Source organism: Arthrobacter sp. 2MCAF14 (genome assembly GCF_052115645.1).
Lineage (GTDB): Bacteria > Actinomycetota > Actinomycetes > Actinomycetales > Micrococcaceae > Arthrobacter.
This window is the reverse complement of the sequence record NZ_JBFRHB010000003.1, coordinates 1-57,150: the sequence shown is the minus strand read 5'-3', so window position 1 is coordinate 57,150 and position 57,150 is coordinate 1. Positions and strand designations below refer to the sequence as shown.

The 57,150-nt window shown below is 63.3% G+C and carries 55 protein-coding genes, 1 tRNA gene and 1 riboswitch; of the genes, 12 read left to right on the top strand and 44 right to left on the bottom strand.

The window, feature by feature from the left end; all coding sequences use genetic code 11:
• Positions 1-109 precede the first annotated feature (109 nt).
• The 28 genes from AB4074_RS03895 to AB4074_RS03760 form a co-directional block, all read right to left on the bottom strand.
• Positions 110-823, bottom strand: a complete 714-nt coding sequence (locus tag AB4074_RS03895) for an ABC transporter ATP-binding protein (RefSeq protein ID WP_441412189.1) — start codon at positions 821-823, stop codon at positions 110-112.
• Positions 810-1,697: an ABC transporter ATP-binding protein gene (locus AB4074_RS03890; protein WP_441412188.1), complete on the bottom strand. Its 888-nt coding sequence runs from the start codon at positions 1,695-1,697 to the stop codon at positions 810-812. The genes AB4074_RS03895 and AB4074_RS03890 overlap by 14 nt, the downstream gene beginning before the upstream one ends.
• Positions 1,690-2,892 (bottom strand): branched-chain amino acid ABC transporter permease, encoded by a 1,203-nt coding sequence (locus AB4074_RS03885; RefSeq protein WP_441412187.1) that lies wholly within the window; start codon positions 2,890-2,892, stop codon positions 1,690-1,692. The genes AB4074_RS03890 and AB4074_RS03885 overlap by 8 nt, the downstream gene beginning before the upstream one ends.
• Positions 2,889-3,908, bottom strand: a complete 1,020-nt coding sequence (locus AB4074_RS03880; protein ID WP_234751305.1) for a branched-chain amino acid ABC transporter permease — start codon at positions 3,906-3,908, stop codon at positions 2,889-2,891. Before AB4074_RS03880 ends, AB4074_RS03885 begins: the two co-directional genes overlap by 4 nt.
• A gap of 78 nt (positions 3,909-3,986) precedes the next feature.
• Positions 3,987-5,216, bottom strand: coding sequence for a branched-chain amino acid ABC transporter substrate-binding protein (locus AB4074_RS03875; protein ID WP_441412186.1), 1,230 nt, complete (start codon positions 5,214-5,216; stop codon positions 3,987-3,989).
• A 241-nt stretch (positions 5,217-5,457) separates the two neighbouring features.
• Positions 5,458-5,531 (bottom strand) — tRNA-Leu (locus AB4074_RS03870).
• A 42-nt stretch (positions 5,532-5,573) separates the two neighbouring features.
• A complete protein-coding gene (locus AB4074_RS03865; RefSeq protein ID WP_441412185.1) occupies positions 5,574-6,494 on the bottom strand; it encodes an N-acetyltransferase in 921 nt (306 codons plus the stop codon).
• A gap of 90 nt (positions 6,495-6,584) precedes the next feature.
• On the bottom strand, positions 6,585-8,030 hold the full coding sequence (locus AB4074_RS03860; RefSeq protein ID WP_437772874.1) for an NAD(P)/FAD-dependent oxidoreductase: 1,446 nt from the start codon (positions 8,028-8,030) through the stop codon (positions 6,585-6,587).
• Between the two features lie 71 nt (positions 8,031-8,101).
• A complete protein-coding gene (locus AB4074_RS03855; protein WP_441412184.1) occupies positions 8,102-9,499 on the bottom strand; it encodes a S8 family serine peptidase in 1,398 nt (465 codons plus the stop codon).
• A gap of 16 nt (positions 9,500-9,515) precedes the next feature.
• A complete protein-coding gene (locus AB4074_RS03850; RefSeq protein ID WP_441412183.1) occupies positions 9,516-10,463 on the bottom strand; it encodes a Ppx/GppA phosphatase family protein in 948 nt (315 codons plus the stop codon).
• Complete coding sequence (locus AB4074_RS03845) at positions 10,460-11,176, bottom strand: DUF501 domain-containing protein (protein ID WP_441412182.1); 717 nt, start codon at positions 11,174-11,176, stop codon at positions 10,460-10,462. Before AB4074_RS03845 ends, AB4074_RS03850 begins: the two co-directional genes overlap by 4 nt.
• Positions 11,177-11,232: 56 nt before the next feature.
• Positions 11,233-11,970: an FtsB family cell division protein gene (locus AB4074_RS03840; protein WP_441412181.1), complete on the bottom strand. Its 738-nt coding sequence runs from the start codon at positions 11,968-11,970 to the stop codon at positions 11,233-11,235.
• Between the two features lie 157 nt (positions 11,971-12,127).
• Positions 12,128-13,408: a phosphopyruvate hydratase gene (gene eno / locus AB4074_RS03835; protein WP_441412180.1), complete on the bottom strand. Its 1,281-nt coding sequence runs from the start codon at positions 13,406-13,408 to the stop codon at positions 12,128-12,130.
• A gap of 93 nt (positions 13,409-13,501) precedes the next feature.
• Complete coding sequence (locus AB4074_RS03830) at positions 13,502-14,140, bottom strand: MazG nucleotide pyrophosphohydrolase domain-containing protein (protein ID WP_441412179.1); 639 nt, start codon at positions 14,138-14,140, stop codon at positions 13,502-13,504.
• A gap of 85 nt (positions 14,141-14,225) precedes the next feature.
• Positions 14,226-15,380, bottom strand: a complete 1,155-nt coding sequence (locus tag AB4074_RS03825; protein ID WP_441412178.1) for an adenosine deaminase — start codon at positions 15,378-15,380, stop codon at positions 14,226-14,228.
• A gap of 28 nt (positions 15,381-15,408) precedes the next feature.
• Positions 15,409-16,128: a DedA family protein gene (locus AB4074_RS03820; RefSeq protein WP_441412284.1), complete on the bottom strand. Its 720-nt coding sequence runs from the start codon at positions 16,126-16,128 to the stop codon at positions 15,409-15,411.
• A gap of 235 nt (positions 16,129-16,363) precedes the next feature.
• The gene (locus AB4074_RS03815) at positions 16,364-17,014 is read right to left on the bottom strand and encodes a DedA family protein (protein WP_441412177.1); all 651 of its coding nucleotides are present in this window, start codon (positions 17,012-17,014) and stop codon (positions 16,364-16,366) included.
• 64 nt (positions 17,015-17,078) lie between these two features.
• Positions 17,079-18,389: a thymidine phosphorylase gene (locus AB4074_RS03810; RefSeq protein WP_441412176.1), complete on the bottom strand. Its 1,311-nt coding sequence runs from the start codon at positions 18,387-18,389 to the stop codon at positions 17,079-17,081.
• Entirely contained in the window at positions 18,386-18,796 is a 411-nt protein-coding gene (locus tag AB4074_RS03805) for a cytidine deaminase (RefSeq protein WP_441412175.1), read from the bottom strand. Before AB4074_RS03805 ends, AB4074_RS03810 begins: the two co-directional genes overlap by 4 nt.
• 2 nt (positions 18,797-18,798) lie before the next feature.
• Complete coding sequence (locus AB4074_RS03800) at positions 18,799-20,328, bottom strand: ABC transporter permease (RefSeq protein ID WP_441412174.1); 1,530 nt, start codon at positions 20,326-20,328, stop codon at positions 18,799-18,801.
• On the bottom strand, positions 20,325-21,698 hold the full coding sequence (locus AB4074_RS03795) for an ABC transporter permease (RefSeq protein ID WP_441412173.1): 1,374 nt from the start codon (positions 21,696-21,698) through the stop codon (positions 20,325-20,327). The genes AB4074_RS03800 and AB4074_RS03795 overlap by 4 nt, the downstream gene beginning before the upstream one ends.
• Complete coding sequence (locus AB4074_RS03790) at positions 21,691-23,241, bottom strand: ABC transporter ATP-binding protein (RefSeq protein WP_441412172.1); 1,551 nt, start codon at positions 23,239-23,241, stop codon at positions 21,691-21,693. Before AB4074_RS03790 ends, AB4074_RS03795 begins: the two co-directional genes overlap by 8 nt.
• A 163-nt stretch (positions 23,242-23,404) precedes the next feature.
• Positions 23,405-24,511, bottom strand: coding sequence for a BMP family lipoprotein (locus AB4074_RS03785; RefSeq protein WP_236816176.1), 1,107 nt, complete (start codon positions 24,509-24,511; stop codon positions 23,405-23,407).
• A 334-nt stretch (positions 24,512-24,845) separates the two neighbouring features.
• A complete protein-coding gene (locus tag AB4074_RS03780; RefSeq protein WP_441412171.1) occupies positions 24,846-25,865 on the bottom strand; it encodes an NADP-dependent oxidoreductase in 1,020 nt (339 codons plus the stop codon).
• Positions 25,862-26,293, bottom strand: coding sequence for an organic hydroperoxide resistance protein (locus AB4074_RS03775; RefSeq protein WP_441412170.1), 432 nt, complete (start codon positions 26,291-26,293; stop codon positions 25,862-25,864). Before AB4074_RS03775 ends, AB4074_RS03780 begins: the two co-directional genes overlap by 4 nt.
• 59 nt (positions 26,294-26,352) lie before the next feature.
• Positions 26,353-26,787, bottom strand: coding sequence for a MarR family winged helix-turn-helix transcriptional regulator (locus tag AB4074_RS03770; RefSeq protein ID WP_437772859.1), 435 nt, complete (start codon positions 26,785-26,787; stop codon positions 26,353-26,355).
• Positions 26,788-27,199: 412 nt separating this feature from the next.
• Positions 27,200-28,399, bottom strand: a complete 1,200-nt coding sequence (locus AB4074_RS03765) for an amidohydrolase (protein WP_345450094.1) — start codon at positions 28,397-28,399, stop codon at positions 27,200-27,202.
• A 76-nt stretch (positions 28,400-28,475) separates the two neighbouring features.
• Positions 28,476-29,609, bottom strand: a complete 1,134-nt coding sequence (locus AB4074_RS03760) for a mannose-1-phosphate guanylyltransferase (protein ID WP_441412169.1) — start codon at positions 29,607-29,609, stop codon at positions 28,476-28,478.
• 238 nt (positions 29,610-29,847) lie between these two features.
• Here AB4074_RS03760 and sdhC point away from each other — a divergent pair, with 238 nt between their 5' ends.
• The 5 genes from sdhC to AB4074_RS03735 all read left to right on the top strand — a co-directional run bounded on the left by sdhC (position 29,848) and on the right by AB4074_RS03735 (position 34,247).
• Entirely contained in the window at positions 29,848-30,228 is a 381-nt protein-coding gene (sdhC, locus tag AB4074_RS03755) for a succinate dehydrogenase, cytochrome b556 subunit (protein ID WP_078105987.1), read from the top strand.
• 3 nt (positions 30,229-30,231) lie between these two features.
• The gene (locus tag AB4074_RS03750) at positions 30,232-30,711 is read left to right on the top strand and encodes a succinate dehydrogenase hydrophobic membrane anchor subunit (RefSeq protein ID WP_441412168.1); all 480 of its coding nucleotides are present in this window, start codon (positions 30,232-30,234) and stop codon (positions 30,709-30,711) included.
• Between the two features lie 92 nt (positions 30,712-30,803).
• A complete protein-coding gene (gene sdhA / locus AB4074_RS03745; protein WP_441412167.1) occupies positions 30,804-32,603 on the top strand; it encodes a succinate dehydrogenase flavoprotein subunit in 1,800 nt (599 codons plus the stop codon).
• Position 32,604: 1 nt separating this feature from the next.
• The gene (locus tag AB4074_RS03740; protein ID WP_078105990.1) at positions 32,605-33,387 is read left to right on the top strand and encodes a succinate dehydrogenase iron-sulfur subunit; all 783 of its coding nucleotides are present in this window, start codon (positions 32,605-32,607) and stop codon (positions 33,385-33,387) included.
• 95 nt (positions 33,388-33,482) lie between these two features.
• On the top strand, positions 33,483-34,247 hold the full coding sequence (locus AB4074_RS03735) for an alpha/beta hydrolase family protein (RefSeq protein WP_441412166.1): 765 nt from the start codon (positions 33,483-33,485) through the stop codon (positions 34,245-34,247).
• Positions 34,248-34,338: 91 nt separating this feature from the next.
• Here the strand turns inward: AB4074_RS03735 and AB4074_RS03730 are convergent, their stop codons facing one another.
• From AB4074_RS03730 to glyA, 13 genes are all read right to left on the bottom strand, one after another.
• Positions 34,339-35,292, bottom strand: a complete 954-nt coding sequence (locus AB4074_RS03730; protein WP_441412165.1) for a YihY/virulence factor BrkB family protein — start codon at positions 35,290-35,292, stop codon at positions 34,339-34,341.
• Positions 35,293-35,362: 70 nt separating this feature from the next.
• On the bottom strand, positions 35,363-36,055 hold the full coding sequence (locus tag AB4074_RS03725) for a 2'-5' RNA ligase family protein (RefSeq protein ID WP_441412164.1): 693 nt from the start codon (positions 36,053-36,055) through the stop codon (positions 35,363-35,365).
• A 4-nt stretch (positions 36,056-36,059) separates the two neighbouring features.
• The gene (gene trpS / locus AB4074_RS03720) at positions 36,060-37,151 is read right to left on the bottom strand and encodes a tryptophan--tRNA ligase (protein ID WP_441412163.1); all 1,092 of its coding nucleotides are present in this window, start codon (positions 37,149-37,151) and stop codon (positions 36,060-36,062) included.
• Between the two features lie 18 nt (positions 37,152-37,169).
• Positions 37,170-38,003: an exodeoxyribonuclease III gene (locus tag AB4074_RS03715; protein ID WP_441412162.1), complete on the bottom strand. Its 834-nt coding sequence runs from the start codon at positions 38,001-38,003 to the stop codon at positions 37,170-37,172.
• A gap of 10 nt (positions 38,004-38,013) precedes the next feature.
• A complete protein-coding gene (locus tag AB4074_RS03710) occupies positions 38,014-38,586 on the bottom strand; it encodes a hypothetical protein (RefSeq protein ID WP_441412161.1) in 573 nt (190 codons plus the stop codon).
• Between the two features lie 67 nt (positions 38,587-38,653).
• Positions 38,654-39,487: an ABC transporter permease gene (locus AB4074_RS03705; RefSeq protein WP_234751259.1), complete on the bottom strand. Its 834-nt coding sequence runs from the start codon at positions 39,485-39,487 to the stop codon at positions 38,654-38,656.
• Complete coding sequence (locus AB4074_RS03700) at positions 39,484-40,305, bottom strand: ABC transporter permease (RefSeq protein WP_441412160.1); 822 nt, start codon at positions 40,303-40,305, stop codon at positions 39,484-39,486. The genes AB4074_RS03705 and AB4074_RS03700 overlap by 4 nt, the downstream gene beginning before the upstream one ends.
• Positions 40,298-41,227: an ABC transporter ATP-binding protein gene (locus tag AB4074_RS03695; protein WP_437773973.1), complete on the bottom strand. Its 930-nt coding sequence runs from the start codon at positions 41,225-41,227 to the stop codon at positions 40,298-40,300. Before AB4074_RS03695 ends, AB4074_RS03700 begins: the two co-directional genes overlap by 8 nt.
• Positions 41,228-41,456: 229 nt before the next feature.
• Positions 41,457-41,756 (bottom strand): SHOCT domain-containing protein, encoded by a 300-nt coding sequence (locus AB4074_RS03690; RefSeq protein WP_441412159.1) that lies wholly within the window; start codon positions 41,754-41,756, stop codon positions 41,457-41,459.
• A 133-nt stretch (positions 41,757-41,889) separates the two neighbouring features.
• Entirely contained in the window at positions 41,890-42,555 is a 666-nt protein-coding gene (locus AB4074_RS03685) for a response regulator (RefSeq protein WP_441412158.1), read from the bottom strand.
• Positions 42,552-43,682 carry a sensor histidine kinase gene (locus AB4074_RS03680; protein ID WP_441412157.1) on the bottom strand — a complete coding sequence of 377 codons (1,131 nt, stop codon included), beginning with the start codon at positions 43,680-43,682 and terminating at the stop codon, positions 42,552-42,554. Before AB4074_RS03680 ends, AB4074_RS03685 begins: the two co-directional genes overlap by 4 nt.
• A 102-nt stretch (positions 43,683-43,784) precedes the next feature.
• Entirely contained in the window at positions 43,785-44,696 is a 912-nt protein-coding gene (locus AB4074_RS03675; protein WP_441412156.1) for a bifunctional methylenetetrahydrofolate dehydrogenase/methenyltetrahydrofolate cyclohydrolase, read from the bottom strand.
• A gap of 8 nt (positions 44,697-44,704) precedes the next feature.
• The gene (gene glyA, locus AB4074_RS03670; RefSeq protein ID WP_441412155.1) at positions 44,705-46,003 is read right to left on the bottom strand and encodes a serine hydroxymethyltransferase; all 1,299 of its coding nucleotides are present in this window, start codon (positions 46,001-46,003) and stop codon (positions 44,705-44,707) included.
• Positions 46,004-46,108: 105 nt separating this feature from the next.
• A riboswitch (ZMP/ZTP riboswitch) is annotated at positions 46,109-46,194 on the bottom strand.
• A gap of 35 nt (positions 46,195-46,229) precedes the next feature.
• On the opposite strand from glyA, the gene purU reads away from it, so the two are divergent.
• From purU to AB4074_RS03655, 3 genes are all read left to right on the top strand, one after another.
• Positions 46,230-47,090 (top strand): formyltetrahydrofolate deformylase, encoded by an 861-nt coding sequence (purU, locus tag AB4074_RS03665; protein WP_441412154.1) that lies wholly within the window; start codon positions 46,230-46,232, stop codon positions 47,088-47,090.
• A gap of 150 nt (positions 47,091-47,240) precedes the next feature.
• Positions 47,241-47,930 (top strand): class I SAM-dependent methyltransferase, encoded by a 690-nt coding sequence (locus AB4074_RS03660; protein WP_441412153.1) that lies wholly within the window; start codon positions 47,241-47,243, stop codon positions 47,928-47,930.
• Positions 47,931-48,012: 82 nt separating this feature from the next.
• Entirely contained in the window at positions 48,013-48,537 is a 525-nt protein-coding gene (locus AB4074_RS03655) for a gamma carbonic anhydrase family protein (protein ID WP_441412152.1), read from the top strand.
• Here the strand turns inward: AB4074_RS03655 and AB4074_RS03650 are convergent.
• Both AB4074_RS03650 and AB4074_RS03645 read right to left on the bottom strand, forming a co-directional pair.
• The gene (locus AB4074_RS03650) at positions 48,534-50,270 is read right to left on the bottom strand and encodes a flavin monoamine oxidase family protein (RefSeq protein ID WP_441412151.1); all 1,737 of its coding nucleotides are present in this window, start codon (positions 50,268-50,270) and stop codon (positions 48,534-48,536) included. The genes AB4074_RS03655 and AB4074_RS03650 overlap by 4 nt on opposite strands.
• Positions 50,267-51,697 (bottom strand): amino acid permease, encoded by a 1,431-nt coding sequence (locus AB4074_RS03645; RefSeq protein ID WP_441412283.1) that lies wholly within the window; start codon positions 51,695-51,697, stop codon positions 50,267-50,269. Before AB4074_RS03645 ends, AB4074_RS03650 begins: the two co-directional genes overlap by 4 nt.
• A gap of 219 nt (positions 51,698-51,916) precedes the next feature.
• On the opposite strand from AB4074_RS03645, the gene alr reads away from it, so the two are divergent.
• The 4 genes from alr to AB4074_RS03625 all read left to right on the top strand — a co-directional run bounded on the left by alr (position 51,917) and on the right by AB4074_RS03625 (position 56,793).
• Positions 51,917-53,137: an alanine racemase gene (gene alr / locus AB4074_RS03640; RefSeq protein WP_441412150.1), complete on the top strand. Its 1,221-nt coding sequence runs from the start codon at positions 51,917-51,919 to the stop codon at positions 53,135-53,137.
• Complete coding sequence (locus tag AB4074_RS03635; protein ID WP_441412149.1) at positions 53,127-54,734, top strand: PucR family transcriptional regulator; 1,608 nt, start codon at positions 53,127-53,129, stop codon at positions 54,732-54,734. Before alr ends, AB4074_RS03635 begins: the two co-directional genes overlap by 11 nt.
• A 196-nt stretch (positions 54,735-54,930) precedes the next feature.
• The gene (locus AB4074_RS03630) at positions 54,931-55,647 is read left to right on the top strand and encodes an ATP-binding cassette domain-containing protein (protein WP_441412148.1); all 717 of its coding nucleotides are present in this window, start codon (positions 54,931-54,933) and stop codon (positions 55,645-55,647) included.
• A complete protein-coding gene (locus AB4074_RS03625) occupies positions 55,648-56,793 on the top strand; it encodes a hypothetical protein (protein WP_441412147.1) in 1,146 nt (381 codons plus the stop codon).
• Positions 56,794-57,004: 211 nt separating this feature from the next.
• Here the strand turns inward: AB4074_RS03625 and AB4074_RS03620 are convergent.
• Positions 57,005-57,150: transposase (locus AB4074_RS03620; protein WP_441412282.1), on the bottom strand; the 146-nt coding region annotated here is incomplete at its 5' end.

Sequence of the window (57,150 nt, the reverse complement as noted above, 5' to 3'; positions counted from 1 at the left end):
GTGCGAAGTGATAGTTCACGCTACCAATTCCCACGCTTAGTCCGCACCGAAAGTTCCACCGCCGCTGATGCCGGCACCCTGTTTGTTGTGAGGGTGCCGGCACATGCGGCTATCCGACGCCGAGGTACGCTTCCTTGACCGCCGGGTTGGCGAGCAGTTCCTTGCCGGTTCCCCTGTGCGTAATTGACCCGGTTTCCAGGACAAAAGCACGGTGAGCACGGGCGAGGGCCTGGTTGGCGTTTTGCTCCACCAGAAGCACCGTGGTGCCTTGGTTATTGATCTCGGTGACAATCTTGAAGATCTGGCGGATGAACTGCGGAGCAAGCCCCATGGAAGGTTCATCCAGGAGCAACAGCTTGGGGTTGGACATCAGCGCCCGGCCAATCGCGAGCATCTGTTGTTCGCCACCGCTCATGGTGCCGCCAAACTGCTTGACGCGCTCCTTCAACCGTGGAAACAAGTCGAAGACTCGCTCCAAATCGTCTGCCACCTTGGTCCGGTCCTTGCGGCCGTAGGAACCCATGTCAAGGTTCTCCTCCACCGTCATGCCAGGGAAGATTCCGCGTCCCTCAGGGGCCTGCGAAATACCTTGGACGACGCGGATGTGCGCTTTCATCTTGGTGATGTCCTGGCCCGCGAAAGTGATGGAGCCAGCCGAGGGAGTCAGCAATCCGGAGATGGTCCTCATGGTGGTGGTTTTGCCGGCACCATTGGCGCCGATGAGCGAGACAATTTCGCCCTCATCCACGCTGAATGACATGTCCGAAATGGCTTGGATCCGGCCGTAGTGGACGGAAACGTTCTTCAGCTCAAGCAAGGTCATCTTCAGGCTCCCCGAGATAGGCGGAAATAACTTTCGGGTCGTCGCGGATAATCTTGGGCAACGCATCCGCGATCTTTTTCCCGAACTCCAGGACCACGATCCGGTCGGTCACCCCCATGACCAGCTTCATGTCGTGCTCAATGAGCAGGACCGTGTAGCCGTCGTCACGGATGGTCCGGATCAAGGCCATGAGGTCTTCTTTTTCCGCGGGATTGAACCCGGCCGCAGGCTCATCCAGGCACAGGACCTTGGGGTCTGTGGCGAGTGCCCGCGCGATTTCCAGGCGACGCTGGTACCCATAAGGAAGGTGCCGCGACAAGAAATGGGCATGATCAGCGATGCCGACGAACTCAAGCAATGCCATGCCGCGTTCAATGGCGGTTTTCTCTTCCCGGACATGGGTGGGCAGACGCAGGAGTGCCCCGCCGACACTCGTGCGGTGGCGTGCATCGAGACCAACAACCACGTTTTCCAAAGCTGTCATCTCACCAAAAAGGCGGATGTTCTGGAAGGTCCTGGCCAAGCCTCGCCTGGTGATCCGGTGCTGCGGCAGTCCGTTGAGCAATTGGCCTTCCAGTAAGACCTTTCCGGACGTCGGCTTGTACACGCCTGTCATGGCGTTGAAACACGTGGTTTTACCGGCACCGTTAGGACCGATCAAGCCGAGGATTTCGCCTCGGTTGATATCGAAAGTGACATTGTCCAAGGCCGTCAGGCCACCGAACTTAATCGTCAGGTCTTGGACCTGGACCAAGGCTTCGCCCACCTTGGTGACAATGTCCCTCTCAGGGGCCACCTTCACGGCGACCTCAAGGTCCACACCTTGTTCCTTGAGTGCTTCCACATCAATGTCCGGTTCAATTGCTTCACTCATTGTCAGCCCCCTTTCCCGGTTCCAAAACGACTTTGCCCGAAGCAGGGATGTCGCCTACGGCGCCCTTGAGCTTGTTGTAAGCCAAGCGTCCGTAGGCGAGGAGGCTCTGGCGTGCCGGCAGGAGGCCGCCGGGGCGGAAAATCATGATGACCACCAGCGCTGCACCAAAGATCAAATACTTGAACTCCGCAATCGCAGTAAAGCGGAGCGGAATATATGCCACCAACGCACCGCCAAGAATCGCACCGACCTTGTTCCCCGTGCCCCCCATGACAACAGCAGCGACGAACAGGATTGAGGTGGCGATGTCGAATTTCTGGTTGTTCACAAAACCCACCTGGCCCGCGAACAAAGCGCCCGAGAGTCCGCCCACGGAAGCACCAATCGCGAAGGCCCACACCTTGTACTTGAACGTCGGGACGCCCATGATTTCCGCGGCGTCTTCATCTTCACGGATGGCAATCCACGCGCGTCCCACGCGGCTGCGCTCCAGGTTTCCGGCGGCCAAGAGCACCAGAATGATGATGGTCAGCGTCAACCAATACCACGGAGTTCCGCTCGAGTTCAGGAAGATCGGTTGGCCGCTTGAATCCGTTCCCGGGGGGTGGCCGACATTCTGGAAACCAACCTGGCCCTTCATCGCCGGGATGATAGTGGCCAAAATGCGCACGATCTCGCCGAAGCCGAGCGTGACGATAGCCAGATAGTCGCCGCGGAGGCGAAGAGTAGGCACACCCAGGACCACGCCAAAGAACATGGCGACCGCCATCGCCAGCGGAAGCGTCCACAAGTAGGGAATGTGCACATAGGGAGAATCCGGGCTGGTAAACATTGCTGCCGTGTAGGAACCCAGGGCAAAGAATGCCACGTAGCCCAAGTCAAGGAGGCCCGCATAGCCGACAACTACGTTCAAGCCCACAGCCACCAAGGCATAGACGGACATTTGCGCGAGTGCAATTTGCCAATTGTTGCCCGGTTCCGTCGTGATCAGCGGCGGATTGAGGATGGGAAGCAAGTACGCAATGACCACCACGACGATCAGGATCAGCCATTGGGTTTGGCGCGGGAGAGCGTTCCATTTGTCGCTCAGTCCCGGGAACCAGCCTTTGCGCTGCCGCATCTTGGCTTCGCGGTCGGCAATCTCCTGTGCTGAAGCATCATCGGGAATAAGCGTGGGGCCGTCTGTTGTGCTCATGCCTTACTCTTTCCTAGCGAGCTACCCAAGACACCTTCGGGTCGCACAATCAATACCAACACCAGGACCACGAACGCGACAACGTCCGTCCATTGGGAACTACCCAGGAGCACCTGGCCGTAGTTGCCAATCAAACCGATCAGCAGGCCGCCCAGCAAAGCACCGCGCACATTGCCGATGCCTCCGAGGACAGCGGCCGCGAAGGCTTTGACGCCGAGGATGAATCCGCCGTTGTATTGCACGCCGGACGGGATCTTCATGACGTAGAACAAGGCGGCTGCTCCGGCCAGGATCCCGCCGATGATAAAGGTGGTCACGATGATCTTTTCCTTGTTGACACCCATCAAGGTTGCGGTGTCAGGGTCCTGCGCCACGGCACGGATGCCTCGGCCGGTGCGGGACCGCCTAATGAACTGATCAGTGGCGATCATGAGGATAATCGCAGCGACGACAATAACCACCTGCTGCGAATCGACGATTGTCCCGAAGACGTCGAAAATTGCGAGCGGCCGGAACATCGTCAGCGCAGCCTCCGGGCTCGGTCCGCGCCACCAGTAGATGGTGTACTGAATGGCGAAGGAAACACCGATGGCCGTAATCAAGAATGCCAGGCGGGGCGCCTTGCGCTGTCGCAAGGGTTTATACGCCACGCGTTCCACGATCACTGCCATCAAGGCTGAGGCGATAATGGCGACGACGAGGGCGAGGACAAGGTTTCCCACGATGGCCCAAAAACCCAGCCTCGGAGCAGAGGGGCCGAAATTCAGGGCGCTGAGGGTAAAGAACACTCCGTAACAGCCCGTGATGAACACTTCGGAGTGGGCAAAGTTGATGAGGTTGAGAACGCCGTAGACGAGGGTGTAACCGAGGGCAACCAACGCATAAATTGCCCCGAAGGTCAACCCGTCAAAGGTTGAACTCCAGAAGTTTTGGGTGAACGAGTTTACGTCGAAGGTGATCCACGTGTCGTCCACGGGAACCGAGTGGAGCAGGTTGGGAATTACTTCACTGATCATGGCACTTCCTGATGTAATCAAAAGAAATGCTGGGGGTCGGCATGGATGCTAACCCCCAGCATTCATCTGGGCTCGGTGTTATTTTCCGATGACGCCGATGGGAACGATCTTGCCGTTCTCAACTTTGTAGCCGTAAACATCAGGCGTTGCCAGTTCGCCGGTTGCATCCCACTTGTAGTGCTTCGACAGGCCGTCTGCATCGTAGGACTTGACCCAGGAAAGAAGGTCCGCGCGGGACTGCTTGCCCTTGTCGATACCTGAGAGCAGGACCGTGGCTGCATCGTAACCTTCAATGGAGTAGGTTCCGGGCTCAGCGTTGGCCAGCTTCTTGTACTCGGACTCGAAGCTCGGGATCAGCTCGCCGGGGATGCAAGGGCAGGTGAAGTACGAGTTCGACGACGCATCGCCGGCCTGCTTGATGAACTGGTCATCCTTCACGCCATCCGGACCCACGAAGGAGCCGGTGAATCCCTTTCCAACCAGCTGCTGGTCGAAGGGAGCACCTTCTGCGTAGTAGCCGGCGTAGTAGACGGTGTCTGCCTTGGCGTTCATGATCTTGGAAATCACGGCCGAGAAGTCCTTCTGGCCAGTGACGACCTTGTCGGACCCCACCATCGCGGAGCCAAGGGCCGCGGACGTCGTGGTTCCCAAACCGATGCCATAGTCAGAGTCGTCCTGGACGAGGTAGACCTTCTTTGCCTGCAGCTTGTCCGTGAGGAACTTCGCCGCCGCCGGACCCTGGACGGCGTCATTGCCGAGGGCGCGGAAGAAGGTGGTCCAGCCGTTCTTCGTCAGGCTCGGGTTGGTTGCGGAGGGCGTGATGTGCACCAAGCCCTTCTGCTCGAAGATGTTGCCGGTGGCCTTGGATTCTCCCGAGAAGGGCAAGCCCACCACTCCGATGATGTCCGACTCGGACACGATCTGCGTTACCGGGCCAGTGGCCTTGTTCGGGTCGCCTTCAGTATCGAATTTCTTGAACTGGACCTGGCAGCCGGGGTTCGCGGTGTTGTGCTGGTTGATGGCCAGCTGGATGCCGTTGAAGATGTTGATACCCAGCTGGGCGTTGGGTCCTGTCTCGGCACCGGCATAGGCAAGGGTGGTGGTTGACGGGCATGTCCCCTTGCCATCGCCTGCAGGCAAAACAGCTCCGGCAGGAACGTCGACTTTGGAAATCGCAGGGATATTGATCCTGCCGCCGCCACCTGTGGTTTCAGTGCCGCTAGGAGCGGTCTGGTTCGCACAGCCCGCCACGAGCATGCCAAGAGTGGCCGCTGCTGCAATCGCCGAAATGACTTTCTTCCTGTACATAAATAGCCTCCGCGGTGCGTCTGATTCGTGGTCATTCGCCCGAAGTCACTTTCACTTCGAACATGTTCCATGAGAGTACTACCAAATATGTGTCCTGGAACACATATATGCAGGTCAGGATCTAATAACGGTGGATCACCACCCTGCCCGGACAGCTCTTCGCGTGAACGCGGGGTTAATTTCCTGTCACGGCACAAGCTGGCGCAACACGGGGGGCGGCACGGTTCGCATTTCGCGTGCGTGCCCCAGGTGGGACTCGAACCCACAACACGCGGATTTTAAGTCCGCTGCCTCTGCCAATTGGGCTACTGGGGCGCCCGGATAATGGTAACCCAGCGCACTCCCCTCCTTTGCCTCCTAGAGACCTTGGAATGGCGCGGCATAACGAAAGGTTCCGCTGACGCCGTCGGGCCATGCTTTGAGGGGCAACAGCTGGAAATGGTCGACCCACGCGACGTCGGGGGCCATCACGCCCAGCTTTCGGGCTGGTAGAAATCCGAAGCGCGGATAATACCCGGTGCTGCCCAGCAGGGCGATGCCCGGTTCGCCCGCATCATCGGCCCGTCGAGCGGTTTCCCGCAAGAGCGCAGATCCGATGCCGCGACGCTGCAGGTGTGGCTGGACGCTGATCGGGCCCAGCCCCAAAAGCCGGAGCTCCCCGATCCAGCCGCGGGTACTGATGACGTGGCCTACGATCTCACCGGCAATCTCGGCCACGATGCTGAACTGCGGCAAGTACTCATCGCAGTCGAAGAGTTCACGCAGCAGCGTCACTTCGGCCGGGACTCCTTCGACGGGCAGCCCGGTGACCGGGCTGGTGGAAAAGGCGGCAGCCGTGAGCGCCAACACGGACTCGCGGTCGGCCGGTCTCTCAGTTCGAAGCACGACGCCTTGGCCCAGCAGTCCAAGCACTTCCATGGCGTGCCCGCGTTCGGCGGATGGAACCAACAGGTGGTCGTGATGGAACCCGGCCAGGACGTTGCAGCTGATACCGGCTGCCGTGAGGGCGGAGCTGACTGCCGCGGTGAGCCCCACAGCTTCCAGCGCAGAATGGATTTGAAGGGTGATCCACGCCGCCACGAAATCGTAGGACAGTCCCAGGCGCCCGGCTTCCTCCCGGCGCAGCACCACTGTAAAGCCCTCCGCCTCGCGGACAGCGGCTTCGATATGGCCCTCAAGCGGTTTGCCGTACGGCCACAACGCGTACACGTAGTCACCGTCTCGAAGCACGGGGTGCATGGATCTCAGGAGAGTCGTCAGATCGCTTTCGCCAGCCATGCTGCAAGTCTAGGACCCGCTATTAAACGACGACGGCGGCCGCCTCCCGCGTGGGAGACGGCCGCCGTCGTCGGTACTACTTGGGGTTGGCTACTTTGCGTCAGCCGTGACCGGAGCCTTGGCTTCAGCAGGCTCGGCAGCCGGCGCGGGTGCGGCGGCCGGCTTGGGAGCCGGGGTGGCAGCGGCCACGAAGGCTCCGCGCGGGTTGTCGAGGTCCAGCAGCTGCGTGGTGTCGCGGCCCATGGTCATGCCCAGGAGCCAGTTGAAGATCACGCGGACCTTGCGCTCACCGGTGGGGATGGCCAGGCCGTGGTAGCCGCGGTGGGCCAGCCAGGCGAGTCCACCCTTGAGTCCAATACGGCCCAGGATGTTGATGTTGGCAACGCCCTTCCACTCACCGAAGCCGGCAACCGCGCCAAGGTTCTTGTGCTTGTAGTCGCCCATAGGCTTGTCCCAACGGGAGGCCCACAGGTTCTTGGCAAGGCGCTTGGCCTGGCGCAGGGCGTGCTGGGCGTTCGGAACGCAGGTGCCGTCCGGCAAGCCGCTGCCCGTGAGATCGGGAACGGCAGCGATATCGCCGGCTGCCCAGGCGTTGTCGATGATGCCTTCGTCGCCCGCAATGCGCAGGTCCGGGAGGACACGGACACGCCCGCGCGGCTCGAGCGGGAAGTCGGTGGAACGGATCATCGGGTTGGCCTGCACGCCTGCGGTCCACACGAGGGTGTCGGCTTCGAACTCCTGGGCAGGGGTCTTGTCCGGCAGGTTGATGAGCTTGAGGCTGCCCTCTGCGTTGTCGAGGGACGTGTTGAGCAGGACCTCGATGCCGCGGCTGCGCAGGTGTTCAACAACCCACTCGGCCTGGGCTGCGGTGACCTCGGGCATGATGCGGCCCATGGCTTCGACGAGAACGAAGCGGACCTCTTCCTGGCGGACGCGCGAGTTGTTCTTGACCGCAGCGCGGGCGAGGTCTTCCATCTCGGTGATGCACTCAATACCGGCGAAACCGCCACCGACGACCACGAAGGTCAGGGCCTTGGCGCGCTCGGCAGCGTCCGTCATGGTGGAAGCGAGCTCGATGCGCTCAAGGACCTTGTTTCGCAGGGCGACCGCTTCTTCGATGGTCTTCAGGCCAATGCCTTCGTCAGCAAGGCCCTTGATGGGGAAGGTCCGGGTAATGGCACCGGCGGCAACCACTACGTCGAAGTAAGGGATCTCGAAAGGCTCTCCACCGTCGGCCGGAGCAACAACGGCGGTGCGGTTCTGGTGGTCGATGCTAGTGACGCGGCCCTGGATGAGTTCCGTCTGCTTGAGGTGTTGGCGGTGCGAAATGACGGCGTGGCGTGCCTCGATGTTGCCGCCGGCCACCTCGGGGAGGAAGGGCTGGTAGGTCATGTAGGGAAGCGGATCGACGACGGTGACGATGCCACCGGCGTTCGCGATCTTCTTCTGCAGCTTGAGTGCTACGTACAGGCCGACGTATCCGCCGCCGACAACGAGAACACGGGGACGGTCAATGAGCTCAGGGGTGGTTGCCATAAGAATAGAGTACAGCACCTTGTGAAAATCTTCACTAACTATTTCGCGAAGCTACACGCTACCGCCGGGGGCTATTTCGGGCCGATCGGATCCACGACGTCCACCACGCCGGTCGCGGGCTCGTCGGGCAGTTCCGGTGTGGTCCGGTAGGCGCGCCTCAATTGGACGGAGGCCCCCGCAACGATCGCCACGAAAAGCGAACCGAAGCCGATGACCACAGCGGCCGGAACCGCCGTGTCGGCCTGCGAGGGCGCCTTCGCCGCAGGAACTGTGGGATCCGCCAAGGTGGCCGCAGGTATGCTCGGCTTCGATGTTGACGGAGGTGTGGGGCTGCTGAGGTCCCCGCGCCGATGCACCCGGATCCAGTCCGCAATCGATCCCACCGGATTGCTCGCTACCTCGGGCACATCGGCTTTCAGGGCCGCCTCGGCGTTGAGGATGCCGTACCCGTAGATGGGGTCCTTGCCGGGCGCCCCTGCATCCTCGGCCGTCGACACAATTCTGTTGATGACCTGCTTGGCGCTCATATCCGGCCATTTCGAGCGAATAAGAGCCGCGACCCCGGAGACAATCGGCGCGGAGCCGGACGTGCCGGCCCAGTCTTCATAGCTACCCCCAGGCAGTCCGCCCACCAGCTTTTCCGCGGGCGCCGAGACGCCGATGCTGATTCCCTGCGAAGAAGCGTCGACGCTGGCCGTGCGGTTCCGGTCGAGTCCTGCCACGGTCAGTACACCCGGAATCGTGGCCGGCGCGCCGACCTGGACGTTTCCACCGATCCGGTTGCCCGCCGCGGCCACAATGACCACGTCCTTTTGTTCGGCATAGAGGAACGCCGCGTCCCAGCTCTGGGGCCAATCAGGCGATGTGCTGCCGAGGGAAATATTGATGACCTTGGCGCCGTTGTCCACTGCCCATCGGACAGCTTCGGGAATCTGTTCCTGGTCCGTCTTCCCCGCGGGATTCGGCGAACCGAGCCAAGCGGAAACGGACAGGATCTGGGCCTCGGGCGCGACGCCGACGATTCCGTCCGGGCCGACACTGGAACCGGACGAAGGAGACGACGCCGGCGACGGAGACGAGGGAGCGGTTGATGGACTGGCCGAAGCGTGTCCACGCCCTGCGAGGAGCGTGGCGACGAGGGTCCCGTGCTCGGATTTGGCCCCGATGCTCTTCTGGCCGTTCGGATCTCCCGCACCCGAAGCATCGGTTCCGCCGACCACCGCACCCTTGAGGTCGGGGTGTTGCCCGTCCACCCCGCTGTCGATGATGGCCACCTTCACCCCGGCGCCCTTTGATACCTGCCAGGCTGCGGAGATGCCGTACTCGTTGAGCCAGTATTCCTTGTCCCGCCAAGAGTCGGCGAACGCCGAGGGGGCGGTGAGCAGGGCCCCTGCGAGGCTTCCCCCGGCCAACATGGCAGCCAGCGCGGCCGATGCTGTCCGGCGGCGCCAACCGTGTGGCAACGTCATCAGCGAACACCCATGCTCAACGAATACTCAGTGCGATGCCGTCGAGGATGTCGTGCTCGCTGGAGATGGCAGCAGTGATGGAGCCCTCTCCGAGCTCTGCCAAGCGCTGGAGGATACGGCGCCACACGAGGGCTCCGGCACCGATGACGTCAACGCGTCCGGGGTGCATGTAGGGCAGCCGGGCACGTTCCTCGCGGCTCATTTCCAACAAACTTGTGGCCGCGTCGCTGATGGTCGCCAGGTCCAGGCTGGCACCGTGGATGAGTGCGGGATCGTACTCGCCCAGGCCCAAAGCGTGCGCCGTGATGGTGGTTACGGTACCGGCAACGCCCACGACGGCGGTGGCCCGGCCCAGCGGGACCGTGCGGGCCACGAGGTCCATGGCTGCGTCGACGTCGGCTTCCGCGGCGGAGATCTGCTCCGGCGTCGGAGGGTCGCTGCGGAGGTGCCGCTCGGTCAGCCGCACGCAGCCGATGTCGACGGATTTGGCCGCAATGACGCCGTCGGAGTCTCCGAGGACGAACTCGGTGCTTCCGCCGCCAAGATCCACCACAAGCACCGGGTCCTTGCCGCGCGAAGGCAGCACACTGCTTGCGCCGGCGAAGGACAGCGAGGCTTCTTCGTCACCGGAGATGACCTCGGGTTCGACGCCCAGCAGCTCCCGGATCCCGTCAACAAAGACGTCCCGGTTACGGGCGTCCCGGCTGGCAGAGGTCGCCACGAAACGGACGCCGCCGGCGCCATGACGGCGGATCAGTTCGGCGTAGTCGGCGGTTGCCGCAAAGGTGCGTTCGAGCGCCTCGGGGGCTAGTTCGCCGGTGGCGTCAACCCCTTGGCCGAGGCGCACAACGCGCATCTCGCGGACAACGTCCCGCAGCGGAAAGCCTGCGTCCGCGCCGTTCGCATCCGCGATCAGGAGCCGGATCGAATTGGTACCGCAGTCGATGGCAGCTACCCGGTTCATACGTTGCGCTCCCCTGCGGCTGGTTCCCCTGATGGCTCTGATGCGTGGGAGGACTTGGATTTGCGGACCGGGGCGGGACGGCCCACGATGTCCGGCAGGCCCTGCGGTCCGTGGCGGCTGAGGTCCCGGGACGGGGCCTCCCCCGCACTGTCCCACGCGCCGTCGCAATAGCAGCGGTCCGCGGTCCACCATTCGCTGATCGCCCCGATGGCCTCATCGCCAAGCGGATTGACGCCGGGACCGGCGGCCAGGGAGTGGCCGACCAGCACGTGCAGGCACTTGACGCGGGTGGGCATGCCACCGGCCGAGACGCCGGCGATTTCTGGAACGTCGCCGGTGCCGGCACGTCCGGCAATCTCGTCACGTGCCTGGAGATAGGCTTCGTGGGCGCTCCTATAGGACGCCGCCAAAGGCTCGTCAGCGGTGAGACGTTCGTTCATCTCATTCATGAGCCCGCCGGCTTCCAGCCGCGACACGGCGGCGGTGATGACGGGGTGCGTCAAGTAGAACGTCGTGGGAAACGGGGTGCCGTTGCTCAAGCGCGGAGCGGTCGCGGCGACCAGCGGGTTGCCGCACACGCAGCGCGCCGGGATTTCGACGACGTCGCGCACCGGCCGTCCGAGCTGGCGGCTGAGGATCTCGAGATCGTGTGCTGATGGCTTGCGGGCCTCCTGCGATGCAGGTGCCGAGTTGTCTTCCACTGGCGCTGCCATCCTTCCTGCCCTGTTTGGCCGCGCCCATCAGGGCGCGACGGCGGCGGGCACCGCATCTAGTCTGTTGCCGAGCGCCTGATGGATTCCCACAGGCCATCCACCCATGGCAGATTGGACGGGCTTCCGGAAGCTCCCGAGCTGGTGCTTCCGCCCGGTGTCCCGGCGGGAACGTCTCCACCAAACACCCAGTAGCCTGCTTCACCTGGCATAACCATGTTAATGCGATCCCGGGCTTGTTGTTTCACATAGTTGGGGTCCTGCCACCGCGTGATCTGCTTCTGGAGGCTCGCCTGCTCGGCCTGTTTGCTGGCAATATCGGCTTCCAAGCTGGAGATTTCCGCCTTTTTCTCCAACCAGATCTTGACTGTGGGCGCGAGCATGATGGTGATCGCGATCATCACCACAGCGAGGGCAAGCATCCGGCCGGAGAAAGCCTTCGCGGGCACTGGGCGCGCGCTGTAGTCCTTGTCGGTGTGCGTGGAGCCGCCACCGGACGTTTTGTTGGATGCCTTGCCGACAACCGGGGTGCTTCCCGTTCTGCCCGGAAGCGAACGTCCCGGTTTCACCGCAGAACCAGCCTTGGATCCGGACTGGGCCTTGCTTTGCGTGCCGCCTTCGTCTTTGACATTGGACGACGTCCTGGACCCGGCGTTAACCGGGTTCTCTCGCTGGGCAGCGCTTGCCTTGCGGGATTCGCCGAAGTCGGCACGGATGACATGGCCGCCGTCGGCATTTTTTTGGGGCGAGCGGCCGAGGGCATCTGCCCGGGGGACCTTGGGGCGGCGGGTGGCCATGACACTCCTGTAATGCCTGGTGCTTGCCTGGCGGGTTGCTGCGCGTTGCGTGCCTCACGGAGCCTGCGGTTTGCCGAAGTGCTCGCACATTTCGTTAAACAGAACCGGTGGCTATGGTCTTTCCACCATAGCCACCGGTCAGCTGTTTCAGCGGATACTAGCCCTTGAAACGCGGGAAAGCGCTTCGGCCGGCGTAGCGTGCGGCGTCGTCGAGCTCTTCTTCGATGCGCAGCAGCTGGTTGTACTTGGCGACGCGCTCGGAGCGGGCCGGGGCACCGGTCTTGATCTGGCCCGCGTTGGTGGCAACGGCGATGTCAGCAATGGTGGTGTCCTCGGTTTCGCCGGAGCGGTGCGAGGTGATGGTGGTGTAACCGGAGCGCTGGGCCAGGGAAACGGCGTCCAGGGTTTCGGTCAAGGAACCGATCTGGTTGACCTTGACGAGCAGGGAGTTGGCCGTGCCGGAGTCGATGCCCTGCTGCAGGCGGATCGGGTTGGTGACGAAGAGATCGTCGCCAACCAGCTGGACCTTGTCACCGATGGTGTCGGTGAGGGTCTTCCAGCCTTCCCAGTCGTTTTCGTCCAGCGGGTCTTCGATGGAGACCAGCGGGTAGTCGGCAACGAGTTCGGCGTAGTAGGCGCTCATCTCGGTGGCCGAGAGTGCCTTGCCTTCGAACTGGTAGGCGCCGTCCTTGTAGAACTCGGAGGAGGCGACGTCCAGCGCGAGGGCGATGTCCTTGCCCGGGGTGTAGCCGGCGTTCCTGATGGCTTCCTGGATGAGGTCCAGTGCGGCGCGGTTGGACGGCAGGTTCGGCGCGAAGCCGCCTTCGTCGCCGAGGCCGGTGGAGAGGCCCTTGGCCTGCAGGACCGACTTGAGGTTGTGGTAGACCTCAACGCCCCAGCGCAGGCCTTCGGAGAAGGTCTCGGCGCCGATCGGGGCGATCATGAATTCCTGGATGTCGACGTCGGAGTCGGCGTGGGAGCCACCGTTGAGGATGTTCATCAGCGGGACGGGCAGGACGTGGGCGTTAGGGCCACCGAGGTACTTGTACAGCGGCAGATCCGCGGAGGCGGCAGCTGCGTTGGCCACGGCGAGCGAAACGCCGAGGATGGCGTTCGCGCCGAGCTTGCCCTTGTTCGGGGTGCCGTCGAGGTCGATCATGGCCTGGTCGATGCTGCGCTGGTCCGTGGCGTCGAAGCCGATCAGGGCCGGAGCGATTTCGTCGATGACCGCGTCAACGGCCTTCTGGACGCCCTTGCCGAGGTAACGGCCTTTGTCGCCGTCGCGCAGCTCAACGGCTTCGTGCTCGCCGGTGGAAGCACCGGAGGGAACTGCCGCGCGGCCGATCTGGCCATCGGAAAGCAGAACTTCAACTTCTACTGTCGGGTTTCCGCGGGAATCAAGGATCTCGCGGGCGTGGATGGCATCGATAAGCGCCATGGACTGCTCCTTATGGTGAAGCGATTTACTGGGAATCTTGAGGGAAATTCTCGACGTCCTCGTCGCCACTAGCCTAGTCGAGACCGGCCAAGGTTACGGAACAGCGTCGGAACCCTCACGTTTTGTGGCTTCGCCGTCGCGGCCCTGGTACCGGCGGACGGCACCGCGCAAGGCCCGTTCGGCGTCGAAGCCCTTCTCCCTTGAGCCCGCGACGACGGCAAGCAGCAAGTCTCCAAGCGCAGCTTCGGAATCGGGAACCTCCACCGCCGCAACTGGACGTCCACCGGGTTCCGCGCCGCCCGCGCGTTCCGCACGCTCGGCACGGTCAAGGGACTTTTGCGCCAGGGCGAGGGCGGGAAGGTGGGGTGGAATGCCTTCGAAGGGATCCGAACGCCCGGGCTTTTCGGCCTTCTTCACGGCGTCCCACTTTTCGACGATCTCCTCCACGGTGGCCGGAAAGGATTCCTGCAAGGACCCGTCCGGCTTGAAGACGTGCGGGTTGCGCCGCACCATCTTCTCCGTGATGGTGCGCGCGACGTCGTCGAAGGTGAACTGTCCTTGCTCCTCGGCGAGCCGGGCGTGCAGCACCACTTGGAGCAGCACGTCTCCCAGCTCGCCGCGGAGTTCGTCGGCAGTGTCGGAACCGGAGGCGCCGGCCTCGATCGAGTCGACCACTTCGTACGCTTCCTCGATCAGGTACTCGACGAGGGACTCATGGGTCAGCGCCCCCATCCACGGACAGTGCTCGCGCAAAGAGGCGATCTTTTGCACAAGCACTTCAGCGGGACTTTCAGGGGCTGCGCCTGCAGGTGTTTGCTCAGGCAAGGTTCGCGTAGGCGTCGTTGATGTACTCCACCAACGCTTCTTTTTCGTCAAGCGGCAGGAACGACGACTCGGCGGCGTTGAGGGTCAGTTCGAGGAGGTCGTCGAGATCGTAGTCGAAGGTCTCCACGAGAAGCTCGAACTCGTCCGTGAGCGTCACGCCGCTCATGAGCCGGTTGTCCGTATTGATGGTGACGTTGAAGCCCAACTGGTACAGCATGTCCAGCGGGTGGTTCTCGATGCCTTCGCCGAAGTTCGCGATTGCCCCGGTCTGCAGGTTGGACGAGGGGCAGATTTCCAGCGCGATTCCGCGATCGCGGACCCAGCCGGCCACCTCACCCAAGGTGACCATGCCGACGGTGTCCTCGGCGTCGTCGTCGGCTTCTTTGCCCTCGGCATCTTCGAACTCAACGGTGATGTCCTCCGCGATACGTACGCCGTGGCCCAAGCGCAGGGCGCGGCCGTCCACAAGGGCCGACTGGATGCTTTCCAGGCCTGCGGCTTCGCCGGCGTGCACCGTAGCCGGGAAGTTGTGATCGGCCAGATAGGTGAAAGCGTCCTTGAAGCGGGAAGGCAGGAAGCCGTCCTCGGCCCCGGCGATGTCGAAGCCGACAGCTCCGTTGTAGCGGTGCCGTACGGCGAGCTCGGCAATTTCCTGGCCGCGGTCCGCGTGGCGCATCGCCGTGATGAGCTGGCCCACCTGGATCTGGCGGCCGGACTCCTCAACGGCGTCCACGCCGGCGTCGAGGCCTTCCTGGACGGCGTCCACAACCTCATCCAGGGTGAGGCCCTTCTGCAGGTGCTGTTCGGGTGCCCAACGGATCTCGCCGTACACGACGCCGTCGTCAGCCAGGTCCTCAACGAACTCCTTGGCGACGCGAGCCAGGCCTTCCTTGGTCTGCATGACAGCAATCGTGTGGTCAAAGGTTTCGAGGTAGCGGACCAAGGAACCGGAATCCGCGGACTCACGGAACCACTGGCCCAGCGCTACGGGATCCGTGGAAGGCAGGGTGTGGCCGACGGCCTCCGCCAGCTCGATGATGGTGGCCGGGCGCAGTCCCCCGTCCAAATGGTCGTGAAGGGAAACTTTCGGCAGGCTCTTCAGGTCGAAGTCAAGGGCAGGGGCGGCATCAACAATAGGCTCAGTCACGTCTCAACTCTAGGGGGACGGAAGAAGCTTAGCCAGCAGGGTTTGAGCGGTCGACACCGGACGCCGCGTTAACCGCGGTACCCGCGTCTGCTGCGGCTGCTTCCGGGGAAGCTGCTTCCTTCTTCTCGCCGTCCTTCTTTTCCCCGTCTTTCTTTTCCCCGTCTTTCTTTTCAAGGTGCTTGTGCCACCAACGCAAGGTGTGGTCCACGATGACGCCGAGCACCACGGCGAATGCCACGGCAATCCCCACGCCGAGGAGCGGGTTGTTGTGCACCCAGTGGCCGGCCAGCGATCCAATGCCGATCGAATAAACTACCCACGTGGAGCACGCGAAGGCATCGAGGAAGAAGAAGGTCTTGTGGCGGAAGCCGGTCTGTCCGGCGACGTAGTTCACCGCTACCCGGCCCCACGGTATGTATCGGGCCGTGAAGATAAGCACTGCGCCGCGCTTGTCCAGTTCATAGTGCGCCCAGGCGAACATCTTCTGGACCTTCGGCTTGCGCATCCATTTCCAGCGGTCCAGGCCGATCTTGCGGCCCAGCATGTAGGCCATGTTGTCGCCGGCCATGGCCCCGACGAGCGCCGTGGCGCCGAGGAGCCACAGGTTGGGCTCGCCGCGGTGCATGGCGAGGGCCGAGAGCCCTACGATCGCGGTCTCACTGGGAAGGATCGTGGCAAAGCCGTCGATGAAAAAGAAAACCAGGAGCACCGGGTAGATCCACGGTTGCCCGGCGGCATGCTCGAGCATGTGGTTCATGAATTCCACGCAGGCATTGCTCCTCAAGGAAAGTCACACGGTCGCGTGACATAGATCGCTATCCAGTGTCCCACGGCCGCGGCGTCGTTCGCTACGCCCCGGCCGCCGTGGAACACCCTTTAAGGCTAGCTCGAAAGTCGAAATGGAAGCATCCACCTGTGGAGGGATCTTCCAGTACCAAGCACGTCATACCCAGGGAGGAGATGGCGCCCCTTGGCTACGCCAGCTACACGACGGATTCCTCTTCGGGCTCCCCGGTTTCTTCGTCCTCTTCGATCGCGGGCGTGGCCCCGCGGACTTTGCTGATGACCCGGTCCACGATAATTCCCAGGATGACGGCCGCGCCGATCGCGATGATCGCTCCGAGCAGGTGGTTGTGCTCGAACCACTGGCCGAAGAACACGCCGATGGCCACCGAATAGCTGGCCCATAGAACGGCAGACATGGCCGTGAGCGCGACAAACACGCCGTGCGGGAAATGGGTTGCACCGGCTGTGAGGTTGACCGCTACACGCCCGATGGGGATGAACCGGGCCACCATGATCAGCGACGCGGCCCGGCGTCGAAGTTCCCTCCCGGCCCAGCGGAATGCACCCTGCATCCTTTGGGAACGCATCCACCGCCAGCGGCGAACACCTATTTTGCGGCCGATCAGGTAGGCGAGGTTGTCGCCAGTGAAAGCCCCAAGGGCCCCCACCAGGATCAACAACCACGTGTTGGGCATCCCTGCGGTGACGGAGACTGCAGCGAGTCCCACCACCATCGACTCGCTGGGAACGGGCGGGAAGAAACCGTCGATCACGCAGCAGGCGAAAACCAGAAGCAAGACCCAAGGCTGTCCGGCTGCGGCGAGGATGAAGTCGTTGATGGCTTGCACGGTCTTCCTAACGAATGGCCACAGGGATTGTCTCCGGGCATCCCAAAATGCCCGGGAGATCAGCCTAGGAGATCCGGCCGATAATGAGCCGTTGCGCCGGCCGTGAGCCTTCCGGCGCAATGAGCACGGCGCCTTCCAAGGCTTCCTTGGCCCTGTCGAACTTTTCCGGGGTGTCGGTCAGGAGGGTCATGAGCGGCTCCCCCGCCCGGACCAAGGCGCCCGGTTTGGCGTGCATGCGCACCCCTGCGCCGGCCTGGACGATGTCTTCCTTCCGGGCACGTCCGGCGCCCAGGCGCCACGCAGCCACGCCCACGGACAAAGCGTCGAGCTCCACCAGGACGCCGTCGGCCGGGGCCGGGATGACCTCGGATTCCTTGGCCACGGGCAGGGCGGCACGCGGATCGCCGCCCTGGGCCTCGATCATGCGGTTCCAGACGTCCATCGCGCGGCCGTCCTTGAGGGCGGCGGCGGGGTCGGCGTCGTGCACTCCGGCGCAGGCGAGCATCTCTTCGGCGAGCCTGACGGTCAGCTCGACGACGTCTTCCGGGCCGCCGCCCGCAAGCACCTCGATCGATTCCTCCACCTCGATGGCATTACCGGCGGTCAAGCCCAGCGGCGTGCTCATGTTGGTCAGGAGGGCCACCGTGTTGACGCCCGCATCCTTGCCGAGGGCCACCATGGTTTCGGCCAACTCGCGGGCACGGGCTTCGTCCTTCATGAACGCCCCGGAGCCCACCTTCACGTCGAGCACCAGCGAGCCCGTGCCTTCGGCGATCTTCTTGCTCATGATGGACGAGGCAATCAGGGGAATGGCTTCCACGGTGCCCGTGACGTCGCGCAGGGCATAGAGCTTCTTGTCCGCCGGAGCCAAACCCGTGCCGGCGGCGCAAATGACAGCGCCCACGTCCTGCAGTTGGGCCAGGATTTCCTCGTTGCTCAGGTTCGCCCGCCACCCGGGAATTGCCTCGAGCTTGTCGAGCGTGCCGCCCGTATGGCCCAGTCCCCTGCCGGACAGCTGGGGAACCGCCACTCCGAAGACCGCCACGAGCGGCGCAAGGGGAAGGGTGATTTTGTCCCCGACACCCCCGGTTGAGTGTTTGTCGGTGGTGGCTTTCACGCCGCCGTCAGGACGACGAAGGCTCGAGAAGTCCATCCGCTCGCCCGAGGCGATCATCGCCTCTGTCCAGCGCGAGATCTCGGCACGGTCCATCCCGTTGAGCAGGATCGCCATGTTCAGGGCCGCCATTTGTTCATCGGCAATGACGCCGCGGGTATAGGCATCGATCGTCCAGTCGATCTGCTCCGGGCTCAGGGTTCCCTTGTCCCGTTTGATGCTGATGATCTGTACGGCGTCGAACGCTTCAGTCTGTGTCACCGGTTCTCCTCCAGGTTGTCGGGACCGAAGGCATCTGGCAGCACTTGGTCCATGGTCTTGATGCCCTGCGTCGTCATGAGTTGCATGCCCGGTGCCCGGAATTCATACAGCAATTGCCTGCACCGGCCACACGGCATGAGGACATTGCCCTTCGAGTCGACGCAATAGAACGCCCGCAATCTGCCGCCGCCACCCATATGGAGGTCCCCCACCAAGGCGCACTCGGCGCACAGGGTGAGTCCATAGCTGGCGTTCTCGACGTTGCATCCGCTGACGATCCGCCCGTCCTCGGTGAGGGCGGCAGCCCCCACCGGGAACTTCGAATACGGAGCGTAGGCCTTCCCCATGGCGGCGACCGCGGCGGCCTCGAGGGCCGCCCAGTCCACGTCGGTATCCGTGAGCGCCACGGTCAGCCCTTGACGTACGGTATGCCGCTTGCCGCCGGCGGCCGGGACCTGCCCACCAATCCAGCGACGGCAAAGACCGTCAAGGCGTAAGGCAGCATGGCCATGAACTGGCTCGGCACGGGCGATCCGATGATGGTGATGACGCTCTGGAGGTTGTCCGCGAAGCCAAACAGCAACGCGGCCAGGAAGGCGCCGATCGGGTTCCAGCGGCCGAAGATCAACGCCGCCAGGGCGATATACCCGCGGCCACCGGACATGTCCTTGCTGAACGCATCCACGGATACGAGCGTGAAGAACGAGCCGCCAATGCCCGCGATCGCACCGCCCATGAGCACGTTCCAGAAACGGGTCCGGTTGACGTTGATGCCCACGGTGTCGGCTGCCTGTGGGTGCTCGCCGACGGCCCGCACGCGCAGTCCCCACTTCGTGTGGAAGAGGCCAAGGTAAACCACGATTACTGCGATGTACATCAAATAGCCCACGAGGGACTGGTGGAACAGGATGGGGCCGATGATGGGGATATCGGACAGGAAGGGGATGTCCACCGGAGGCAAGCGCCCCGGCTTGTTGAGTCCATCAGGGTCAGCCGTCAGCAGCGTCGAAAAGAGGAAGCTCGTCAGTCCGCTGATGAGGACGTTGAGCACGACGCCGACGATGATCTGGTTGACGAGGTACTTGATGCTGACCACGGCCAGGACCAAGGAAACAAGCGTCCCGGCGACGGCCGCCGCGACCAGCCCGGCGTAGACGTTGTGCGTCACCGTGGCAACAACGGCTGCGGAGAATGCTCCCAGCAGGAGCTGTCCTTCAATGGCAATGTTGACCACGCCGACGCGCTCGCACAGGACGCCGGAAAGGGATCCGAAGACGAGCGGCACGGCCAAGGTGACGGATCCTGCGATCAGTCCGGCGAGGGAGATCGACGGCTCATCGCCATTTCCGCCAGCGACGATCCAGACCATGAACCCGATGAGGAACACTGCGGCAAAGGTGCCGCCCACCCAGCGGGGTGCAGCCCTCTTCGTCTGGGTGAGATACACCGTGTAGCCTGCCAGGCCCAGAAGGATCACCGCAGCGATCCAGCCGATGGCCGCGGAAGGGAGCGTGATCTTGGAAACCCTTGCCACTCCGAGCGCGGCAAGGCCGAGGACCACGACGGCGGCGACGGTGGATGGGGGCAGCCAACCGGGTACCGTGCCTGAACCTGACGCCGTGCCTGAACCGGAGGTGAGGCCTGAACGACGGCGGACGAACCACAGGTATCCGAGACCAACGGAAAGCAGAAGTGCCAGGACGAACGTGACCAAAGCAGCGACACTGGAGGCCGCTTCATTGGCGGCCTCGGCAATGCCGAAGCCTGCCGACTTCGAATTGGACATGAAGCCGAACAGCATGGTTCCCAGGATTGCGAGCAGGGATAGTCCAATACCGGCCTTCCAGCTCACCAGCTCGGTGGCACCCGTCTTTCCGGGGCTCGCCGGGGCGTTTCCGGCGGGCGTGCCACCGCCAGGCTGAGTTGTTGTGGTGCTCATGCTGTTGCAGCTCCGCTCTCGATTTTTCCGGAGGGGATGGTTCCGGAGCCGGGGCCGCCAGTGGCCTTCTTCTTTTTCCGCGGGTTCAGCCCGAAGATCGCTCGCACCAGCGGCGGTGCCGCAATGAACAGGACGATCAACGACTGGATGACCAAGACGATGTCGATGGGGGTCTGGGTTTCAGCCTGCATCGCGACACCTCCCGCACGGAAGGCGCCGAACAGGAGCCCGGCGAAGAAGGTTCCCCACGGCGTCGAACGGCCAAGCAGCGCCACGGTGATGGCATCGAAGCCGATGGAAGCCGCGACGCCTCCGGAGAGGTATTTCTCCGTTCCGGATACCTGCGCAATGCCGGCCAGGCCTGCAAGCGCACCCGCAATCGCCATCACGAGTATCACGGCGCGGGGAACGTTGATTCCGGCGGTGCGTGCCGCGCTCTGGTTGGCGCCCACGGCCCGGAATTCAAAGCCGAGCGTGGAGCGCTTCAGGAGCCACCAGACGAAGACCGTTGCCAGCACTGCAAGGAGGAAGCCCGCGTGGAGCCTGAACTGGGGGCCGAGCAACTCCGGGAACAGTGCCGACTGGTCCAGGAAGGGCGAGATCGGGTTGGTCGAGCCCTTGCGCTGGAAAGCCGGAGTGGTCAGGAGGAACAGGAGCAGGAAGTTCGCGATGTAGTTCAGCATGATGGTCACGATGACCTCATGCGCACCGGTCCGGGCCTTGAGGAGGCCGACGACGCCGCCCCACACCGCGCCGCCGACAAATCCGGCAACGATGACAAGCAGCAGGTGAACCAGGAAAGGCAAGTGCCAGGTGAAGCCCACGTAGGCGCCGAACAGGGCGCCGAAAATGATCTGCCCTTGCGCACCGATGTTGAACAGGGCCGCGCGGAAGGCCAAGGCCACGCCGAGTCCTGCCAGGATCAGGGGCGTGGACACCGTCAGGGTTTCAGTGATCGGGTACAGCTGGGCTGCGGCGTCGGCCCCGGCCCAGTTGAATATCGCGCCCTGGACCAACGCCACGTAGGGCCTGAAGACCTCGGTGAGCATGTCCCCCGGCTGCGCGAAGAAATAGCCTGCCGTTTCGGCAACTTTGGGGTTCGTCACGGCCATCAGGATGCCGCCGAGCACAATGGCGAGCAGCACGGACAACACCGAGACCATGGCGTTTCCGGTCACGATCTGCCGGAAGACTGAACCACCGGCGGCGTGCGGGATCTGTCCGCCTTGGCTGGCAGCCGGTATTACAGATGGGGCCATTGCACCGTCCGCCGTGTCCAGCGCGACATCCAGGACGACCTCGTCGTCCAATGTTTCCGGGCGCTCCGGCTCGACCTCGTTTTCCTGCCGAGGGGTATTGGACTCAGACATGGGTTCCTCCCTCGAGGGTCTTGTGCGCAGTCAGTTCTGCCTCATGTTCCGGAACGCCGGCCATCATCAAGCCCAGCACATCGCGGGACGTACCAGCGGGAACGATCCCGACCAGCTTTCCCCGGTAGAGAACGGCGATCCTGTCAGCGAGCTCAAGGACTTCATCGAGTTCCGTGGACACGATCATCACCGGAGTTCCGTTGTCCCGTTCCGCAATGACCCTCTTGTGTACGAATTCGATGGAGCCGACATCGAGCCCTCGGGTGGGCTGCGATGCGATGAAGAGCCTCAATGGCCTGGACAGCTCCCGGGCCAGGACCACCTTTTGCTGGTTGCCTCCGGAGAGCGTACCCACAGCGACATCGATCGACGGCGTCCGCACATCGAACTCCTCGACCTTCTTCTCCGCGTGCGAAGCAATCAAGGCCGGTTTCATGCCGATGCCTTGGGCGAAAGGCGCCTTGTCGTAAAGGTCCAGGATCATGTTCTCGGAAATGGAGAACGTTCCCACCAGGCCGTCGATCTTGCGGTCCTCAGGGACGAACCCGACGCCGGCGGACAGGACCTGCTTGACGCTCTTGCCGAGCAGTTCGACGTCATCGAGGACGATGGACCCGGTGACGTGCTGCTGGACGCCGAGGATGGCTTCCGTGAGCTCCGTCTGGCCGTTGCCTTGGACACCGGCGATGGCAAGCACTTCACCCTTGGCGATGTCGAAGCTCAGCCCGTCCACGACGTGCTGGCCATTGTGGTCCACAACGGTCAGGTCCCGGACCTTGAAGGTCGCCTCACCCGGCTGGGCGGGCTTCTTTTCCAGGGTCAGGCTGACCGCCCGGCCTACCATCGCCGAGGCGAGTTCCGTCGGGGACGCCGAGGGATCGGCCGAGCCGACTACTTTGCCCCGCCGGATCACCGTGATGATGTCCGAAATTTCCTTGACCTCGCGCAATTTGTGCGAAATGAAGACAATTGACTTTCCGGCGGCTTTGAGCTGCCGGATGATGTCCAGGAGCTCATCGGTTTCCTGCGGAGTGAGAACCGCGGTCGGTTCATCGAGAATCAGGACTTCCGCGTCGCGAACGAGTGCCTTGATGATCTCGACCCGTTGCTGCACGCCCACGGGCAGGTCTTCCACGAGGGCATCGGGGTCGACGTGGAATCCGTATTGCTTGGAAATCTCGGAGATCCTGCGGCGGGTTTCATCCAGGTTCAGGAAACCGGCAGCCTTCGTGGCTTCGTTTCCCAAGGCGACATTTTCGGCGACGGTGAATACCGGAATCAGCATGAAGTGTTGGTGGACCATGCCGATCCCTGCCGCCATGGCATCGCCGGGACCCTTGAAGACGACCGGCTTGCCGTCGACCAGGATTTCGCCCTCGCTGGGATCGTAGAGTCCGTAAAGGACATTCATCAGGGTGGATTTTCCGGCACCGTTTTCGCCCAACAGGCAATGGACTTGGCCGGGTTCAACCACGAGATCGATGTGGTCATTGGCTACGAGGGATCCGAAGCGCTTCGTGATCCCTTTCAGTTCGAGTTTCAAAACTCCAACCCATCTATAAAGGATGGCTCCTCGTCATCACCGTGGTCCCAGCATAGTGCTCGGCCAAGGAGTGTCGAAGAGCAAATTGAAGGCAACGCAGAACGCGCTGCCCTTCTGCCAAAACTCGGCTGAAGGGCAGCGCGATGCGGTTTAGCCCGGATTTTTACTTGGGGCTGGACTTCGATTCGACCTTGACTGCGCCGGAGATGATGTCCTTCTTCAACTGGTCAAGATCGCTCTTCATGTCTGCCGGAACAGCGGAGTCGAGATCGTGGAACGGGGCAAGGGCCACGCCCCCGTTGTCGAGCGTGCCGACGTACGGGCTGGGGTCGAACTTGCCGTCCTTGTCGGCCTTGATGACCGTTTCGACGGCGGTCGCCATGGTCTTCTGGACCGAAGTCAGGATGACCGACTTGTACGCGGGTGCGGTCAGGTAGCCATCCGAGTCGACCCAGATCAGCTTTGCGTCCGTGCCCTTTGCCTTGGCGTCAAGGATCGCACTTCCGGCGCCCGCTCCAACCGGTCCAGCGACGGGAAGGACGACGTCGGCCCCTTGGTCCAGGAATCCCTGGGTGAGGACCTTGCCCTTGTCGACCTGCTTGAAGTCGCCGACGAACGTTCCGTCCTGCTTGTCCTTGTCCCAGCCAAGCAGCTGGACGGACTTGCCCTTCTTCTGGTTGTAGTACTTCACGCCGTCAGAGAAGCCGTCCATGAAGATGCTCACGGTGGGGATGTTGAGGCCACCGAAGGTCGCAACCTTGCCCGTTTTGGAAGTGCCGGCCGCGAGGTACCCGGCCAGGAACGCGGCCTGGGCAGTGTTATAGACAATCGGCTTGACGTTCTTCGGGAAGGTGGGGTCCGAGTAGTCGATGATGGCGAAGTGGCTGTTGGGGTTCGCCGTCGCGATGTTCTTCGTGGCGTCGCCAAGCAGGAAGCCGACCGTAACTGTCAGCTTGCAGCCTTGCTGGACCATGGAACGAAGGTTGGGGTCGTAGTCCGTGTCGGCCTTGGACTGGACGTGCTTCTCCTGGATGCTCAGGTCCTTGGCTGCGGCCTGAAGGCCCTCGTAGCCTGACTGGTTGAACGACTTGTCATCGAAGCCGCCGGAGTCGGACACCATGCATGCGGTGTAGTCCGACTTGGTGGCGCTGCCCGAGCTCGAAGCAGACGGTGCGCTACCGCAGCCTGCCAGCAAAAGTGCAGCGGCCCCCGCAGTTGCGACGCCTGCAAATGAACCGCGCTTTAATGTGGCACGCAGTGATTGCTTCAATTTTCCTCCAGGAAGAAAGTGATTGATGCTACGACAGTTGGTCAATGAGTGTCCGTTTCGAAAACTCGAGTCTGAAATTCTGTTTTCACTGATGCTTCGCAGCACTGCGCCAGGGGCGCACTGATGGCACAACTTTAGTGGGATTGAACACACCCGGGTAACACAAAAGCCCAACAACCCGAAGATTGTTGAGCTTTTGTTACCAAGCAGTAGTGGAACTCCCAGCGAACGGTCCTAGGATGCGATCTCCCGCGGGCGCGAACTGGCAGCAGATGACCCCGAAATCGCTTTTTACGGGCATCTGCCGCCAGTTCGCGCCGCTGCGGAACTAGACTCAGGGCAGGCGGACCAGCATCTTGCCGGTGTTGGCTCCATCCAGGAGGTCGATGAAAGCCTTCGGCGCGTTTTCCAGTCCATCAACGATCGTCTCGTCGTAGCGGACCGTTCCATCGGCCAGCCATCCGGCCATCTTCTGCGCGAACTCGCCGGCGTGCTGTCGCTGGCCGCCCACGAGGAAGCCGCGCAGGGTCAGTTGCTTTCCGATGGCCACGGCCAGGTTCCGCGGGCCCGATGCCGGCTCTGTGGAGTTGTACTGCGAAATGGCGCCGCACATTGCCACGCGGCCACCCACAGTGAGGACGGCGAGGGCAGCCTCGAGGTGCTCGCCGCCCACGTTGTCGAAGTAGACATCGATGCCACGCTCCCCCGCAGCCTCACGAAGTTGCTTCACGACGGGACCGTCGTGGTAGTCGAACGCCGCGTCGAAGCCGAGTTCCAGCAAGCGAGCCACCTTCTCCGGGGAACCCGCGCTGCCGATCACCTTGGAAGCGCCCATGGCCTTGGCGACCTGACCGACGATCGAACCCACTGCGCCTGCGGCACCGGAAACGAAGACGACGTCCCCGGCTTTGAACTCGGCCACCTTGAGCAGCCCGGCATATGCCGTCAGGCCCGTCATGCCAAGTGCTCCGAGGAACGCCGACGTCGGCGCCAGGCCGGCCGGAACCGGCGTCGCGCTTGCAGCATCCACCACCGAGTATTCGCGCCAGCCGAGCTGGTGCACGACGACGTCACCCGCCTTGAGTGCCTCGGAACGGGACGCGATCACCTCACCCACCGCACCGCCGTCGAGCGCAGCGTCGAGTCCGAAAGGTGCCGAATAGGACTTGGTGTCATTCATGCGGCCGCGCATGTAGGGATCGACCGACATGAACTCGTTGCGGACCAGGATCTGGCCGTCCTCCAGCTCCGGCAGATCGGTCTCGGCCAGCCGGAAGTTCTCCTGGACAGGGCGTCCTTGCGGGCGGGATGCCAGCTGGATTTCGCGGGTGCTCTTGGGAAGTGCGGAGCTCATGCTGCCACCTCCACAAGCTTGATGTCGACGGCGATGTTCCCGCGGGTCGCGTTGGAGTAGGGGCAGATCTGATGGGCTTTGGCCACGAGTTGCTCGGCGGTTTCCCTGTCGAGGGCAGGCAGCGCGATCTCAAGCTCCGCGGCGAGGCCGTATCCCTCGCTGCCCTCCAAGGCACCGAAATGGATCTTGGCGGCGACGGCGGAATCAGTCAGATCCACCCGGGCCTTGCGCCCTACCAGCCTGAGTGCCGAGTGGAAGCATGCCGCGTAACCGGCGGCGAAGAGCTGCTCGGGGTTGGTGCCCTGGCCGTTTCCGCCCAGTTCCACCGGGCTGGCGAGAGTGACGTCCAGCTTGCCGTCGTTCGTGCGGGCGCTGCCTTCGCGGCCTTCACCGGAGGCAAGTGCCTCGGCTATGTACAAAGTCTTCACTGTGGTTCCTTTTCCTTGGATGGGATGGACGTGTTGGATGGACGTTTTGAGATGGACGATCAGATGGCTGAATGGAGGGCGGCGGTGAGCCGGCCCAGGGTGTCGTGAAGCTGCGCAAGCTCCGCGGCGCTCAGGCCCGCGGCGTCGGCGAGGCGTTGCGGTACAGCCCCCGCCCTGGCACTGAGGGCCCGCCCGGCGTCGCTCAGGTGGATCTCGACGCGTCGCTCGTCCTCGGCTGAACGCCGGCGCTCCACGAGGCCCAAGGCTTCAAGCCTCTTGAGCAGCGGTGACAGGGTGCCTGAGTCGAGTCCCAGCTCGGTACCCAGTTCCCGGACGCTCCGAGGCTCGTTTTCCCAGAGCACCAACATCACGAGGTACTGCGGATATGTCAGTCCGAGCTCGTCCAGCACCGGCCGGTAGACCGCAGTGGCGGCCTTCGATGCGGAATACAGCGCGAAACAGACCTGGCGGTCGAGGCGGGGGGCTTCACTCATGGAATAACGATAGCCCACAATTCAATTGTGCACAACTAAAATGCCTCCGACAACGCCCGCTCACAAACAACCCCACCCCCAACGACGCCCGCTCACAAACAAGCCCACCCCGGGCAACGCCCGCTCACAAACAAGCCCACCCCGGGCAACGCCCGCTCACAAACAAGCCCACCCCGGGCAACGCCCGCTCAAAACAAGCCCACCCCCAACGACGCCCGCTCACAAACAAGCCGAAACGACGGGATCCTCTTGCAGATGATGATCTGCAAGAGGATCCCCGGCCAGAACCCGGCATAGGTGAGCGAGCGCCCGGCCAGAACCCGGCATAAGTGAGCGAGCGTCCGGCCAGAACCCCGTATTAGTGAGCGAGCGTCCGGCCAGAACCCGGCATAAGTGAGCGAGCGTCGGAGGCTTAGAGATCCCGGATGGTTCGCAGCGCGGCGGCGGCCAGGACCTGGATCGCGAAGCCGAGGGCACGCTCGTCCACAATGAAGTCACCGCGGTGGAGATCGTATTCCTCACCGCCGGGGGTGTGCGTTCCTAGCCGCATCATGGCGCCCGGCAGGTCGGCGAGGAACCAGGCAAAGTCTTCGCCTCCCATGGACTGGGGCGTCAGGACGACGGCGTGCTCGCCGAGTTCCGCACGGGCCGCGGCCTCGATGAGGGCAGTCTCGTGTTCCGAGTTGACGACGGGAGGGACACCGCGGGTGTGCTCAAGGTGCACGTCCACCCCGTACGGCGCGGCAACTTGCTGGACGACGTCGTCGAGCAACTCCCCCGCACTATGCCAAGCGTCCCTGTCGAGGCAACGCATGGTGCCGGCCATATAGCCATTGGCGGGGATGGCGTTGGGTGCCGAACCTGCCGCGATCTGCCCCCACACCACCGAAACGCCGCTGCGCACATCCACGCGACGGGACAGAACGGCCGGGACGTTGACGGCGATTTGGGCTAGCGCGAAGACCAGGTCTTCGGTCAAATGCGGACGCGAAGTATGGCCGCCACGTCCGGTCAGTTCGATTTTGATGGTGTCAGACGCCGAGGTGATGGCACCGATGCGCGTGCCGATCTTGCCGACGTTGATCCGCGGATCACAGTGCAGCGCAAGAATCCGCGGGACACCCTGGAGCACGCCCTGCTCGATGCAGGACAGGGCACCGCCGGGCATGGTTTCCTCTGCCGGCTGGAAGATGATGCGCACCGTGCCGCCCAAGGGGGATTCCTGGTGCATGGCGTGCAGCACCAAGGCAATGCCAAGCATGCTCGTGGTGTGGACGTCATGCCCGCACGCGTGGGTGACACCGTGGTTCTTCGATGCGAACGGAAGCCCGGTCTCTTCGATGATGGGGAGGGCGTCGATGTCGCCGCGGAGGGCCGTCGCGATAGGCCCCTCGCCGACGTCGACCGTCAGCCCCGACCCTTCCAGCCGGCGGGGTTCAAGCCCCGCCGCTTCGAGCCTTTCAACCAACTTGTCCGTGGTGCGAAATTCCTTGAAGGAAAGTTCGGGGTGCGCATGCAGATCCCTCCGGAATTCAAGGAGTTCCGGCAAGAGATCGTCAAGCCATGGCTTCACCACAGGGGTCGGCTCGGTTTCGGTAGTGAAATTGCGCACCTCACAACTCTAGCCATCCGCGCCCTCCGAATAGCGAAAGGGGTCTCTTGGTTACGGACAGTGCCGAAAGGGGGCGCTAGAGAACGTCGGTGTCCCCGCTGGCCTTGAGTGCGTCCACCGCACCCTTGACCCGCTGGGCGTGTTCCTTCGTGGTGACAAGCAAGGCGTCCGGCGTATCAACGATCACGACGTCCTTGATCCCGATAAGGGCGATCACGCGCTTAGTGTCGGAGACAACCACGCCGCTGGCGTTCTCGGTGAAGACACGGGCGCCTTCGCCCAGGACGGTCACCTCATCGACGTCGCCGGCATTGTTGAGTCGACCGATCGCGGCGAAGTCTCCGACGTCGTCCCAGCGGAAGGTACCGGGCACGACGGCGACATCCCCCGCCGCTGCGGCTGGTTCAGCCACGGCATAGTCAATGGCAATCTTCGGCAGCGTGGGCCACACCCGGGCAGTCACTTCGTCGCGTTCCGGCGTGTCCCAGGCCTCGGCAATTTCCTCCAGCCCGGCGAACAGGACCGGCTGGTTTGCCTCCAGGTGCTTGAGCATGAGCGCGACGGGGGCGACGAACATGCCGGCATTCCAGACGTAGTCGCCCGTCTCGAGGTACTTCTTGGCAATGTCCTCGCTCGGCTTCTCGACGAATTCGACCACGGCATGCGCGTTCGGTGCGTCATCGATGTTGAGCAAGTCCCCGGTGCGGATGTAACCGAACCCGGTCGAGGGGTGCGTGGGCTTGATGCCGATAGTGACGATCTTTCCGGCGGCAGCCGTGCGGATTGCCTCGCGGACAGTTTCCTGGAAGAGGTTGTCCGGGCTGATGACATGGTCGGCTGCGAAGGAACCCATGATGGTGTCCGGGTCGCGACGGTAGAGGATGGCGGCGGCGAGGCCGATCGCGGCGCCCGAGTCCTTCGGTTCGCTTTCGAGGACCAGTTCGTCGTCGCCCACTTCGGGAAGCTGGCGGCAGACAGCAACCCGGTGCGCCACACCCGTGACCACCAACACGCGGTTGCCGGCCAATGGTTCGAGGCGGTCGTAGGTAGCCCGTAGAAGGGTGCTTCCCGAACCCGTGAGGTCATGCAGGAATTTGGGCGCAGCTGCGCGCGAAAGCGGCCACAGGCGCGTGCCCACTCCGCCGGCCGGAATAACCGCATGGAAGTGACGCAATGGCGATTCGGGGCTTGCAGCGTTTTCTATACTCACCGCAACACCTTATCCGACACCCGCGCAAGTCCCACTTTGTGGTCTTCGTCTCACCCCCGCGGCGAAAAGACCGGAATTCAGGCGAACACCCGCACTCTCGTTACAAGAAGGGGTGCCTAAATTGAATAAGCTGTGAGCGAAGCCTAGATTTAGGCTGAGCTACGAGTGCTCTCGCGGCTGGCGTTCCCCCCGCATGGATCCCGTGCAAGCGCCGCTGTGTTGCAGGAAGGTTTATTCAGTGCCGACAAAACCAGCTGGCACCTTGTACCGCGGCCGTGAAGGCATGTGGTCCTGGGTTGGACACCGTATTACCGGTGTTGTGATCTTTTTCTTCTTGTTGGTCCATGTGCTGGACACCTCATTGGTGCGTGTGTCCCCGGAGGCCTACACCGCCGTCATCGGCGCCTACAAGAACCCCCTCATGGCCCTGGGCGAGACGGGCCTCGTCGCAGCGATCGTTTTCCACGCCTTCAATGGCCTGCGCGTCATCGCCATTGACTTCTGGAAGAAGGGCGCAAAGTACCAGCGCCAGATGCTGTGGACCGTCCTGGTACTGTGGCTGGTCGTTTTCGGGGCCTTCGCCATCCGCCACCTGTCCCTCGCACTGGGAGGCCACTAAGCCATGAGTACTGACATTCAGACCCCACGCAGTGGAAAAATCGGCAGCGGGAAGATCGCGCCGCAGTACCGTCGCGGCAGCGGTTCCAAGGGGAACTTCGAGATGTTCGCGTGGTTGTTCATGCGGCTCTCCGGCGTCGTGCTCGTGGTCCTGATCTTCGGCCACCTCTTTGTGAACCTCATGGTGGGCGAGGGCATCCACGGCATCGACTTCGGATTCGTGGCCGGCAAGTGGGCCGACCCGTTCTGGCAGTTTTGGGACCTGGCCATGCTGTGGCTCGCCATGCTGCACGGCACCAACGGCGTCCGCACCATCATCAACGACTACGCCGAGAAGGACGCCACCCGCCTCTGGCTCAAGGTGGTCCTTTACGCGGCTACCGTCGTCATCGTCGTTCTTGGCACGCTGGTGATCTTCACGTTCAACCCGTGCCCCGTCGCCAACGGCGTTCAGCTGCCGGGCGGGTTCTGCCCGGCGCCGTAGCGGCTCCGCTGCACCACCGGCTAGTCCGGCTGTGCACAACACGCGGAGCAGGCTCCGCCGACCATCTGACTTAGAGAGAAAGAGCATCTGGTATGCAGGTCCATAAGTACGACGTCGTTATTGTCGGTGCCGGCGGCGCCGGCATGCGCGCCGCGATCGAATCCGGTCAGCGCGCACGCACTGCAGTACTGACCAAGCTCTACCCCACCCGTTCCCACACTGGCGCAGCCCAGGGCGGCATGTGTGCAGCCCTGGCCAACGTCGAAGAGGACAACTGGGAGTGGCACACGTTCGACACCATCAAGGGTGGCGACTACCTGGTTGACCAGGACGCAGCCGAGGTCATGGCGAAGGAAGCCATCGACGCCGTGCTGGACCTGGAGAAGATGGGCTTGCCGTTCAACCGCACGCCCGAAGGCCGCATTGACCAGCGCCGTTTCGGTGGCCACACCCGTGACCACGGCAAGGCTCCGGTCCGCCGCGCCTGCTATGCAGCAGACCGCACTGGCCACATGATCCTGCAGACGCTGTACCAAAACTGCGTGAAGCACAACGTCGAGTTCTACAACGAGTACTACGTCCTGGACCTGCTGACCGTCGAGGAAGACGCCGTCCGCGAAGACGGAACGCCGTACAAGCAGAAGCGCGTAGCCGGCGTCGTGTCCTACGACCTCGCCTCCGGCGAGTTGCACGTTTTCCAGGCCAAGTCCGTGGTGTTCGCCTCCGGCGGCGCGGGCAAGGTCTTCAAGACCACCTCCAACGCCCACACCCTGACCGGTGACGGCATGGGCATCGCCTTCCGCCGCGGAATCCCGCTGGAGGACATGGAATTCTTCCAGTTCCACCCGACCGGTCTCGCCGGCTTGGGCATCCTCCTCTCGGAAGCTGCCCGCGGCGAAGGCGCGATCCTTCGCAACTCCGAGGGTGAGCGTTTCATGGAACGCTACGCCCCCACCATCAAGGACCTCGCTCCCCGCGACATCGTGGCCCGTTCCATGGCAAACGAAGTCCGTGAAGGACGCGGCTGCGGCCCGAACAAGGACTACGTCCTCTTGGACCTGACCCACCTTGAGCCGGCCCACATCGACGCGAAGCTTCCGGACATCACCGAATTCGCGCGCACTTACCTCGGTGTCGAGCCGTACACGGAACCGGTTCCGGTGTTCCCGACGGCGCACTACGCCATGGGCGGCATTCCCACCAACATCACCACCGAGGTCCTGCAGGACAACGACACCATCGTGCCGGGCCTGTACGCAGCCGGCGAGGTTGCTTGTGTCTCGGTCCACGGCTCCAACCGCTTGGGTACCAACTCGCTTCTCGACATCAACGTCTTCGGCAAGCGTGCCGGCATTGCAGCAGCCGAATACGCCAAGACTGCTGACTTCGTGGAGCTCCCGGAAGACCCGGAGGCGTACACGCTGGATCTGCTGAACCACGTCCGCACTTCCGATGGCGGCGAAAGGGTTGCCGCGATCCGCAAGGAACTGCAGGACACCATGGATGCCAACATGCAGGTGTTCCGTACTGCGGACACCCTGAACCAGGTGCTCACGGATATCGCGTCCCTCGAAGGGCGCTACCAGCGCATCAGCGTCCAGGACAAGGGAAAGCGCTTCAACCTTGACTTGCTCGAAGCGGTGGAACTGGGCTTCCTGCTGGAACTGGCCAAAGTCATGACAGTTGCTGCCCTGCACCGCGAGGAGTCCCGTGGAGGCCACTTCCGGGAGGACTTCCCGGAGCGCGACGACGAGAAATTCATGAAGCACTCCATGGCGTATAAGGATGAGCACGCCCCGGCGGACGGATCTGCGGAAGCAATCGCGGGCATCCGACTCGGCACCAAGCCTGTTGTCTTTACGCGCTACGAGCCGATGGTGAGGAAGTACTAAGATGTCTGCTGAACTTGCTGAGCCAGCATCCAAGATCGAGCTGCCCGCGCACATTGGTGGAGGCGGGGAAATCCCCACTTTCAACATCACGCTGCGAGTGCGACGCTACAACCCCGAGGTCTCGGAAGAGCCCGTATGGGAAGACCACCAGCTGACGATGTACGGCACCGACCGCGTGCTGGACGCCCTGCACAAGATCAAGTGGGAGATCGATGGCTCGCTGTCCTTCCGCCGTTCCTGTGCACACGGAGTCTGTGGATCCGACGCCATGCGCATCAACGGCCGTAACCGCCTCGCGTGCAAGACCCTGCTGAAGGACCTGGACACCTCCAAGCCCATCACCGTTGAACCGATCAAGGGCCTCCCGGTGGAGAAGGACCTGATCGTGGACATGGAGCCGTTCTTCCAGTCCTTCCGCGAGGTCATGCCGTTCCTGATCAACAAGGGCCACGAGCCCACCAAGGAACGCCTGCAGTCGGTCGAGGACCGTGAACGGTTCGACGACACCACCAAGTGCATCCTGTGCGCTGCCTGCACGTCGTCCTGCCCCGTGTTCTGGACGGACGGCCAGTACTTCGGCCCGGCCGCCATCGTGAACGCGCACCGCTTCATCTTCGATTCCCGAGACGATGCCGGTGACATGCGCTTGGAGATCCTCAACGACAAGGAAGGCGTGTGGCGCTGCCGCACCACCTTCAACTGCTCGGAGGCTTGCCCGCGTGGCATCCAGGTGACCCAGGCAATCGCCGAGGTCAAGCAGGCCATCCTGGCACGAAAGATCTAGTCCAAAATTTAGAATACGACGACGACGGCGTCCCCTTGGCGGGGTCCGCCGTCGTCGTTGTTTAAGACTCGCTCGCAAAACGAAAGGCGGACAGGGTGTCCAAGTCCACGAAGATCAGTTTCGAAGGCAGTACCGGAGATCTCCTGGCAGGGATCGTGGACGTGCCTGAGGGCACGGTCCGGGGCTGGGGTGTGTTCTCCCATGGTTTGACCCTCGGCAAGGACAGCCCGTCAGCCTCGCGTATCTGCAAGGGCTTGGCGGATCTCGGCGTCGGCATGCTTCGCTTCGACAACCTTGGACTCGGCGACTCCGCTGGCGATTGGTCCGCAGGATCGTTCAGCGTGAAAGTGGCGGACACCATCCGCGCCGCCGGGTTCATGCGTGCCGATGGTAAGGAAATCTCCCTGCTCGTTGGCCACTCCTTCGGCGGGGCCGCTGTGTTGGCCGCCGCCCTCAGCCTCCCCGAGGTGCGGGCCGTTGCGACTGTCGGCGCCCCATTCCAGCCCAGGCATGTGGAGCACATGTTCGACGCCGAAGTCAGCACGATTCTCAGCGAAGGCAGCGCAGAGGTCAATTTGGGCGGCAGGCGCATGGAGGTTCGCCGCCACTTTGTTGAGGACGTGGAGAAGGCCGACCTCAGGGACTGCATCCGCACCCTGCACAGACCACTCATGGTGCTGCACTCCCCCACAGACAACACCGTGGGCATCGACAATGCCAGCGAGATCTTCCAAACGGCACGGCACCCGCGGAGCTTCATTTCGCTCGAAGGCAGTGACCACCTGTTGACGGGCAAGGGACAAGCCGCCCGGGTCGCGGGGATCATCTCGGCCTGGGCCGGGCAGTACCTCGGCGACTAGCGCGAGACCCAGCCCAACTAACTAGCAATTGTTGTCGTTATGAGCGCTCAAAACGACAACAACTTCGAGCTAGTTGCGGCTCTGGATGCCGTCAGGAGCCTTTTGCGTGGAACGTGTGGGGCGAAGGGTGCCGTGATCCGAGGGCCGGCTTGGGGTGCTCATGAGCGCCGGTATCCGCTTCCCTGACGGCCGCCCACGCCCCGGAGACCAAGTAGACCTGGCTGACCAGGTTGAACCAGATGAGAAGCCCGATGATGATGGCGAATGAGGCCAGGATGGGGTTCCGTCCGGCGTTCGCCAGCAATTCCGTGCTGAAGATCTGGAGGATGGTGGTCCCGATGCCGGCCAGCACTGTTCCTTCCACGAACGCTTGGCGGCGAAGTTTCAAGCGGCCTGCGAAGCGGAACATGATCACCGCCGTCGCCCAGTTGAGGACAAGTGGAACTGCCGTGCGAACGAGCCACGTGACGGGGCCGGCAACGGCGTCGGCCAACCCGAGCCGTTCGATGATCCATCCGGCCGCTGTCCCGAACACGAGCGAAACACCGGCGCTGACCACCAAGGCTGCGCCGAGCAGCAGGAGGGTCCCGGCGTCGCGGGCCTTCATCAGCAGGGGGTTCTCTTGCACGGACTCCAGCCCGGAGACTCCGCGAAGTCCCTCCCGGATCCCGGCGATCCAGCCTAGCGCGGTAAAGACCGTGACGACGGCGGCTATGACGGCCGTCCAGCCAAGGCCTGTGGGGTTCAGGAGATCATGCGGATCCACCAGGCCGTTGCCTCCGCTGGTTTTCAGGAGTCCCGGGGCCGCCGTGGAGACGCTCAAGACGATTGAATCAACCAGTTGGGGCTGCCCATTGAGGACCAAGCCGGTCACCGCGAATCCCGTGGCCAGCAGGCCTGTGATGGAGAAGAACATGGTGAAGCCAATGCCGGCGCTCAACAGTGGACCATGGCGCAGGTTGTAGAGATTGAAGGCACGCATCGGCCGGAAGTTGCTCAGCCGGGCGAGGGCCAAGTTGATGAACGCCGGAATCGTGGCGCCCATATTACCTGAGCGCCGGGCCTTTCCCCATTCGACCTGACGGTGAATGAGCTGCAGCTTCAGCTGCGCCCCTTCAGTCGGCAGCGGTGGCCTTTCCGCCTGCTGCCGGTCGTTGTGCTGTGCTTTTCCGTGCTTGGTCTGCGTCGCCGCCAAAGTCGAGCTCTTCCCGTAGCTGCCAAATGCCGTTGTCGTCGTGCTCGTAAAGTCCCATGCTAACCACAGGGAAGGTGGCGCTGTAGTTCTTGAGCACCGTTTCGGCTTCGTCCAGGCTTTCAGGAGCGACGTCGTGGGCTACCGTCACGTGCGGGTGGTAGGGGAAAGGAAGATCGCGTTCGAGGGGGCCGGCCTGCAGTTGTTCGTGCAGGCCCACACACTCCTCGAAACCGTCTTCGACCTTCAGGAACACCACCGGGGATACCGGACGGAAGGAGCCCGTGCCGGAAATCGTGATCTTGAATGGTGCCTGGCGCCGGGCGACATCGCGAACGTGCTCGAGGGTGGCTTCCCAGTCCTGGGCAGGCGTCGTCGTGACGAGGGTGATGTGGGCCGGGATGACTTCCGCCATGGGATCACCGAAGGATGCACGCCATTGCTGCAGTTCCTGGGCGACTTCACGGGGGAAACCCAGGATGACCCCTACGCACATGTTGTCCCCGCACGCGCTGGCAGACTGGTGTGCGCCCGTGGCCGGGCGGGCGTCAGCGGCCTGGCCGGCTCCCCTTGAAAGGGAGCCGGCCTGGACGCTGATCTTGCCAGCTGCGCACATGGTTTTAGCGGATTCCTTGTGCTCCGCCGTAAGGCAGGAAGCCCACCTTGGCGTAGACGTCGGCGAGCGTGGCCGAGGCGATCTCGCGGGCCTTGTCCGCCCCGTGGGCGAGGAGCCGGTCGAGCTCGGCCGGATCGGCCAGCAGCTCGTTGGCGCGGTCCCGGATTGGCCCGAGATGGGCCGCAACGAGTTCAGCGAGGTCGACCTTCAGGTGGCCGTACATCTTGCCTTCGTAGTCCGCGACGATCTTCTCCACCGGCTGGCCGCTGATGGACGAGTAGATGCTCAGGAGGTTGGACACCCCGGGCTTGGCTTCGCGATCGAAGCGGATTTCCGTCTCGGTGTCCGTGACGGCCGACTTGATGCGTTTGGCCGTGACCTTTGGGTCATCGAGAAGGTTGATCAACCCGGCCGGCGACTCCGCGGACTTGGACATCTTCGCCGTGGGGTTCTGGAGATCGTAGATCTTGGCCGTTTCCTTCTGTATGAAGGCCTGCGGCACCTGGAACGTCTCACCGTACCGGCTGTTGAAGCGCTGGGCCAGGTCGCGGCTGAGTTCAATGTGCTGCCGCTGGTCTTCGCCCACGGGCACCCCGTGCGGCTGGTACAGCAGGATGTCGGCTGCCTGCAGGATCGGGTACGTGAAGAGCCCGACGCTCGCGTGGTCGGAGCCGTGTTGCAGCGACTTGTCCTTGAACTGGATCATGCGCGAGGCTTCGCCGAAGCCGGTGATGCAGCCCAGGACCCACGCCAGCTGGGCGTGCTCAGGAACCTGGGACTGGACGAACAGCGTGCACTTGTCCACGTCTACGCCGCCGGCAATGTACTGCGCAGCGGTGACGCGTGTCCGGCGGGCCAGCTCGGCGGGATCCTGCGGCACCGTAATGGCATGCAGGTCCGGGATGAAGAAGATGGCGTCATACTCGTCCTGCATACGGACCCAGTTGACCAGGGCACCAAGGTAGTTGCCCAAGTGGAGGGAGTCGGCAGAGGGCTGCATGCCGGACAGCACACGGTGCTTTGCCCCGGCGGCCAGTTTGGTGGATGTTGCTTTGGCTGCGGCTGCAGCGGGTTCAGTCGTGGTGGAACTGGTCATGAGGAAACTTTCGAAAGCCTAGAGCTGGTAGTCGACTACCAGCGGTGCGTGGTCGGAGAAACGGGTGTCCCACGACGGCGCCCGGTCAACGACGGCCGAAAGAGCGGCTGCCGCGAGTCCAGGAGTGGCCATGTGGTAGTCGATGCGCCAGCCTGTGTCAGTGTCAAAGGCCTTACCGCGCTGGGACCACCAGGTGTAGGGGCCATCGACATTTCCTGCCAGGCCCCTGTGGACATCCCTCCATCCGATCTCGTCGCCGAAGAAGCGGTCGAAGTACGCGCGCTCCTCAGGAAGGAAACCGGCTCGCTTGGTGTTGCCCTTCCAATTCTTGATGTCGAGCTCGGTGTGGCCCACATTGAGGTCGCCCACCACCAGGGCATGCTCACTGTGCTTGGCAAGCTCCGGAAGCCTCGTGGTCATGACGTCCAGGAAGCGGTACTTGTCCACCTGCTTGGGCGTGTCCGCTTCGCCGGAGTGCACGTAGGCGCTGACCACCGTCAGGGTAGTGTCCTTGCCGCCGCCGTCCCGCACGACGTAGTCTGCCTCGACCCAGCGTCCGGTGGTGGCGAAATAGTCGTCGCCGATACCCACGCGGGTGGCAACTGGTTCCTGCCTGGAGGCAATCGCAACGCCGGCGCGGCCCTTGGCCTCGGCTTCGGCGTGCAGGATGTACCAGCCTTCGCCGATGAGCGGGTGGACCACCTCATCGGGCGCGCGGACTTCCTGCAGACACAGGATGTCGACGTCGCGCGGTTCCAGCCACTCCGCCATGCCCTTCTTGTAGGCGGCACGAATGCCGTTGACGTTGACCGTTGCGATGCGAAGGAAGTCCTTCTTCAATGCCGAGCTCACCCCGCCTACTCTAGTCGATGATGGTGCCCGAGACGGGCTCGTCGCCGCCGCCGGAGGACTTGATCATGTCCCGGGCATTGCTCGACGTGATGGCGATGGTCTCCAAGGCACGGTTGATGGTGTCCTGATCGGCGGCGTCGCCCTTGGCTCGTTCGTCCTCCACCACGCGTACTTGCACCTGGACGATCTTGAAGGAGTGGTCCAATTTGAGGTCCCGGATTTCATCCGCTTCGTTCCGTTCCGAGACCACCCGGGTGCCACCGTGGTTGGCGCTCGACGACGACGGCGCGCGGCCGGTTGCCGCGTTGAAAGCGTTCTGGGCTTCGGTGAGTTTTTCACCGGCCCGCCTGGCAGCCTTCTGGATGCTGAAGACCACAAAGGCGGCGAGCGCGAGCCAGCCGAAGGAGACAACGGCGACGATCCAACCGACGACGTCGTTATGGTTGGCGGCGAAGATCACGGCCACCAGGAAGGCGATGAGCACCACTGTCATGCCCAGTCCACCGATGCGGAAGCCTTTGAACGGGCTCTTGGCGGAAGCGGACGAGGGAACAGATGACGGGGAGTCGCCGAGGGATCGCATGCACCCATTGTCGCAAACTCCGCGCGGCGAACCGCTCGCTTCCACCCCCGGCGAACAGCCTGCCCGGCTATTTCAGGAAGAGCTTGCGCAACCTTCCGGTAGTGAGCGTGATGCCGAGGGCGATCATCACGAGGTAGTAGGCGATATGGACTGCCGTGGCCGGGCTGAAGGAACCGATGCTGATCTGCCGCAGGAGTTCCACGCCGTGCCATAGCGGCATCGCTTGAATGAGCCACTGGATGTATTGCGGATAGACGCTCAGCGGGTAGAAGGTGGCGCTGAAAAGGAACATGGGCAGCATGAAGAAGTTGATCCAGTCCATCTGTTGGAAAGTCTTCATGAAGCTGGTGATGCCCATGCCGAAACTCGCAAAGCCAAAAGCGATCAGTACTGAGGCCGGGATGACGAGGATGGCCCATGGCGTGGTGATCAGTCCCATGACTGCCATGACGGCCGTGAACCCCGTGGCGTACAGGAGTCCGCGCAGCAGGGCCAGGAAGATCTCCCCGATGGCTACGTCCAACGGTCCAAGGGAGGTGTAGAGCATTCCCTGGTACAGCTTGGCGAAGTTCATCTTGAAGAAGACGTTCCAGGTGGAGTCATAGACGGCGCCGTTCATGGCGGACACGGCCAGGAGCGCGGGAGCGATGTAGGCCGCGTAACTGATTTCCTGGCCGCCCGGTCCCGCCACGGTGCCCACTATGGGCCCGAGTCCCACGCCCATGGAAATCAGGTACAGCACCGGCTCGAAGAATCCGGATACAAGGATCAACCAGGTGCTGCTTTTCGCTGCCATGAGGCCACGGGATACAACAGCAAGCGCGTTGCGGGAGTACAGCGGGCCGAAGGTACGCTCACGGGCAGCGTCAGTGGCGCTGTGGCCCCCGGTAAGAACGCTCATGCCCCCATCCTCCTGACGAACTGGCGCCGCGTCAGCGTCCAACCTGCAGCGGCGGCGCCCACAAGGAACACGACGTGGGTCAGGGTCAACAAGGGATTTTCCTCGAGTCCATAGGTGAAGACGCGGCCGAGTTGCGTTCCGTGCCACACCGGGGAGATCCAGCCGATCCAGCGCACCCCAAGAGGCAGCGAATCCAGCGGGAAGAAGGTGCCCGAAAACAGGAACAGCGGCACCACGATGAATCGCTGCACCAACGCGAACTGGCCGGAGTCTTTGGTGATGCTTGAGGCATAGGCCATGAGCGGCAGCCCGAAGGACAAACCGGCCACCGTGGCAACTATCGCCGACACCCAGCCCCACGGACTCGGCGAGGCACCGAACATGGCCACGATGGCGAAGTACACCACTGATTGCACGAGGAACTTCAAGGCACTGGCCATGATGTGGCCCGCGGCGATCTGCTGCGGTACCAGCGGTGAGGCGTGCGGGCCATAGAACACGCGGCGCCATTTGAAGCCGTCCATGATCGGGTAGGAAAAGTCCCCCGACGCCGTCATGACCGCGGATGAGACCAAAAGTGCCGGCGCAATGAAGGTCAGATAATTCACGCCACCGAACACCGCCGCGCTGTTCGCATCCACCAGGCTCGCCAGCCCGACGCCCATCGCGAACAGGTACGCCACGGGCTGCCCCACGCTGTACAGGAAGACGGACCAGCCGTAGCCGCGCATCACTCTCAGCACCTGCTCGGCGTAGAAGAAGGATCCCCAGCGCTTCGCCCGGCTGGCGGAAACGGCCGGCGAGTGGGCGCTAGTCAACGAGGCTCCGTCCGGTCAGCCGGAGGAAGACGTCCTCCAGCGAAGAACGCCGCACGAGCGAAGTGAGGGGACGGAGCCGGCGCGCGGAGACTTGCTCCAAGGCCGATTCGCCGTCGTTCGCGTAGATGAGCACCCGGTCCGGAAGCGTCTCGACGCGTTCGCCGATGCCCGCGAGTTCGACGCCGATGGTGGCGTTGCGTTCAGAGCCGAAGCGGAGTTCCAGCACCTCGCGTGTGGAGTATTCGCGGATCAGGCTGGCGGGCGAGCCTTCGGCCATGATCCGGCCTTTGTCCACCACGATCAGCCGGTCGCAAAGCTGTTCGGCCTCGTCCATGTAGTGGGTAGTGAGGATCAGCGTGACGCCTTGTTCCTTGAGCCGGAACAGCCTGTCCCAGAGGATGTGCCGGGCCTGCGGGTCCAGTCCCGTAGTGGGCTCGTCCAGGAGCAGGATCTTGGGCTCGTTGATGAGCGAGCGGGCAATCGTGAGACGCCGTTTCATGCCGCCCGAGAGGGCATCGACCCTGGACTTGGCTTTGTCTGTCAGTTGGGCGAACTCAAGCAGTTCGTCGGCCTTGGGACGCAAGTAGCTCAGCGGCAAGCCGAAGTAGCGGCCATAGACAATCAGGTTTTCGCGGACCTTCAGTTCCTCGTCCAGGTTGTCCTGCTGCGGCACCACCCCGAGATGCGCACGCACTTCCGGCCCATGGGTTTCCGGGTCCAAGCCCATGATGCTGAGCTTCCCGGACGTACGCTGGGAAACTCCGCCGATCATTTTCATGGTGGTCGATTTGCCTGCGCCGTTCGGGCCAAGCAGGCCGAAGGACTCCCCCGCCGGAACCTCGAACGAGATACCGTCGACGGCGGTGAGCTCGCCGTAGCTCTTGGTGAGGTTTTCGGCTGTGATGACTGCGGGTGGGTTCATCTGGAAGCTGGCTGACGTGGAGAAAGAGCGGGTGGCTTCATTGTGCACCCCAGCAGACTAGTAGAGCCAAGGAATACGTGAAAGAGGTATTCCGCAATTTTCTGGATTAAACCTCTGGACCCTGAGCGGCATTCTGCTTGATCACTCCGCGCCTCAGGCCCTGGAACCGCGTGATTCCAAGGCCCGATGGTTTATCCAGACGAGTGATCCAGCAGAATCCGCCGGTTCCTCACTTCGTCGGATGCGTACGCAGCACTTCCAAGCGCTGGCGGTACTCGGTCTCGTCGATTTCCCCGCGTGCGTAGCGCTCCCTCAGCACGCTTTCGGCGCCCTGGGTTGCTGCCCAGTAGTGGTTCCGGCGCCACATCCGGCGGCCGAAGAAGATGAAGCAACCGATGACCAGGAACCAAAACAGCGGGATCAGGAGGAAAAACGGCCAGAAGACGAATCCGTCCCCCGGTCCATGGACGACGTCGGCGGGAAGCTGCGCGGCCGCGGCGCCGATGGTGGTACTCAGTGATGTCAACATGTCCAGTCCAAACTCTCAACAGGCCGTATCTCGGCTCTGGTTCCAGTCTGGTTTTTGGCCCATCGAAAGGCGTCAGCCACAGGGAGTCACTTGCGCCCTGCCGCCTACTCCCCCGGGAGACTACGGGCCAGGGCTAGCTGCTCCAGCCCGGGCGGACCAATCCGGATTCATAGGCCAGCACCACCAATTGCGCACGGTCCCGGACCAGCAGTTTGGTCATGATCCGTGAAACGTGCGTCTTCGCTGTCAGCGGGGTGATGAACAGCCGCTCGGCGATCTCTGCGTTGTTCAGGCCCTCGCCTACCAGCGCCAGGACTTCCCGTTCGCGCTCGGTGATTTGGCCCAGGGGCACTGTCTTCGACGCAGCTTTGCTGTGCAGGGCGAGCTGGGCCATGATGCGGCGTGTCACGGATGGCGAAAGGAGCGCGTCGCCGTCGTGCACTACCCGCACGGCGCGGATCAGTTCCTCCGGTTCGGTGTCCTTGACGAGGAAGCCGGCAGCACCCGCGCGCACGGCCTCGGCGATGTATTCGTCCAGCTCAAACGTGGTGAGGATGATGATGCGGGTGCGCGCGAGGCGGGGGTTGGCCAGGATTTGCCGCGTTGCGGCGAGCCCGTCGCCATCAGGCATGCGGATGTCCATGAGCACGACGTCGGGCGCCTCACGCTCGGCCAGCCTGACGGCATCCCGGCCGGTACCCGCTTCCGCTACCACTTCCATGTCCGGTTCAGCGTCCAGGAGCGCCCGGAATCCCGCCCGGATAAGGTTCTGGTCGTCGGCTAACAGCAAACGGATCATGGCTGGCGTTCTCCCTTGTTGGAGTTCAGAGGGAGGTTCGCTTCCACGCGCAGCCCGGGCTCCAGCGGCGTCAGGCCAAGCGTGCCACCAAGGGCCTCGACGCGCTCCCGCATGCCCCTCAGCCCGTTCCCGGCGGGAGCTCCCCGGAGGCCGCCGCCGTCGTCGTCGATCCTCACCCTGAGCGCATTCCCGGCCAATTCTAGAAGTACGACGGCGGACGCCGCGCCGGCGTGCCTGCGGACGTTGCTCAGGGCTTCCTGGACGATCCGGTAGGCGGCTTCCTGCTGCGCTGTGCCTGCCCGGTCCGCCTCTACCGAGTTTTCGAACCGCACCTCCAGGCCGCCTCGCCTCGCGTCGTCCACGAGTTCCGGGATCCGCCCCAGGCTTGGTGGCGCCGCGGGACTCAGCGGGGCGTCGTCGCGCAGCACACCGAGGAGCTGACGGACTTCGGCCAGGGATTCCTTGCTCGCTGCCTTGATGGCTTCCAGCGCCGGGCGGAGCTTCTCGGGATCGTTCGTTCCCAGATGGAGCGCCACGGAAGCCTGGACGTTGATCATCGACAGGGAGTGGGCCACCACATCGTGGATATCGCGGGCGAGCGTGAGACGGTACTCGTCCCGTTCGGCCTGTTTCGCGGCCTCCCGCCGTTGTCGGTATTCGGCCATCCGCTCGCCCCGCCGTCGGAAGCCTTCACCGATCAGGACAAGGATCGCCGCCCAGGCAACACCGGCAGAGGCCCGGACCAGCCCTGTCTCATCCCCTGCGAGGACAGCCATCAGAACGACGGCTGCAGCGCAAATCCCCGCCCCAAGCCAGGCCTGCCAGCGCAGCCCTGCGGCGGCGGTGAGGACGATCGAGAAAGCCAGGGACAGCACAATCGGACCCCAGGCGTAACCGAGGAGTAAATAGCTGGACGTGGCCGCGAGGGTGATCGGCAGCATGACCGCGGGCCTGCGGGTCCGGAAAGCCAAGGCCGCGGGGCCCGCCAACAGCAGCATGAAGGCGAGCGGGTCCAAGGGGCGCAGGGAAGCCTGATGGCTCGCCGAAAATACAGTCCCCAAGACCTGGATCAGGGCCACCGCGATCACGATGAAACTCGTGGGCGGACCCTGGAAACGCCGCTGCATGCTCCGAGCCTAGCCGCGGAGGGCGCCGACGTCGTCGGGTTAACGATGTAGGGCGCCTACTCCCGCGGGAGTAGGCGCCCTACACGGCGCTGGGGAGCACAATCAGGCGACGCCGGAGACGCTTCCGGCTGCCAATTGGCGTTCCGCGGCTTCGACCACGTTGGTCATGAGCAGCGCCACAGTCATGGGACCCACTCCGCCGGGGTTCGGCGATATCCAGCCCGCCACATCGGCAACGGCGGGATCGATGTCGCCGTGGACCTTGCTCTTGCCCGTCTCGGGGTCGGTTTCACGGGTGACACCGACGTCGAGCACGGCCGCGCCCGGCTTCACGTCCGCAGGCTTGACGATGTGCTTGGCACCCGCCGCGCCTACAATCACGTCCGCCTGCCGCAGCAGCTCCGAGAGGTTCTTGGTGCCGGTGTGCGTCAGCGTCACGGTGGCGTTCACGGCCCGCCGGGTGAGCAGCAGACCGATCGAGCGGCCAATCGTGACGCCGCGGCCGACAACCACAACGTGCTTGCCGGCGAGGCTATAGCCGTTGCGCTCCAGGAGCTCGATGACGCCGCGGGGTGTGCACGGCAGCGGCGAGGTGATCTCTCCGTTGACGTTGAGCACCAGCCGGCCCAGGTTGGTCGGGTGCAGGCCGTCGGCATCCTTGGCGGGGTCGATCCGCTCAAGGATGGCGTCGGTGTCCAGGTGCTTGGGCAGCGGAAGCTGCACGATGTAACCGTGGCAGGCGGGGTCCGCATTGAGTTCGTCGATGAGGGCCTCAACCTCGGCCTGGGTGGCATCCGCCGGAAGCTCACGCTGGATCGAGTTCATCCCGATCTCCACAGACTGCTTGTGCTTCATGGACACGTAAAGCTGCGAGGCAGGGTCCGCACCTACGAGCACAGTGGCAATGCCCGGAGTTACGCCGCGGGCCTTCAGGGCAGCGACACGCTCAGTCAGCTCAGACTTGATGGCGGCGGCGGCGGCTTTGCCGTCAAGGATCTTCGCGGTCTGCGCCATGGACGGGTTCACCACTGCTCGTGCTGCGGGTACAGCGGGAAGTCGGCGGCGAGCTTGTCGACGCGGGCCTGCAAGGCTTCGACGTCAGTAGCGGAGCCGGCCTTCAGCGCCGAAGCGATGATCTCGGCAACTTCGGTGAATTCGGTGGCACCGAAGCCGCGGGTAGCCAGGGCCGGCGTACCGATGCGCAGGCCGGAGGTGACCATCGGCGGGCGGGGGTCGAACGGAACGGCGTTGCGGTTGACGGTAATGCCCACCGAGTGCAGGAGGTCTTCGGCCTGCTGGCCGTCTAGCTGCGAGTTGCGCAGGTCCACGAGGACCAAGTGGACGTCGGTGCCGCCGGTCAGCACAGAAACGCCTGCTTCGGCGACATCGGCCTGGTTGAGGCGATCGGCAATGATCTTGGCACCTTCGAGGACGCGCTCCTGGCGCTCCTTGAACTCCTCGCCGGCAGCGATCTTGAAAGCAACGGCCTTTGCGGCGATCACGTGCATGAGCGGGCCGCCCTGCTGGCCCGGGAACACGTTGGAGTTGATTTTCTTCGCCCATTCCTGCTTAGCGAGGATCACGCCGGAACGGGGGCCGGCCAGCGTCTTGTGCACCGTAGAGGTAACGACGTCGGAGTGCGGCACCGGGCTCGGGTGCAGGCCTGCTGCGACAAGACCCGCAAAGTGGGCCATGTCCGTCCAGAGGAGCGCGCCAACCTCGTCGGCGATGGAACGGAAGGCTGCGAAGTCGAGGTGGCGCGGGTAAGCGGACCAGCCGGCGATGATGACCTGCGGCTTCTCGGCAATGGCCTGTTCGCGGAGCTTGTCCATGTCCACGCGGAAGTTGTCTTCTTCAACCTGGTAGGCAGCTACGTTGTAAAGCTTGCCGGAGAAGTTGAGCTTCATGCCGTGGGTCAGGTGGCCACCGTGGGCGAGGGAAAGGCCGAGGATCTTGTCACCAGGAGTGATCATGGCGGACAGGGCTGCGGCGTTGGCCTGCGCACCCGAGTGCGGCTGGACGTTGGCGTACTCAGCGCCGAAGAGCGCCTTCACGCGGTCGATGGCCAGTTGCTCGGCGATGTCCACGTATTCGCAGCCGCCGTAGTAGCGGCGGCCCGGGTAGCCTTCGGCGTACTTGTTGGTCAGGACCGAGCCCTGGGCCTCCATGACGGCGCGGGGCGCAAAGTTCTCGGAAGCGATCATTTCCAGGGTGCCGCGCTGGCGGCCGAGTTCCTGTTCCAGAACTGCTGCGATCTCGGGGTCGAGCTCGGAAAGCGGCTGGTTGCTGATGGTCGCGGAGGTGATGGTGGTGGTGGTCACGAAGATCTCCTGGATAGGCAACGGGTATTTCTACAGGTCAGGCTACCGGCTGGGTTTTTTCCATGCCTTTGATTACGGGGCATGGCACAGCGGCGGTAAAACGTGACCCTCGGCCCAGGCGTACGATCCGTGGTCTTCATCAATGCCGCTCCCTGGTGGTACACCACCCAACGCCAGTCGCGACGACTTAAACAGTACAACAGGTGCGCAACGGTAGGCTTTGCGTGTGACTGACTCCACCCTGCCTACGTCTTTTGTTGTAACCCTGTCCTGCCCGGACCGGCCCGGAATTGTGCACGCCGTTGCAGGCGCTTTGTTGGAGGCCGGCTGCAACATCGCCGATTCCCAGCAATACGGCAGCCCCAGCACGGGAAACTTCTTCATGCGAGTGGAAGCCACGACGTCCTCGACCCAGGCTGAACTGAGTTCGGCGCTGGCCCCGGTGGCCGAAGCATTCGGTATGAAGTGGCAGATCAACCCCGTGGGCCAGAAGGTCCGTACCCTGATCCTGGGATCAAAGGACGCACACTGCCTCAACGATCTGCTCTTCCAGCAACGCACTGGCACCCTCCCCATCGAGGTGCCGGCCATCGTGTCCAACCACCGGGACCTCGAAGGCCTGGCGGAGTTCTACGGGATCCCCTTCCACTACATCCCTGTCACTCCGGACACCAAGGCCCAGGCCGAGGCGAAGCTGCTCGAGCTCATCCACGAGCACGGCATCGAGCTGACCGTCCTGGCGCGCTACATGCAGGTCCTCTCCAGCGAGCTCTGCACCGAGCTCAACGGCAAGGCCATCAACATCCATCACTCCTTCCTGCCCTCCTTCAAGGGCGCCAAGCCCTACCACCAGGCGCATGCCCGGGGCGTGAAGATCATTGGCGCCACCGCCCATTACGTCACGGCGGACCTCGACGAGGGCCCGATCATCGAGCAGGAAGTCATCCGGGTGGACCACGCCCGCACCGCCGAGCAATTCGTGCAGATGGGCCGCGACGTCGAGGGCCGCACGCTGGCACAGGCGGTGCAGTGGCATGCCGAGCACCGCGTCCTGCTCGACGGCACCCGCACGGTGGTCTTCAACTAGCGCTCCCCCACCCAACTAGTCCCCACCGCCACCCTCGCCTCGCAAGCTCGGCCAGGGAACCCTGGCGGCGTGGGCCCACGCATTTGTTGTCGTTTTGAGGCGTCATAACGGCATCTACTGCTAGTTAGTTGGGTGTTCTACGCTGGGTCCATGGACGGGACCCGGAGGGCACTCAGCGACGAAACAGACAATCACGAAGCGAACCTGGCTGTTTACTACGACCGGCATGCCGCCTTCCAGAACACCCGCGCCATGACCCCGCGTCGGACGGAATGCCGCGATTGGTTCATTCGCCTGCTCAAGGAGGAACACAGGCACTCGCTGTTCGAACTAGGCTGCGGCACCGGCGTCGAAGGTTTGGAATTCGTGCGGGCGGGACTGCACTACACCGGCGTTGACCTGTCCGAGGAGAGCATCCACGTCGCCCGTGCCAAAGGGCTCGACGCCAGCGTTGCCAGCGGCCGGTCCCTGCCGTTCGCCGATGCCACTTTCCCGGCCGTGTGGACCATGAGCACCCTCCTGCACGTCCCCAACGCGGTAATCCACGACGTCGTCCGTGAACTCGTGCGGGTCAGCGCGGCTGGTGCGCCCATCGCCGTCGGGCTCTGGTCCGGTGACGATGAAGAAGTCCTCAACCCCGAGGACCAAGACGAGCCGCGGCGGTTCTTCAGCCGGCGGAGCGACGACACCGTGCGCCGCATCTTCGGTGCCTACGGCACGGTGGAACAATTTGAAACCTGGCCCGAGGGAACGGGTGTCGAGTCCGGACCCGGTGCTGGTCATTGGACCCAGCATTACCAGTTCCTGGTCCTCCGGACGCCTCCCGGCCCAACTGACTAGCAGCAGATGTCGTTATGAGGCGCCAAAACGACACCTACTGCGAGCCAGTTGGGTTGGGACCAGCGTGTTCTAGGCTTGCCCCATGGCTCCCATTTACACGTTCGCCGGGGATACTCCGGCCATCCATGACACCGCCTTCGTGGCACCCACCGCTTCCATCATCGGCAAGGCCACCCTCGGCGCGGGCTCCAGCGCCTTCTACGGCGTATCGGTCCGTGCCGACACCGCCGCAATCAGCGTCGGCGCCGGCTCGAACCTGCAGGACAATGTGGTCCTGCACGCCGACCCCGGTTTCCCCTGCACCGTCGGCGAGCGCGTGAGCGTCGGCCACAGCGCCGTCGTCCACGGATGCACTGTGGAGGACGACTGCCTTATCGGCATGAGCGCCACCATCCTGAACGGAGCCGTCATCGGTGCCGGTTCGCTGGTGGCCGCCGGCGCGGTCGTACTTGAGGGAACGGTCATCCCGCCGCGATCCTTGGTTGCCGGGGTGCCCGCCAAAGTGCGCCGCGAACTGAGCGAGGAAGAGCTCGACGGCGTGAAGCGCAACGCGGCCCACTACAGGGAGCTAGCGGCGGCGCACCGCGAGATGCACGCGCAAAGCTAGTCCAGGCTGATCGGACCCAGCTCGTCCAACAAGTCACCGGGACCGGGGTTGCCTGCCACGGACGAACCACCAAGATGGTTCACCACGCCCCACACAGCGTTGAGCCCCGTGGTGACGGCGCCTTCGGCCCAGCCTGCGGTGAACGAGACGTCGTCGCCGGCTAGGAAGATGCCCCGCTGGCTCTCCGGCAGCTTGTCCTGCTTGAAGTGCGTGAACAGTCGCTGCTGGTAGCGGTAGTGCCCGGGCAGGTTGGCCTTGAAGGCACCCATGAAGTTGGGGTCGGCCTCCCAGGAAACGGTGATGGGCTGGCCCACGATGTGGCTCGCAATGTCCACACCGGGGTAGATCTGCTCGAGGGAGTGGAGCATGAGCTTGACTCGCTCCTCGGCGCTGAGCGAGAGCCACTTCAGGGCGTCGTCGTTCCACGTGTAGGAAAGCAGGATGACGGCAGGCTTGTCCGGGCCGTCGTCAAGCAGGTACGTTGCCCGGTTGAGCCGGTCGGTCAGGGTCATGGACAACACTTCACGGCCCGTTTCGGGGTCGATGTCCTTCCAGAACGGCCGGTCAACCATCACGAAGGTCTTGGACGACTGCATGTAGTGCGAGCGCTCGATCGCTGTCCACAATTCCGAGGGGAACAACGACTCCTGGGTGTGGATGCGCGTTGACAGCAGCCAGGACTGGCAGGTGGTCACAACGGCGGGGTACCCGGTTTCGCGGCCCCAACGTTCGCGCACCATGAGTTGGCCCGAAGGGCCGTCAACACTGTCTCGCTCGATGCGGTCCACGGCTCCGCGGGGGGAACCGGAATGCAACGATGCCAGCGAGGTGCCCTCTGGCCAGTGAGCCATGCCCGACGGCGCGTGGTGCCAGAGTGCCTCGGGGAGCCGTTGCGCGCCCCCGGTGATGAGCCGGTGCTGGTCATCGGCGTCCGTATAGACGACGCGCAGGATTTCGAGGATGGAGTTGGGGAAGTCGGTGTCCCAACCACCGGTGCCGAAACCTACCTGCCCGAAGGCCTCGCGGTGCGCGAATCCGGCCTCCTTGAAGGACGTGCTTGCGGCGATGAAACCGTAGAAGGTCTGCTCATCCAGGAGCGGGAGCAGCTCGTTCCACAGCTCCTTGATTCGCTTGGTGTCGCGGGCCCGGATCGCCTCCTGCATTTCCTGGAACGCGGCGCCGTCATTCACTGCGGCCTTCCAGGCTGCGGCGACTTCGTGGAAGAACTCCGGCAGATCGGCAGAGGTGGCGGCGTAGTGCTTCTGCCCGGCCAACTCGATCACAGTGCTTGAGGTTGCAGGCGCAAGGGGGTTGGGGAATTCCTGGGTGTCCAGGCCGAGGAGATCCACGTAGTGGTAGAACGCCTTGCCTGAGACGGGGAATCGCATGCCGCCGAGGTCTGCCACCACTCCGGGAGCGGAGGGGAAGCTCGCGGTACGCAGCCGCCCGCCGATCTGGTCGGCCTCGTAGACCACGGGGCGCAGCCCGAGCTTCATGAGCTCGTAGGCCGTCACGAGTCCCGAGAGGCCGGCACCGATCACCGCGACCTCCGTGCCGTACAGCTCCGGCGGAACAACCGCCAGGCCGTTGGGGTGGGCCAGGTAGTGGTCGTAGCTGAACGGGAAGTCCGGGTTCAGCATGGTGATGGGAGCGTCGGCCGGCGTTGCTTGGGAAATTCCAGTGTGCCCCGCGCGGGGTGTGGGTTCCGTGGGCAATTCGGTGGCGATGGTCATGAAAGTTCTGCCTTCACAGTTTCCGGGTCAGCGACCCTTGCGGATAGTTCACGGTATTCCTGTTCGGTCAGGGCCGCTACCTTGGAGTTCCGGCGTCCATATCCGAAGTAGAGGGCGATCCCCACGAGCATCCAGCCGCCGAACACCACCCAGGTGTCGGCCCCCAGGTTGGCCATGAGGTAGGCGCACATCAACGTGCCCAGGACCGGGGTGATCGGGTAGAGCGGTACGCGGAAGCTGCGCTTGAGCTCGGGGCGGTTGCGCCGCAGGTAGATCACAGCGACGTTCACCAGCGCGAACGCGAAGAGGGTGCCGATGCTGGTGGCGTCGGCCAGCGCGCCGAGCGGGACGAGGCCCGCGGTGAGGGCGACAGCGGTGCCCACGATGAGCGTTCCGGCCACCGGGGTTCCGGTGCGCGGGGAGATCCGGCCGAAGACCTCCGGGACCAGTCCGTCGCGGGACATGGAGAGCAGAATGCGGGTCTGGCCATAGAGCACGGTCAGCACGATGCTGGCGATGGCGAGCACGGCTCCGATGGAGAAGACGAGCGCGATCCAGGGCTGGTGGGTGGTTTCCTCGAGGATCTGGACGAGGGCTGCTTCGGTGCCGCCGAACCATTCCCAGGGGCGGGCGCCGATGGCGGCCACGGCAACCAGGACGTAGATGCTGGTCACGATCACCATGGAGAGCAGGATGGCGCGGGGCAGGTCGCGCTTGGGGTTGCGGGCCTCTTCACCGGCTGTGGAAGCGGCATCGAAGCCGATGTAGGAAAAGAACACCCTGGATGCGGCGGCCGAAACACCCGCGGCGCCCATGGGCATGAGGGGTTCGAAGTTGCCGGCGTTGAACGCGGTGAACGCAACGGCGCAGAAGAAGAGCAGGATGACGATCTTGATGGTCACGATCACGGTGTTGATCCAGGCACTTTCCTTGGCACCTCGCACCAGCAGGACCATCGCGAGGACCACAATCAGCATGGCCGGGATGTTGACCACGCCGCCGCTCCCCGGCGGCTGGGACATCGCGTCCGGCAGGAACTGGCCGAACGCGGCGAGGGTTTCGTTCACGTATTGCCCGGCGCCGACGGCCACGGCAGCCACGGAGACCGCGTATTCGAGGACGAGGCACCAACCACAGATCCAGGCCATGCCCTCGCCCATCGTGGCGTAGGAGTAGGAGTAGCTGGACCCGGCAACGGGCACGAGGCCCGCCATTTCGGCGTAGGACACTGCGGAGAACAGTGCGGCCAAGCCCGCGACCACAAAGGAGATCCAGACTGCGGGACCGGCCAGCGGCACGGATTCGCCCAGGATCACCAGGATGCCGGTGCCCAAGGTCGCGCCGACACTGATCATCGTCAGTTGAAGGACACCGAAGCTGCGGACGAGCGGCGTACCGCTTTGGCTGCTTCCGGCTTCGCTGACCATCTGCCCGATCGGCTTGCGGCGCAGGAGCTGCGAACCGAGTCCCGGGCGGCGGGCGGCATTGCCGGCATCTGTATTCGTGGCGTGCGTTGGCTTGGTCTGGGTGGAGGTAGGCACAGTCACCGTTGACGTCCCTTCAGAGTAGTTGGCGGTTTCCCCTGACAACCGTAAGCCTGTGAGCCAGCTCTCACGGCGGTGCAAAATGACCTATAGTGATCAACCATGAGACGTATTGCACAATCAGAAACGACGCCGGAAGCGGCGCTTTCCGGGCAGGTCAGCGTTGACCTGTCTGCGATTTCAGACAACATCAAAGCACTCAAGAAGCGCACCGCCGCGCCGCATTTCATGGCCGTCGTCAAGGGGAACGGCTACGGTCACGGCCTCGTGGATGTGGCCCGGACGGCGGTGGCGGCAGGCGCTGATTGGCTGGGAACCGCCCAGTTGAGCGAAGCCATTGCACTTCGCCAGGCGGGCATCACCGTGCCGGTCCTGTCGTGGCTATATCTGGCATCCCAGACCAGCGCAACGATCCGTGAGGCACTCGAGTACGACGTCGACGTTTCGCTTGGGAGCGTCGGTCAACTTGAGGCTCTAGCAGGGATCGCGAGGCAATTGGGCCGCCCCGCCGTCGTGCACCTGGAGCTGGACAGCGGCCTCAGCCGCGGCGGTGCACGCAAGGAAGACTGGCCCGAACTCGTGGCCCGGGCTCACCAGGCCGAGGAGGACGGCACGGTGCTTGTCCGCGGCATCTGGACCCACTTGGCCTGGGCCGATGTACCCGCCCACCCTGGCAACGCCGCAGCCGTGGCGGAGTTCGAAGACGCCGTTCGCGAAGCCCGAGCTGCCGGCCTGGACCCGCAGCTGCGGCACGTGTCGAGCTCGGCAAACATCCTGGACCGGCCCGAATTCCACTTCGACATGGTCCGCGCCGGACTGGCGATCTACGGACTCGCCCCGGCGGACCATCTGGATCCCGCCGACTTTGGACTTCGCCCCGCCTTGAGCGTCACCGCGCCGCTCGTCATGGTCAAGAAAGTCCCGGCAGGGACTGGCGTCAGTTACGAACACCAGGCCATCACGCATGAGCCCCGCTATCTCGGCCTCATTCCCCTCGGCTACGCCGACGGCATCCCCAAAGGCATCAGCGGCAGGAGCCTGGTCCAGATCGCCGGCCGGAAAGTCCCCGTGATCGGCAAGGTGTGCATGGACCAGTTCATGGTGGACCTCGGCCCGGATGCGTCCGGAATCGAGGTCGGAGACACGGCGGTCCTGTTCGGCGATCCGGCCGGAGGGGCTGCGAGCGCCGACGATTGGGGCGCCGCTATCGGAAGCCACGGCGACGAGATCATCAACCGGATCGCACCGCGGCTCCCCCGCGTGTACGAGTCCAGTGCCTACGAGTGCCCCGATTACCAGGAGGCACCGAGCGATGTCGCCTGAGCCGACCCCAGGCCGCCTCAGTTTCGTCACGCTTGAGCAGTTCCTGAAGCAGCTGCCGCCAGAGTTGGAGATACTCCACGACGGCGGCAGCGGCGGGGAGCTGCTGCGCTGGGTTGAACCCAGCGAACTGGACGATCCCACCCCCTACCTGCCGGAGGGGGAGTTCCTGCTGACCGCGGGACTCCCTTTCCTGGGTGATGGCGGGTCCAGGGAAAACGTCGATGCGTACGTGAAGCGGCTGGTGGGGGCCAAGGTGGCGGCGCTGGGGTTCGGGATCAGGCCGTATTTCGACGCCGTCCCGGCCGAGCTGCTCAAGGCGTGCCGAGGGCACCAGCTCACCTTGATTGAGATCCCGGAGTCCATCCCGTTCGCCGCGATCGGGCTTGAGTTCTCCCAGCTCCTGGAATCGGATAACGCGAAGGTCTTCCGCCGGCTCGCAGACACCAACAGGCAACTCATGCGGGCAGTCCTCTCCCCTCGGCCGGAACACGAGCTGCTCGCCGCTTTGGTCCAAAAGGTGCCCGTCTGGGCACTTCTCGTCGGAGCGGACGGGCGGGTACGTGCGCGCGCCCACGCTGCCGGCGGCAGCACCGGCGTCGAGCATTCACTACTGGAGCCCATGCTGGAACGGCTCCTTTCGGGCAGCGGGCCGCGGGTTGAGGTGGACGGCTTTGAGCAGCCGGGATCGGCGATGGTTTTCGGCCACCCGTTGCGGAGCACCAAGGACGCCAATCTGGGCGCCCTGATCCTGGGCTCGGACGCTGCGCTGACTCCCGCCCAGAACAGCGTGGTGCAGTCGGTGGTGGGGCTGCTGGAGCTGCTCGTCCGCCAACGGACCAGCGGCTCGCTGGCGCCGAGCCAATTGGCGACGGCATTGTTGCTGCACCCTGAAAGCCTTGCCAACGGCGGAACACGGCACATCAACGGGCTCAAGGACCTCCTCGCCCAAAGCCTGTCCTCCACGCGATCCGCTCCCCTGCGCGTGGTCCAAGGAATCAAGGTGGACTCCCCCGTGTGGCCGGCCGGTGACAGCCCGGTGCGCGAGCTATTGCAGTGGCGGCGCCTCTTCGATACAAAACTGGTGGAAATCACCGATTACGGATTCGCCGCGATCACTCGTTTGAAGGTGGACGACGCGCTCCTGGCGGACGTCGAAAAGCTCGGCTGGCGGCTGGTCATCGGGGACCCGACGGAACTGACCGGGCTCGGCGCGGCACACCAGCGCGTGACGTCGCTCCGTTCACGGGTCCAGTCCAGCGGGCGGAGCGCCAGAGTTGACGAGGTGACCTGGTCCATCACCGGGCTCCTGGGACGCGAGGCCGGGTCCATGCTGGCCGCGAGGCTTCTTGAACCGGTGCTTGCCTTGGAAGCCGACCGGCGCGATCCCCTCTTGGCAGTGCTCCGGGGCTGGCTGAGCGAAAACGGCAGCTGGGACGCCTCCGCCAAACTGCTGGGGTTGCACCGCAACAGCGTGCGCCGCCAGATCGGACTGCTCGCCGAACTGCTCGACACCGACCTGAACCAGGCACAAGTGCGCGCGGAACTCTGGATCGCGCTGCAGTACACGGACGGGTTAGTGGGCGGAGGGGGCGCCTAGTTCTGGGCCGTGCCTAGCTGTCGTCCCGGCATTTGCTGGCGGCGGCACTTTCTACGTGTTGTGTTGCTTAAAACACCTAGACGGGGCCGCAGGCACACTGAGAAACGTCGATTTTGCACGTATTTTGGCCGGTTCCACCACTTAATTTCGCCGTTTGACCACTGAGACGGGGTTTTCCGGGCCTAGCATTCGCCTCATGACTCTCAGCGTTGCCAACGTCAACTACGCCTACAACTCCAGAACACAAGTGCTTCATGATGTCTCGTTCACGATCGCCGAGGACCAGGTCATGGGCCTCATTGGTCCCAACGGGTCCGGGAAGTCCACCCTGATAAAGGTCATCCTGGATCTGCTCCAACTTCAATGCGGCCGCGTCCGCATCGGGTCTGAAAGCAGTCAGAGCCGCAGCGCCACGATGTCTTCGATCTACCTATCCAGCAATGATTACCTCCCTGAGTTCCTCACAGGCGAGGAATACCTGCGCTTTATGCACGGCCTCTACCGAGAACCCATGGATCACGCGGCACTGAGGACTCAATTCGTCAGGTACTCCATGCGCGACAGGCACCGAGACTTGATCGAAGACTACTCGCACGGCATGAGGAAGAAATTGCAACTCATCGCCGCGTTCATGCTCCGACGAAGGTTTACCGTAATCGATGAAACCCTCAATGGCGTCGACATCGACGCCATCAACCTCTTTGAACGCGACATCCGGAAACTTGCCACAGAAGGCCGGTCAGTTCTGCTGTGCAGTCATGACGTCACCATGTTGGAACACGTCGCTGACGAGCTGGCGCTTCTCATCCAAGGGGCACTGGTGGTTCAGGCTCCGGTCCGGAAAATTATCCAAGATCACGGCACGATAGCTGACCTTGCCAACGAATTCATTCAAGCAATGGAACCATCATAAATGCGCCTCAAGAGCGTTGTCCTGCTGTTTCGACTGTTCTGGCTCTTCATCGTGAGACGCGTCCTGGGACGAGGACTGCTGGCCAGCCCGGCTGCTCGGCTTTCTGCCATTTTCCTACTCGTTGTCGCGTTCGCCGGATTCAACGCGTTGAGCTATGTGGTCATCCGCCAGTATCTCGGTAGAACCGGCCTACTTGAGCCTGTTCTTCAAGTAGCCAACGCATCCGTCGGATTCTGGGTACTTATTGCGTACACACTAATCCGGGTGCTGTTTATGAAGGCCGATGAGCTTCTAAGGCTCTCCTTCAATCTGCCGGTGACCAACAAGGAAAGGACCATGGCATTTGCGCTCTTTGAGTCGTCCCTCGTCCTCCTCGTGACCGTGTTCATTTTCGGTGCTTTCTCAATTTCAACCGTGCTGATCGAGGGGACAGATTACATTCCGAGGGTTCTGGCGTCCATCTGGTTCCCCGCTATTTCAACGTACCTGCTTCTGAGCCTCGGCTACTATCTGCTTGAACGTGCTCTACAGGCCCTCAGGATAGCTCGACTTCGTGGCCTGATAGTCCCGATGGTGCTTGCTTTCGGGCTGGCGGTCGCCTTTCCTCAAACCAACGAACAGGGCAGCCAGATCACCGAAAGCTACGTAAACGGGCGGGACTACTTCGCGCCTGCTTTGCTCTACGCAAAGCTGCAGGAAGACGTCGGGCTCTGGTTTTCCACTTTAGTGCTGCTTGCGACATCAGCAGCACTAATTCCAGCAATAGTGGCGGTCGCACCCAGGAACTACGTCCCAATGCCTCGCTTCTTCGTCTTCCTGCCTTCATGGTTGGCAGGGCGGAAGTTCGGCGTTTACATTCTGGTCTTGTTTCGGAGTTTCGAAACAATGGTGGCCGTCTCTTTTGTCATCGTCTATTCAGTCTTTACCTGGATCGAGCACTTGGTGTTGCCACCCTACGCGCTTGCCCTCATAACGTTTCAGGGAGTCTATGCATTTTCAAACTCGGAGCCCCTGCGACGCATGGTGACCTATCCGGGCAGCACCGCTGCGAACTACTTACGCCTCATAGGCTCGCAAGGCGTCCTCCTGATAACTGTGGGCATTCCAGTCATCGCAATTTCCTTGGCACAGGGAGTTGCCATCTAAGCGTGCCTGCCCGTGGCGGGATTCTGCTTGAGCAACGTTCTCATATCAACCTTGGTTGGCATCGCTTTCCCTCCCGAGAAAGGAAACCCATTCACTGTCATCATCGGGGTCCTGCTCACGGTGATAGTCGTCATGATTGTCTCACTTGGCTTGAACGTCTTTAACTTTGATCCAATGATCAGTGTGGGAATTTTCACCGCGCTTAACAGGCTCATCGCATTTGAGGGTGTAGCCGGGGTCTGAATCCGCCGGTCTCGAGGAGTGATCGGGCGATGTAGTTGGCAAGGTTCCGGAAGCCGAGGGCGGAGCCGCGGAGGTGTTCGAGCCTGCCATTGAGCGCTTCCGTGGGGCCGTTGC

Excerpts from the sequence above, each read along its gene's own strand:
- AB4074_RS03635 (WP_441412149.1), top strand. The coding sequence starts at position 53,127 with ATGTCGCCTGAGCCGACCCCAGGCCGCCTCAGTTTCGTCACGCTTGAG.
- sdhA (WP_441412167.1), top strand. The coding sequence starts at position 30,804 with ATGCAGGTCCATAAGTACGACGTCGTTATTGTCGGTGCCGGCGGCGCC.
- AB4074_RS03795 (WP_441412173.1), bottom strand. The coding sequence starts at position 21,698 with ATGTCTGAGTCCAATACCCCTCGGCAGGAAAACGAGGTCGAGCCGGAG.
- AB4074_RS03710 (WP_441412161.1), bottom strand. The coding sequence starts at position 38,586 with ATGCGATCCCTCGGCGACTCCCCGTCATCTGTTCCCTCGTCCGCTTCC.
- eno (WP_441412180.1), bottom strand. The coding sequence starts at position 13,408 with ATGGCGCTTATCGATGCCATCCACGCCCGCGAGATCCTTGATTCCCGC.
- AB4074_RS03630 (WP_441412148.1), top strand. The coding sequence starts at position 54,931 with ATGACTCTCAGCGTTGCCAACGTCAACTACGCCTACAACTCCAGAACA.
- AB4074_RS03830 (WP_441412179.1), bottom strand. The coding sequence starts at position 14,140 with ATGGGGGCGCTGACCCATGAGTCCCTCGTCGAGTACCTGATCGAGGAA.
- AB4074_RS03860 (WP_437772874.1), bottom strand. The coding sequence starts at position 8,030 with ATGGCAACCACCCCTGAGCTCATTGACCGTCCCCGTGTTCTCGTTGTC.
- AB4074_RS03890 (WP_441412188.1), bottom strand. The coding sequence starts at position 1,697 with ATGAGTGAAGCAATTGAACCGGACATTGATGTGGAAGCACTCAAGGAA.
- AB4074_RS03740 (WP_078105990.1), top strand. The coding sequence starts at position 32,605 with ATGTCTGCTGAACTTGCTGAGCCAGCATCCAAGATCGAGCTGCCCGCG.
- AB4074_RS03730 (WP_441412165.1), bottom strand. The coding sequence starts at position 35,292 with ATGGGCGCCACGATTCCGGCGTTCATCAACTTGGCCCTCGCCCGGCTG.
- AB4074_RS03685 (WP_441412158.1), bottom strand. The coding sequence starts at position 42,555 with ATGATCCGTTTGCTGTTAGCCGACGACCAGAACCTTATCCGGGCGGGA.
- AB4074_RS03645 (WP_441412283.1), bottom strand. The coding sequence starts at position 51,697 with ATGGTCAGCGAAGCCGGAAGCAGCCAAAGCGGTACGCCGCTCGTCCGC.
- AB4074_RS03820 (WP_441412284.1), bottom strand. The coding sequence starts at position 16,128 with ATGCTCGAGCATGCCGCCGGGCAACCGTGGATCTACCCGGTGCTCCTG.
- AB4074_RS03690 (WP_441412159.1), bottom strand. The coding sequence starts at position 41,756 with ATGTTGACATCACTGAGTACCACCATCGGCGCCGCGGCCGCGCAGCTT.
- AB4074_RS03840 (WP_441412181.1), bottom strand. The coding sequence starts at position 11,970 with ATGGCCACCCGCCGCCCCAAGGTCCCCCGGGCAGATGCCCTCGGCCGC.
- AB4074_RS03880 (WP_234751305.1), bottom strand. The coding sequence starts at position 3,908 with ATGATCAGTGAAGTAATTCCCAACCTGCTCCACTCGGTTCCCGTGGAC.
- AB4074_RS03680 (WP_441412157.1), bottom strand. The coding sequence starts at position 43,682 with ATGCAGCGGCGTTTCCAGGGTCCGCCCACGAGTTTCATCGTGATCGCG.
- AB4074_RS03655 (WP_441412152.1), top strand. The coding sequence starts at position 48,013 with ATGGCTCCCATTTACACGTTCGCCGGGGATACTCCGGCCATCCATGAC.
- AB4074_RS03845 (WP_441412182.1), bottom strand. The coding sequence starts at position 11,176 with ATGGCAGCGCCAGTGGAAGACAACTCGGCACCTGCATCGCAGGAGGCC.
- AB4074_RS03850 (WP_441412183.1), bottom strand. The coding sequence starts at position 10,463 with ATGAACCGGGTAGCTGCCATCGACTGCGGTACCAATTCGATCCGGCTC.
- AB4074_RS03650 (WP_441412151.1), bottom strand. The coding sequence starts at position 50,270 with ATGACCATCGCCACCGAATTGCCCACGGAACCCACACCCCGCGCGGGG.
- AB4074_RS03750 (WP_441412168.1), top strand. The coding sequence starts at position 30,232 with ATGAGTACTGACATTCAGACCCCACGCAGTGGAAAAATCGGCAGCGGG.
- AB4074_RS03705 (WP_234751259.1), bottom strand. The coding sequence starts at position 39,487 with ATGAGCGTTCTTACCGGGGGCCACAGCGCCACTGACGCTGCCCGTGAG.
- AB4074_RS03855 (WP_441412184.1), bottom strand. The coding sequence starts at position 9,499 with ATGACGTTGCCACACGGTTGGCGCCGCCGGACAGCATCGGCCGCGCTG.
- AB4074_RS03800 (WP_441412174.1), bottom strand. The coding sequence starts at position 20,328 with ATGAGCACCACAACAACTCAGCCTGGCGGTGGCACGCCCGCCGGAAAC.
- AB4074_RS03660 (WP_441412153.1), top strand. The coding sequence starts at position 47,241 with ATGGACGGGACCCGGAGGGCACTCAGCGACGAAACAGACAATCACGAA.
- AB4074_RS03780 (WP_441412171.1), bottom strand. The coding sequence starts at position 25,865 with ATGAGCTCCGCACTTCCCAAGAGCACCCGCGAAATCCAGCTGGCATCC.
- AB4074_RS03895 (WP_441412189.1), bottom strand. The coding sequence starts at position 823 with ATGACCTTGCTTGAGCTGAAGAACGTTTCCGTCCACTACGGCCGGATC.
- AB4074_RS03770 (WP_437772859.1), bottom strand. The coding sequence starts at position 26,787 with ATGAGTGAAGCCCCCCGCCTCGACCGCCAGGTCTGTTTCGCGCTGTAT.
- AB4074_RS03865 (WP_441412185.1), bottom strand. The coding sequence starts at position 6,494 with ATGGCTGGCGAAAGCGATCTGACGACTCTCCTGAGATCCATGCACCCC.
- AB4074_RS03675 (WP_441412156.1), bottom strand. The coding sequence starts at position 44,696 with ATGGCGCAGACCGCGAAGATCCTTGACGGCAAAGCCGCCGCCGCCGCC.
- trpS (WP_441412163.1), bottom strand. The coding sequence starts at position 37,151 with ATGACCAGTTCCACCACGACTGAACCCGCTGCAGCCGCAGCCAAAGCA.
- AB4074_RS03885 (WP_441412187.1), bottom strand. The coding sequence starts at position 2,892 with ATGAGCACAACAGACGGCCCCACGCTTATTCCCGATGATGCTTCAGCA.
- AB4074_RS03695 (WP_437773973.1), bottom strand. The coding sequence starts at position 41,227 with ATGAACCCACCCGCAGTCATCACAGCCGAAAACCTCACCAAGAGCTAC.
- AB4074_RS03725 (WP_441412164.1), bottom strand. The coding sequence starts at position 36,055 with ATGTGCGCAGCTGGCAAGATCAGCGTCCAGGCCGGCTCCCTTTCAAGG.
- alr (WP_441412150.1), top strand. The coding sequence starts at position 51,917 with ATGAGACGTATTGCACAATCAGAAACGACGCCGGAAGCGGCGCTTTCC.
- AB4074_RS03625 (WP_441412147.1), top strand. The coding sequence starts at position 55,648 with ATGCGCCTCAAGAGCGTTGTCCTGCTGTTTCGACTGTTCTGGCTCTTC.
- AB4074_RS03875 (WP_441412186.1), bottom strand. The coding sequence starts at position 5,216 with ATGTACAGGAAGAAAGTCATTTCGGCGATTGCAGCAGCGGCCACTCTT.